General features: G+C 69.1%; 46 protein-coding genes and 8 pseudogenes. 31 read left to right on the top strand and 23 right to left on the bottom strand.

Annotation, left to right across the window (positions count from 1 at the left end):
* Positions 1–1048 precede the first annotated feature (1048 nt).
* Positions 1049–1357 (bottom strand): WhiB family transcriptional regulator, encoded by a 309-nt coding sequence (locus tag ACIGW4_RS33165; protein WP_399584893.1) that lies wholly within the window; start codon positions 1355–1357, stop codon positions 1049–1051.
* A 731-nt stretch (positions 1358–2088) separates the two neighbouring features.
* Here ACIGW4_RS33165 and ACIGW4_RS33160 point away from each other — a divergent pair.
* Positions 2089–2259, top strand: coding sequence for a DUF5670 family protein (locus tag ACIGW4_RS33160; protein WP_011113206.1), 171 nt, complete (start codon positions 2089–2091; stop codon positions 2257–2259).
* A gap of 561 nt (positions 2260–2820) precedes the next feature.
* On the opposite strand, the gene ACIGW4_RS33155 is transcribed toward ACIGW4_RS33160, so the two are convergent.
* The gene (locus ACIGW4_RS33155; RefSeq protein WP_399584891.1) at positions 2821–3111 is read right to left on the bottom strand and encodes a CocE/NonD family hydrolase C-terminal non-catalytic domain-containing protein; all 291 of its coding nucleotides are present in this window, start codon (positions 3109–3111) and stop codon (positions 2821–2823) included.
* Positions 3108–3317, bottom strand: a complete 210-nt coding sequence (locus tag ACIGW4_RS33150; protein ID WP_399584889.1) for a hypothetical protein — start codon at positions 3315–3317, stop codon at positions 3108–3110. Before ACIGW4_RS33150 ends, ACIGW4_RS33155 begins: the two co-directional genes overlap by 4 nt.
* Before the next feature lie 369 nt (positions 3318–3686).
* Here ACIGW4_RS33150 and ACIGW4_RS33145 point away from each other — a divergent pair, with 369 nt between their 5' ends.
* From ACIGW4_RS33145 to ACIGW4_RS33130, 4 genes are all read left to right on the top strand, one after another.
* Positions 3687–4019 carry an N-acetyltransferase gene (locus ACIGW4_RS33145; RefSeq protein ID WP_399584886.1) on the top strand — a complete coding sequence of 111 codons (333 nt, stop codon included), beginning with the start codon at positions 3687–3689 and terminating at the stop codon, positions 4017–4019.
* Positions 4020–4107: 88 nt separating this feature from the next.
* Positions 4108–5205, top strand: coding sequence for an aromatic acid exporter family protein (locus tag ACIGW4_RS33140; protein WP_399584884.1), 1098 nt, complete (start codon positions 4108–4110; stop codon positions 5203–5205).
* A gap of 36 nt (positions 5206–5241) precedes the next feature.
* Positions 5242–6090 (top strand): hypothetical protein, encoded by an 849-nt coding sequence (locus ACIGW4_RS33135; RefSeq protein ID WP_399584881.1) that lies wholly within the window; start codon positions 5242–5244, stop codon positions 6088–6090.
* A gap of 342 nt (positions 6091–6432) precedes the next feature.
* Positions 6433–7098 (top strand): hypothetical protein, encoded by a 666-nt coding sequence (locus ACIGW4_RS33130; RefSeq protein ID WP_399584878.1) that lies wholly within the window; start codon positions 6433–6435, stop codon positions 7096–7098.
* Positions 7099–7165: 67 nt separating this feature from the next.
* On the opposite strand, the gene ACIGW4_RS33125 is transcribed toward ACIGW4_RS33130, so the two are convergent.
* Positions 7166–9145, bottom strand: a complete 1980-nt coding sequence (locus ACIGW4_RS33125) for a hypothetical protein (RefSeq protein ID WP_399584875.1) — start codon at positions 9143–9145, stop codon at positions 7166–7168.
* 371 nt (positions 9146–9516) lie between these two features.
* On the opposite strand from ACIGW4_RS33125, the gene ACIGW4_RS33120 reads away from it, so the two are divergent.
* The gene (locus ACIGW4_RS33120; RefSeq protein WP_399584873.1) at positions 9517–11334 is read left to right on the top strand and encodes a serine/threonine-protein kinase; all 1818 of its coding nucleotides are present in this window, start codon (positions 9517–9519) and stop codon (positions 11332–11334) included.
* Positions 11335–11934: 600 nt separating this feature from the next.
* Here ACIGW4_RS33120 and ACIGW4_RS33115 read toward each other — a convergent pair.
* On the bottom strand, positions 11935–12378 hold the full coding sequence (locus ACIGW4_RS33115; RefSeq protein WP_399584871.1) for a hypothetical protein: 444 nt from the start codon (positions 12376–12378) through the stop codon (positions 11935–11937).
* Positions 12379–12563: 185 nt separating this feature from the next.
* Between ACIGW4_RS33115 and ACIGW4_RS33110 the strand changes: the two genes are divergently transcribed.
* Positions 12564–14114 (top strand): RICIN domain-containing protein, encoded by a 1551-nt coding sequence (locus ACIGW4_RS33110; RefSeq protein WP_399584868.1) that lies wholly within the window; start codon positions 12564–12566, stop codon positions 14112–14114.
* A gap of 137 nt (positions 14115–14251) precedes the next feature.
* Here the strand turns inward: ACIGW4_RS33110 and ACIGW4_RS33105 are convergent, their stop codons facing one another.
* Positions 14252–14998, bottom strand: a complete 747-nt coding sequence (locus tag ACIGW4_RS33105; RefSeq protein ID WP_399584865.1) for a PxKF domain-containing protein — start codon at positions 14996–14998, stop codon at positions 14252–14254.
* 518 nt (positions 14999–15516) lie between these two features.
* Between ACIGW4_RS33105 and ACIGW4_RS33100 the strand changes: the two are divergent.
* The 3 genes and pseudogenes from ACIGW4_RS33100 (at position 15517) to ACIGW4_RS33090 (ending at position 17820) form a co-directional block, all read left to right on the top strand.
* Positions 15517–16365: pseudogene (locus ACIGW4_RS33100) on the top strand (IS5 family transposase).
* A 185-nt stretch (positions 16366–16550) separates the two neighbouring features.
* Positions 16551–16904 carry a hypothetical protein gene (locus tag ACIGW4_RS33095; RefSeq protein ID WP_399584862.1) on the top strand — a complete coding sequence of 118 codons (354 nt, stop codon included), beginning with the start codon at positions 16551–16553 and terminating at the stop codon, positions 16902–16904.
* A 4-nt stretch (positions 16905–16908) separates the two neighbouring features.
* Positions 16909–17820 (top strand): annotated as a pseudogene (locus ACIGW4_RS33090) (IS5 family transposase).
* Here ACIGW4_RS33090 and ACIGW4_RS33085 read toward each other — a convergent pair.
* Both ACIGW4_RS33085 and ACIGW4_RS33080 read right to left on the bottom strand, forming a co-directional pair.
* Positions 17817–18668, bottom strand: coding sequence for a hypothetical protein (locus ACIGW4_RS33085; RefSeq protein ID WP_399584859.1), 852 nt, complete (start codon positions 18666–18668; stop codon positions 17817–17819). The pseudogene ACIGW4_RS33090 and the gene ACIGW4_RS33085 sit on opposite strands and share 4 nt — an antisense overlap.
* A 454-nt stretch (positions 18669–19122) precedes the next feature.
* A pseudogene (locus ACIGW4_RS33080) lies at positions 19123–19248 on the bottom strand (IS5/IS1182 family transposase); the annotation flags it as partial.
* Positions 19249–19320: 72 nt separating this feature from the next.
* Between ACIGW4_RS33080 and ACIGW4_RS33075 the strand changes: the two are divergent.
* Positions 19321–19704, top strand: a complete 384-nt coding sequence (locus ACIGW4_RS33075; protein ID WP_399584856.1) for a hypothetical protein — start codon at positions 19321–19323, stop codon at positions 19702–19704.
* A gap of 209 nt (positions 19705–19913) precedes the next feature.
* Here ACIGW4_RS33075 and ACIGW4_RS33070 read toward each other — a convergent pair.
* A pseudogene (locus tag ACIGW4_RS33070) lies at positions 19914–20739 on the bottom strand (IS5 family transposase).
* A 583-nt stretch (positions 20740–21322) separates the two neighbouring features.
* Between ACIGW4_RS33070 and ACIGW4_RS33065 the strand changes: the two are divergent.
* From ACIGW4_RS33065 to ACIGW4_RS33055, 3 genes are all read left to right on the top strand, one after another.
* Positions 21323–21676 carry a hypothetical protein gene (locus tag ACIGW4_RS33065; RefSeq protein ID WP_399584854.1) on the top strand — a complete coding sequence of 118 codons (354 nt, stop codon included), beginning with the start codon at positions 21323–21325 and terminating at the stop codon, positions 21674–21676.
* A gap of 125 nt (positions 21677–21801) precedes the next feature.
* The gene (locus tag ACIGW4_RS33060; protein WP_399584851.1) at positions 21802–22158 is read left to right on the top strand and encodes a hypothetical protein; all 357 of its coding nucleotides are present in this window, start codon (positions 21802–21804) and stop codon (positions 22156–22158) included.
* Positions 22159–22366: 208 nt separating this feature from the next.
* Entirely contained in the window at positions 22367–24553 is a 2187-nt protein-coding gene (locus ACIGW4_RS33055; RefSeq protein ID WP_399584849.1) for a hypothetical protein, read from the top strand.
* 285 nt (positions 24554–24838) lie between these two features.
* On the opposite strand, the gene ACIGW4_RS33050 is transcribed toward ACIGW4_RS33055, so the two are convergent.
* The gene (locus tag ACIGW4_RS33050; RefSeq protein ID WP_399584846.1) at positions 24839–24973 is read right to left on the bottom strand and encodes a hypothetical protein; all 135 of its coding nucleotides are present in this window, start codon (positions 24971–24973) and stop codon (positions 24839–24841) included.
* Positions 24974–25553: 580 nt separating this feature from the next.
* On the opposite strand from ACIGW4_RS33050, the pseudogene ACIGW4_RS33045 reads away from it, so the two are divergent.
* Positions 25554–25930 (top strand): annotated as a pseudogene (locus ACIGW4_RS33045) (transposase); the annotation flags it as partial.
* A 54-nt stretch (positions 25931–25984) separates the two neighbouring features.
* Here ACIGW4_RS33045 and ACIGW4_RS33040 read toward each other — a convergent pair.
* Positions 25985–26557 (bottom strand): TetR/AcrR family transcriptional regulator, encoded by a 573-nt coding sequence (locus tag ACIGW4_RS33040; protein ID WP_399584844.1) that lies wholly within the window; start codon positions 26555–26557, stop codon positions 25985–25987.
* Positions 26558–26654: 97 nt separating this feature from the next.
* Here ACIGW4_RS33040 and ACIGW4_RS33035 point away from each other — a divergent pair.
* From ACIGW4_RS33035 to ACIGW4_RS33005, 7 genes and pseudogenes are all read left to right on the top strand, one after another.
* Positions 26655–26912: pseudogene (locus ACIGW4_RS33035) on the top strand (carboxylesterase family protein); the annotation flags it as partial.
* Positions 26913–26964: 52 nt separating this feature from the next.
* A complete protein-coding gene (locus tag ACIGW4_RS33030) occupies positions 26965–27216 on the top strand; it encodes a carboxylesterase family protein (RefSeq protein ID WP_399584968.1) in 252 nt (83 codons plus the stop codon).
* A pseudogene (locus ACIGW4_RS33025) lies at positions 27213–27281 on the top strand (carboxylesterase family protein); the annotation flags it as partial. The gene ACIGW4_RS33030 and the pseudogene ACIGW4_RS33025, both read left to right, overlap by 4 nt.
* 120 nt (positions 27282–27401) lie before the next feature.
* Entirely contained in the window at positions 27402–27719 is a 318-nt protein-coding gene (locus tag ACIGW4_RS33020; protein WP_399584980.1) for a hypothetical protein, read from the top strand.
* Positions 27720–27819: 100 nt separating this feature from the next.
* Positions 27820–28260, top strand: a complete 441-nt coding sequence (locus ACIGW4_RS33015) for a MarR family transcriptional regulator (protein WP_399584843.1) — start codon at positions 27820–27822, stop codon at positions 28258–28260.
* 702 nt (positions 28261–28962) lie between these two features.
* Entirely contained in the window at positions 28963–29754 is a 792-nt protein-coding gene (locus ACIGW4_RS33010; protein ID WP_399584839.1) for an alpha/beta fold hydrolase, read from the top strand.
* A gap of 594 nt (positions 29755–30348) precedes the next feature.
* A pseudogene (locus tag ACIGW4_RS33005) lies at positions 30349–30639 on the top strand (HNH endonuclease); the annotation flags it as partial.
* Positions 30640–30854: 215 nt separating this feature from the next.
* Here ACIGW4_RS33005 and ACIGW4_RS33000 read toward each other — a convergent pair.
* Together ACIGW4_RS33000 and ACIGW4_RS32995 are read right to left on the bottom strand one after the other, a co-directional pair.
* Positions 30855–31271 carry a lamin tail domain-containing protein gene (locus ACIGW4_RS33000; RefSeq protein WP_399584965.1) on the bottom strand — a complete coding sequence of 139 codons (417 nt, stop codon included), beginning with the start codon at positions 31269–31271 and terminating at the stop codon, positions 30855–30857.
* 764 nt (positions 31272–32035) lie between these two features.
* Positions 32036–32890, bottom strand: coding sequence for a trypsin-like peptidase domain-containing protein (locus tag ACIGW4_RS32995; protein ID WP_399584837.1), 855 nt, complete (start codon positions 32888–32890; stop codon positions 32036–32038).
* A gap of 441 nt (positions 32891–33331) precedes the next feature.
* Between ACIGW4_RS32995 and ACIGW4_RS32990 the strand changes: the two genes are divergently transcribed.
* The 5 genes from ACIGW4_RS32990 (at position 33332) to ACIGW4_RS32970 (ending at position 36621) form a co-directional block, all read left to right on the top strand.
* Positions 33332–33529: a DUF6207 family protein gene (locus ACIGW4_RS32990; RefSeq protein ID WP_399584834.1), complete on the top strand. Its 198-nt coding sequence runs from the start codon at positions 33332–33334 to the stop codon at positions 33527–33529.
* A gap of 175 nt (positions 33530–33704) precedes the next feature.
* Positions 33705–33965 carry a hypothetical protein gene (locus tag ACIGW4_RS32985; RefSeq protein ID WP_399584832.1) on the top strand — a complete coding sequence of 87 codons (261 nt, stop codon included), beginning with the start codon at positions 33705–33707 and terminating at the stop codon, positions 33963–33965.
* Between the two features lie 964 nt (positions 33966–34929).
* Positions 34930–35160, top strand: a complete 231-nt coding sequence (locus ACIGW4_RS32980) for a hypothetical protein (RefSeq protein ID WP_399584829.1) — start codon at positions 34930–34932, stop codon at positions 35158–35160.
* Positions 35161–35599: 439 nt separating this feature from the next.
* A complete protein-coding gene (locus ACIGW4_RS32975) occupies positions 35600–36289 on the top strand; it encodes a hypothetical protein (RefSeq protein WP_399584827.1) in 690 nt (229 codons plus the stop codon).
* Entirely contained in the window at positions 36286–36621 is a 336-nt protein-coding gene (locus ACIGW4_RS32970) for a type II toxin-antitoxin system PemK/MazF family toxin (protein WP_399584824.1), read from the top strand. Before ACIGW4_RS32975 ends, ACIGW4_RS32970 begins: the two co-directional genes overlap by 4 nt.
* 336 nt (positions 36622–36957) lie before the next feature.
* On the opposite strand, the gene ACIGW4_RS32965 is transcribed toward ACIGW4_RS32970, so the two are convergent.
* The 6 genes from ACIGW4_RS32965 to ACIGW4_RS32940 all read right to left on the bottom strand — a co-directional run bounded on the left by ACIGW4_RS32965 (position 36958) and on the right by ACIGW4_RS32940 (position 44401).
* On the bottom strand, positions 36958–37560 hold the full coding sequence (locus ACIGW4_RS32965) for a helix-turn-helix domain-containing protein (RefSeq protein ID WP_399584821.1): 603 nt from the start codon (positions 37558–37560) through the stop codon (positions 36958–36960).
* 216 nt (positions 37561–37776) lie between these two features.
* Positions 37777–38250, bottom strand: coding sequence for a diadenosine tetraphosphate hydrolase (locus ACIGW4_RS32960; RefSeq protein WP_399584819.1), 474 nt, complete (start codon positions 38248–38250; stop codon positions 37777–37779).
* Between the two features lie 130 nt (positions 38251–38380).
* Positions 38381–39061, bottom strand: coding sequence for a DUF6193 family natural product biosynthesis protein (locus ACIGW4_RS32955; RefSeq protein WP_399584816.1), 681 nt, complete (start codon positions 39059–39061; stop codon positions 38381–38383).
* A gap of 155 nt (positions 39062–39216) precedes the next feature.
* Positions 39217–41778, bottom strand: coding sequence for a tetratricopeptide repeat protein (locus ACIGW4_RS32950; protein ID WP_399584813.1), 2562 nt, complete (start codon positions 41776–41778; stop codon positions 39217–39219).
* The gene (locus ACIGW4_RS32945; protein ID WP_399584810.1) at positions 41775–42197 is read right to left on the bottom strand and encodes a hypothetical protein; all 423 of its coding nucleotides are present in this window, start codon (positions 42195–42197) and stop codon (positions 41775–41777) included. The genes ACIGW4_RS32950 and ACIGW4_RS32945 overlap by 4 nt, the downstream gene beginning before the upstream one ends.
* A gap of 356 nt (positions 42198–42553) precedes the next feature.
* Positions 42554–44401, bottom strand: coding sequence for a hypothetical protein (locus ACIGW4_RS32940; RefSeq protein WP_399584808.1), 1848 nt, complete (start codon positions 44399–44401; stop codon positions 42554–42556).
* A gap of 964 nt (positions 44402–45365) precedes the next feature.
* On the opposite strand from ACIGW4_RS32940, the gene ACIGW4_RS32935 reads away from it, so the two are divergent.
* Together ACIGW4_RS32935 and ACIGW4_RS32930 are read left to right on the top strand one after the other, a co-directional pair.
* Entirely contained in the window at positions 45366–46022 is a 657-nt protein-coding gene (locus ACIGW4_RS32935) for a hypothetical protein (protein WP_399584805.1), read from the top strand.
* Between the two features lie 1067 nt (positions 46023–47089).
* On the top strand, positions 47090–48283 hold the full coding sequence (locus ACIGW4_RS32930; RefSeq protein WP_399584802.1) for a hypothetical protein: 1194 nt from the start codon (positions 47090–47092) through the stop codon (positions 48281–48283).
* Positions 48284–48328: 45 nt separating this feature from the next.
* Here the strand turns inward: ACIGW4_RS32930 and ACIGW4_RS32925 are convergent, their stop codons facing one another.
* From ACIGW4_RS32925 to ACIGW4_RS32910, 4 genes are all read right to left on the bottom strand, one after another.
* Complete coding sequence (locus ACIGW4_RS32925; RefSeq protein ID WP_399584800.1) at positions 48329–50401, bottom strand: hypothetical protein; 2073 nt, start codon at positions 50399–50401, stop codon at positions 48329–48331.
* Positions 50402–50441: 40 nt separating this feature from the next.
* Complete coding sequence (locus tag ACIGW4_RS32920; RefSeq protein ID WP_399584797.1) at positions 50442–52448, bottom strand: hypothetical protein; 2007 nt, start codon at positions 52446–52448, stop codon at positions 50442–50444.
* Positions 52445–53095, bottom strand: coding sequence for a hypothetical protein (locus ACIGW4_RS32915; protein ID WP_399584794.1), 651 nt, complete (start codon positions 53093–53095; stop codon positions 52445–52447). Before ACIGW4_RS32915 ends, ACIGW4_RS32920 begins: the two co-directional genes overlap by 4 nt.
* Before the next feature lie 232 nt (positions 53096–53327).
* Entirely contained in the window at positions 53328–55838 is a 2511-nt protein-coding gene (locus ACIGW4_RS32910; RefSeq protein WP_399584791.1) for a Helicase associated domain protein, read from the bottom strand.
* 325 nt (positions 55839–56163) lie between these two features.
* Here ACIGW4_RS32910 and ACIGW4_RS32905 point away from each other — a divergent pair, with 325 nt between their 5' ends.
* Positions 56164–56601: a hypothetical protein gene (locus ACIGW4_RS32905; RefSeq protein WP_399584789.1), complete on the top strand. Its 438-nt coding sequence runs from the start codon at positions 56164–56166 to the stop codon at positions 56599–56601.
* Between the two features lie 212 nt (positions 56602–56813).
* Positions 56814–57032 (top strand): hypothetical protein, encoded by a 219-nt coding sequence (locus ACIGW4_RS32900; RefSeq protein WP_399584786.1) that lies wholly within the window; start codon positions 56814–56816, stop codon positions 57030–57032.
* Positions 57033–57349: the final 317 nt, after the last annotated feature.

Below are 57349 nucleotides of genomic sequence, written 5' to 3'. Positions count from 1 at the left end.
ACAAAGGCCGTGGCCCCGGCATGTTGCCGAAGACCATGATGCGTGGGCAGGTCTCGGTTGCTCACCGGCCCTGGGCCGGAGGAGTGCTGGAAGGTGATGTCCTTGGGGACGCCGCTTCTGCGGGACTCTCACCGACGTACTCGGTGGAAACGTCGGCGAGGGCGCTGCACCAGCGGGGGCTGGTGCAGCGCGGGGCCGGTAGTCAGTGGGCCACACCCCGCCAGGGCTACGCCCGAACCCTCCAGCCCCGCCCGAACGCCTTCCGGGCGGGACGGCTGCCGTTCGCCGAGGCATGTCGCACGGCATCTTCCTCGCGCCCCCAAGGGAGCCTCGGCCCGGCCTCCCCGGCACCGCGCCACTCCCGTATGGTCAGCGGCAGCCCGTGCCGATAGGGCGTGCACGGGCGAGGCCCGGCGCCCAGACGCGCTCTGGGAGCAGTACCGCCGGGCCGCCTCACCCTTCCTGCCTGAGCCTCTTGGCCTGGAGACGGTATGTAACAGTCAGAGGAGGGCAGGCGCACCGTTTCTTCCGGTGAATCCGTTCCCCCGGACGACTCGCCACCTGCCCAAACCCCTGCCCCACGGCCACGCGGGCCACTATCCCTGCCGTCGTGATCAAGAACCTGGTGCGCGGCGTCGCCGCGTTCTCCCTCGCCCTGTCTCCGCTCGCCGTCCCCCACGCCGCGCTCGCCGCACCCCTGCAGCCGGGGTGCTCGCGCTCGCCGCGGCCGTCGGGCAGATCCCGGTCGTGGAGGAGCCCCAGGACGGCTACGAGCGGACGAAGTTCAAGCACTGGAACGCGGGCCTGGACCCAGCCGGCTGCTGTAGCACTCGTAACGAGGTCCTGCTGGCCCAAGCGGTCGAGTCCCCAGAGGTCGCGGCCGGCTGCAAGCTCACGTTGGCCGCCTTGCCCGATGCCATGGGCGAGACAAGCTGCCGAGCCTCCGCCAGAGCAGCCCTGATCGCCTCCGCTCCGGCGCCTGAGCACGGGAAGCAGCCAACATGCCCGCCTCTACCCGCCACAGGGCGGAAAAGGACTCGGCGGTCAGTCAGGCGGAAGCACGCTTCACGGGCGACGCTCCGGCTTCATGCTCACGCCTGGCGGCATCCAGCAGCCGGGCCCAGGACCGCACCAGCGGTCGGCGCTTCAACAGGGCGCGCCTTTCTCGTTCTGTCATCCCGCCCCAGACACCGTGCTCGATCCGGCCGTCCAAAGCATGCGCCAGACACTCGGCCCTCACAGGACACCCAGTACACAGCGCCTTCGCCTGGTTCTGCGCCGCCCCCTCGACGAACAGATCATCCGCATGCGTCGTCCGGCACAAGCCCGACATCATCCAGCGGTCATTCACACGCATCCATCCACCCCACCCGGCCCCACACTGCTCCTGCCCCGGCCCGCCGCCCCGCGGCCCGGCCGGCGTCCACTTCCTGCTCCCAGCCCGCCACCCCGCGGCCTGGTCGTCCTCACCGGCACCTGCACCGTGCCCCCGGCAGCGACCTCGAGTCAGGCTGCCCGGGCGGACGCACGAGGACCGGCCCGCACCACCGCGAGTGCGGGCCGGTCTCCACCATGCCCGGGCCATACGGACGGGGGAGGCCGCAGGCCCTGAAGGAGCGGCCATGTCCTCCGCTCCCGCTCCTTGTGCCCGCGAACCGCGCCACCATGCGCGGTATCGAAAAGCGGACGACGGGCTGTTGGAGAGCTGCGCGGTGAGGTGGACGCAGGGGACAACATCCTCCTTCGGGGCCGGGCCTGAACCGAGGAGGTCGCTGACGGTGTTGCCCTGGCCGCCGAGCTGCCGAAGTGGCCCGGCGGCCACGCCCCGCATGGCCCTGGCGCCGGCGAGCCGTGCACACCGGGCCCGGGGATCGTCTGCCGCTTTCACTACGGCGGCGACACGTCTTGACTCAGGCCCCGCCTCACCGCAGTTCACCAGAGGGTGTCGTGGGGAGTGAGGGGCGGGGCCGGGGAATGCTGCAGGGCGCGCAACCCGTGAATATGCCCCATGCGCCGTGGAAGTAACTCCTGCTTTGTGGGCATGTCAGCCTGAGGTAAGGGCATGCGGTGGCCAGGAGGTTGATAACGATGGTTCCCCTGCTTCTGGTTCTTCTGCTGGCTCTGATCCTCTTCGGTGCGGGTTTCGCGCTGAAGGCACTGTGGTGGATCGCGGTGATCGTGCTCGTCGTGTGGCTGCTGGGCTTCGTCGTCCGTACCGCGGACAGCGGCGGCCGCAAGGGCCGCTGGTACCGCTGGTAGCCGACAGGCGACAGATGCCAAGCAGCGCGCCACGCGCGCGAGGTGAGTAGGGGCCCAGCCGGATACGGCCGGGCCCCACTCGCGTGAAGAGCGGCTTTGCGTACCCGGGCGGGAGGGATCGGGCGTATCGGGCGCACTGCGGGGTATGTGGGTAGTGCAACGGCCCCGCAGGCCCAGCAGTGGAACCCTGCTCCTCCTGTCTGCGGGGCCGCTGTGCACGGTGTACCGGGCCGAACGGGGCCCTGGCTTTGTTCACGAGTTTGGGCTCTGGCACACATTCCGTGAAGCCGTACCGACCTTTCCCCACCCCATGCTCACGGGTGCTCCAGGCCTGTTCACCTTCATTCACCACCTGCGGCGCGCTGGCCGCGAACGGGCGCCGTTCCGGAGGGACTGAAATGCCTGCCCGATAACCGGCTGCGGGTACGGGACGGACAGCCCGGGGTGGTCTTGGGGAAGGTCGGGCAGCGGTCGTCGAGAACATGGATGGCCGGGAAGGCAGAAGGGGCACGGTGCGGCCCGCCGGTGTTCTGGCGGGCCGCACCGGTGTGCCGGGGCGGATCAGGCGATGGGGTGGAGGGGGATGTCGAGGTAGGACTCGGTGCCCGCCGGGGAGGTGAGGTCGATGGTGTGGGCCGGGGTGGGGGTGTCGGGGGCGAAGAAGGGGTCGTGGGTGTCGATGACCAGCTGGAGCCGGTGGCCCTTGGCGACGATGTAGTCGGCGGGCTGGAGGGGGAAGGTCACGGTGGTGGCCTTGCCCGCCTGCTCGGCGGTGAGGCTGTACGGGGCGTTGGTGATGATCTGGGCCTTGCCGGTGGCCGGGTCGGTGTCCAGGAGGTAGGCGACGATCATGGCGTCCGCCTGCGGCGACGGTCCCGGCCCTCGCGCAGGAAGCGGGCGGCGGCCTGTTCGGCCCGCGTGCGGGCCGGCGCGTCCGCGGGAAGGGCGCGCAGACGGGCGAGCGTACGGTCGAACACGGCGAGTTCCTCGTCGCTGATGTGCTCCGTGCGTCCCGCCCCCGCGTCGCCCTGCCCCGCCTCGTCCCGTTCCCCGCGCATTCCTCCGCCCCGACGGGGCCGAAGGCTATATTCCCGGACCGCTCCGGGCTGTTGCCTCTATTTCCGGGGCGCCGCCCGTGACGCACACCGGCCGGAGGCCGCCGACGACGCCCGGGTCGCCTCGCCGCGCGACGGGCCCGCCCGCGCCGCACCCACACCCGTACACCGACGGCCGGCATGGGTCACGGCCGTCGGGGCACGCGGGACCGCATGGGAATCCAGACGACTGCAGTGACCCCCGCGTACGGCCGGTTCCCTGCGCGGCGGCCCCCGGCCTCGCACCGTCGCTCCGAAGGACGGCACCGGCGCTCCGGGCGCCTGTGGGGCAGATGGCACCGTCGGCTCCTGGCCTACCGCGACGTCCAGCTCGTGCCCTGTCCCGACGCCCGGGACGACGGCCTCACGTGCCTGCTGCTCGTGCACGTCCGCAAGGTCGTGGGGCGGGTGACGTACCGGACCTGCGAGCCGTGTGCCGAGGGAGTGATCACCGAGGTGGTGCTCGACGAGCCGTTCTTCGGCAGCGGCCTGGGGACCAGGGCACTGGCCCACCTGCGCTCCCGCCACCCCGACGTCAGGTGGCGCACGACGCTCGACGACCGGCTCACCCGCGACCTGCTCCGTCGGATGCGCGTCCGCCCGGTGCGCGACACCGGGCCCTGCCCCCACGCGCTGCCCGCAGCCTCCGCCGCCACCGGTGGTTGAGCGCGCGCCGAGGAGGGGCGGTGCCCCGGACCGGACCGCGGCGTCCATCGCCTGGTGCCGACGACAGATCGCGGCACGCCGGGACTTCGTGCGCCGCGCGGTGCGGGAGCCCGGCGAGGCGCGAGACGCGCTGCTGTTGCAGGCCAAGGGCGCCGCTGCCGCCGCCGTCGCCTGGTCGCTCGCGGCCTGGCTGCTGCCGCCCACGGTGACGGCCTTCGCCACCTTCACGGCTCTGCTGTCGCTGCAGTCGACGGTCTACCGCTCCTTGTGGGACTCCGCCCAGTACCTGGGGGCCATGGCGTTGGGAACGGCCGGGGCCGCGGCGTTCGGCAGCACCGCCGGCGTCCACGCCTGGAGCGTGGGAGCCCTCGCCTTCATCGCCCTGCTCGGGGCCCGGCTCGAACTCCTGGACCGGCAGGGCGCCCAGGTCCCGGTCGTCGCGCTGTTCGCCTTCGCGGGCGGCGGCGGGGAGATCGACTACATCGGACACCTCGTTGCGGCCGCGGCCATCGGCGTGAGCTGCGGACTGGTCGCCCATCTGGCGGTCGCTCCGTCACCCCACACCGACACGGCTCGGCAACTCACTGCGGACCTGGCCGACCGGGCGGCACAGCTGCTGCGGGACCTCGCCGCCACAGTGACCGGCGGCACCGCCGAAAGTACCTCGGAGGAGGCGGAAGACTGGGCACACCGCTGTGACGACCTGTCCGCCCTCGCGGCGCGCACCCGCGCAGCCGTCCACGGAGAGGAGGAGAACACCCGGCTCAACCCCCGCCGCCCCTGGAGCAGCGGCGACGAAACCCTACAACGCTGTCACGACACGATCAGCATGGTCGAGCGTGCCGCCACCCACATCCGCTCCGTCGCCCGGGCCCTCCACTACGCCCGGCGCGCCCCGGAGGCGACGCGAAACCTCGGGGCGTACGCGGAACTGCTGACCGGCGCCGCCGGCGCCCTAGAGTGCCTCGACCCCCCGCGGGGCCCCGAGGACGCCGACCGGCTTCGCGCCTGCGTCGAGGACGCCAGGCGCCGCTACGAGGACCTGACGGCCGCCGCACGCCGGGAGCGGCACGACACCGACGGCGAGTGGCCCGTCTACGGCACGGTCCTCACGGAGGCCGCCCGCATCGTCGAAGAGATCGAGCGCACCTGGGCCCGTACGCGTGAGACGTCCGCCACCGGATGAACCCGGGACACGGGGGGGGGAGGAGGAGGAGCGGCCGTGGTCGACATAGCCCTGGCGGCCGTCGACGTCACCGCGACGGTGTTCGTGATGAACGAGGGTGGCCGCTTCCACCGCCGGCACCTGCTCGCCGAAGCCCGCCGCCATCTCGCCCTGGTCCTGCGTGGCCGCCGCCGCGACCCCGGCCTGGACGAGGAGATCGTGGCCGCCGCCATCTCCACCCACTACCTGGACATCAGCGAGCCGGCAACCACCATCGGCCTGCTGTCGGACTACCGCCTCTACACCGCCCGGTGGGACCTGGCCGACCTCCCCGCCCGCCGCCGCCCACCGGCCCCCGCGCCCGACCTGGACCGGCAGCCCTCGGCCGATCCTGGCGAGCCGGCTGCGCTCCGGCCGCCGGGCCAGGATGCGGGGGAGTGGGAGATCCCCCGCATCCCGCTCCAGTACGAGCGCGCCGTTCTCGCCGGCGCGGTGGTCCGCGAGCAGCTGCGCACCACCACCGCCACCACCGTGCGGGGCCGGGCGTACGACGTCGTCGCCCACCAACAGGCGGCGATCCCCGAGCAGCTACTCGCGCCCGAGCCGGCCGACCCCGAGCGCGACGACCAGGAGCCGGAGCCCGGCCGCCAGGAGGCGATCGACATGACGGCGCTGCGGGCGCTGCGGAAGTCCCGTACGGACGTGGAAACCCTCGATCTCACCGCCGACCGGCTGCGCCGCCTCCAGGAGGTGGTCAGCAAGATGGCCGACGACTCCCGCGTCCGCGCGGACCGCCACACCGCACAGGCCGATGCCGACGTAGTGCGCCCGGTGCGCCCGGACGGCCAGCAGGCGCACCACCCGCAGGAGCCCGGACCGCACCGCGGCCGGGAGGCCGACCACTGAGTGGACCCGATGGTGGGCACCCGGTGCGGTGGTGCGCACCGACGATGCCTCGCGTCCACTTCACCGAGTGAGCCTCCACCAACTTGAAGTCGCAGGTCAAAGGGCTGGTGTGGCCGATCCTCAGGGCGCTCATGCTGGTCGTGGGCGGGAGCCCACGGCGAAGATCATCTGTCAGCGGTTGACTTCGAGGTTCGTCAGAACAAGCAGGGCTCGCAGGAGCTGGGTGGCGCGGGCGGGGTCGGTGCAAAGTTTGGTGAGGATCCGCCAGTTCTTGAGGTGGGCGAAGCCGGCACTCTGCTCCCCGCCCTGCCCCTGTCAGACCAGCCCGATAGTGTGACCGCCATGAGCGACGGCATCGCGTGGATAGGCGCACAGCAGACCACCCCCACCCCGCCCGGTACCCGTGGCATGTACGCCGGGATCTCCCTCACCCTCGCCCGGGGTGTCGATCAGGACGAGTTCCTCATCAACCTCGGCGCTGATCTTGACGAGCTGAGCGAGCGCGTTCCCTTGTTCGAGCTGCGCACCCGGCCCCTCCCCGACGCGCCGCCCACCGCACAGTTCAGCTACGCCATGTACGGCACGTGCGGGGATTGGACGTACGTGCTGGAGAACGGCCATATGGCCACCTGGGCAGGCGGCTACCAAGGCAAGGTCAAGTCCATGACCCCCTGCCCGGATGAAGAGATCCTGTGCCTGACCGTCAACCGGTACAGCCCGCCCGCCACGCTCATTCACGCCCCCGGTGACGGGCGCGCCTACCGGGCCGAGTTCGGCACCGCCACCGGCCGGGGCGGCTTCCTCGACCTGGCGCTGACCGCCGAGGGCGCCGTGTTCCCCTCGATCCCCGATGTCAGTGAGGCCGAGGTGGTGGCCTACCACGAGGAGCACGGGCCGCGCCTGCCGGAGCTGGTGTTCACCGCCGTCGGCAAGTACACCGACGTCGTCATTGACCAGGCCGCTGTGATGGCCGGTGACCTCCCCGCCGTCCACCTCCTGATGCCCTGACCCCGCGCGCACAGAAGCGGCCCCCACCCAGAACCCGGGTGGGGGCCGCTCGCTGTCGTGCCGGGTGTTACTGCGCAGCGAGCTGGCAGATCACGGGCTGACCGCCGCCGACACCGTAACGGCAGGTGCCGCCGTCATCCATGCGCGTATCCAGCCAGTACGCATCCTTGTCCTTGATGCGCATCTGCTTCATGAAGTTCGCGAAGTGGCCGCCCATGGATTCCTGGTTGTGCATGCCCGAGATCGCCGCCCGGCCGCACACCTCGTTGAACGTGGGGTCAGCCCCGTTCTGCGAGAACAGGTGGATCATGCTGCCGTGCTTCTTCGCGTACATCGAAATGCACGCATCCCCGCTGGGGGTGGTCTTCCCCGGCGGGATCGCCGGGTTGATGCCGCCCTCGGTGGACGACATGCCGCCGCTGTTGTACGACGAGGCAAACGCGAACTCGTCACAGTTCAGGGTGTCGCTCGCGTCGACCAGGGCGGAGGCGTCACCGTTGTTCGCGGCCCACCCGGTGGGGCAGATCCGCCCACGGGAACGGGTGTTCTGCGCCTCGTCACCCATGTAGTACAGGGGCTTTTGATCCGTCATCGAACCCGGGTGCTTCGGCGTGGCCTTCTGGATCAGCCACGCGTGCGCGGCGGCCTGCGGGAATGCCTTCGCGTTGAACGTGTACGTCGGAGCGACATTCACGAACACGCAGCCCGGAACGGATCCGGCCGGAGCGTCCGCGGCAGGGGTGTCGCAGCGGATACGGTCGAGATCCTCGGTGCCGCCGTCGTAGTCAAGCGACCACTGGTAGCCGGTCTTGAACGGGCGGATCTTCCCGTCGGCGGGAAGAATGTTCGCGTCGATCTGAATGTCAGGCTTGAACCGGTAGTCCGTACCGGCCAGCGACGTATCCCACGTGTACGGCGTCGTCAGCGTCGCCGAGTGCATCTCACCCGGCACCCACCACGGCTTGCCATTCCACGCCGTCACCGGCTGCTCCTGCGGAGTACAGAAGTTCTCACACAGGTGGTTCCAGCCCACAAAGTTGATCTCACGGAACGCGGGCGGGATCTGCTGCGCGGGCTCGATTGTCAGGTGCTCGGTGAACGTGTTCTGTCCGTCAAGCTCGATCATCCGCAGGAACATGAACTTCGCCACAGCCTGCGGCACACCGTCCATGCTGATGATCACCGGCACCGACCGCACATCGCACTCAATGAACCGCGTCGCGAGGATCGATTCAAAGTCGGTGTTGCACCACTGCACCCCGGCCGTCGCCGCAGCCACACCCGCCTTCGCGGACGCGTGGGGCGCCTTGCCCTTGGGCGCGGGGGTCGACTTCCCGAAGCACACCTGACGGCCGGTCTCATCCGGCTCACTGCACTGCTCCACCGCATCCTTCGCCGCGGTCGTGGCCCGCGCCGACAGCGGCGTACCCGGCTGACCGAGAGGCTTGGTCTGGTAGTAGTGCGGCTGCTGCGCGTCGAAGTGGTTCGGGTTGGGGCTCGCGTAGTTCGGTGTCGGCAGGGTGAGATCCACCGGTAGCTCCACCCGGAACTTTGCCCACGGAGACCACACCGTCTCGTACAGCGAGCCGTCGTAGGCGTTGGTGCGGAACACATAGTTCGTGTTCAGTGCCAGCTTGCCCGCCGGAACGTCAACCTTCGCCGTACCCCCTGAAGCCACATAGGGGGAGACGATGACGCCATAGGTGGAGTCGTTCAGCTTGACCTTGGTGACCGGATTCCCGGCCGCGTCTGCGGTCCACACCTCGAACGTCAGGTTGACCTGATCCCCATCGGGGTCGGTCACCGTGTTCGTAAGCTGCACCTTTTGCGAGTTCACCCGCTGGAACCCGCCAGGCGCCGCGTTCCTCGACAACGGCGCAGCCTTGGGCGTCTTACCCGACGCCGGGCGGGCGCCCGCCGCCGCGGCGAACGTGGTCTTCTCCGGACCGTGCACCTTCGGTGGTGCCGCATTGGGGTCGGGGTTTACGGCTGGAGCCGCGCCCGCCACTCCGCCGGCACTTAACAGCATCAGTGCTGCGGTACCCACCGCAAGAGCGGTTTTCCTTCTGGTTCTCGACGTGCCGAACAAGACATGTCCCCTCTGGCCCCACCGCCCTCCAACCCGGCGGCAGGACACTGCTGGTGTGTGTCGCGCCGCCCTCTTTCCTATGTGGGTAGACGGCCCATCAGCAACGCGCCCAACCTGGGCAGTTCGTCTTTATCCGCCGCTAACGGACGTGATCCACACCACGGTTGTACGCGCACGCGTAAGAACCCTGCGGGGGAGTTGTGGAAAGCTGCGACCGTGGCCCCCTTCGTCACCTACCCCGACCACCCCGCGTGCGGCATCTGCTCATGGCGTTTCGTCTCTGTCCGCGAACTCCTGACTTTCGATCACCAGTGTTCTACCGTCGTTCCGTGGACGCCTTAGCACCCGGAGATCCCGTTCAGATCGGGCCGTACCGGATCATCGGCCGGCTGGGAGCCGGAGGGATGGGACGGGTGTACCTGGCTCGCTCGGAGGGTGGTCGCACCGTGGCTGTGAAGGCCGTCCATGACGGCTTCGCGCAGAACCGGGAGTTTCGTCTCCGGTTCGCCCAGGAGGTCGCGGCCGCACGCAAGATCGGCGGAGCATGGATCGCGCCAGTCCTGGACGCCGACACGGATGGCTCTGTTCCCTGGGTCGCCACCGGGTACATCCCGGGCCCGGACTTGCATGAGGTGATTGTGCGGGGCCATGGGCCTCTGCCCCATGACTCCGTCCTTACCTTGGCCAATGGGCTTGCGCACGCGCTGGTGGACATCCACGGGGCGGGCATGGTCCACCGCGATCTGAAACCGTCCAACATCCTGGTCACCGCCGACGGGCCACGCGTGATCGACTTCGGCATCGCCCGCGCGCTGGAGACCCCGGTCGACGGCTTCCTCACCCGCACCGGCGCGGTGATCGGCTCCCCGGGGTTCATGTCCCCCGAGCAGGTCCGGGGCGAGCGGCTCACCCCCGCCTCGGACGTGTTCTGCCTGGGCACGGTCCTCGCCTACGCCGCCACCGGCCGCACCCCCTTCGGAGACCTGACCAGCGGCGCCCACGCGCTGATGTTCCGGATTGCCGAGGAGAAGCCGGACCTGACCGGTCTGCGGCCCCCGCTGGAAGACCTCGTACGGGACTGCCTGCGTAAGGATCCGGCGCGGCGCCTGTCCACCACCGAGCTCCTCGCCCGCACCCAGGCGTGGGCGGTGGGAGCTGTCCCGGCTTGGCTGCCCGGCCCTCTGCTGGCCTCCCTCGGCTCGCAGGCGGGTCGCCTCTTGGACGCGGATGCCCCAGCCCTGGCAGACACGACTCCAGCGGAACCGGCCCCGGCCCCGACTCCCACGAAGCGCACTCCGCTCCCCACACCACCGCCCCAGCCGGCGCCCCGGCCTTCACGCCGACGCGTGACGATCGTGACCGCCCTCGCCGTTGTCCTGCTCGCAACGGCGACGGCGGTGATCGTCCCTCAACTGGGCAAGAAGAACGCAGGCGGCGCGAAGGACCACCCGACAACCACCACGGCGTCTCCCTCCTTGAAGCCGGTCAACAGCGCGGCCTTCGTGGGTACGTGGGTGGGCCAGGCGCAGGGCGACGAAAGGAAAACGACGCCACGACGGGTCCAGTTCGAGATCGACAAGGGCACCCCGTCAACTGGCAACACCGCCGACTATGTCCTCCAGTATCGGGAACGAAGCTGCCTTGGAACCGCGAAGGCCCTGGCTGTACAGAACGGCCGGACAGCCTTCTCTTTCGAGGGCCGTGAGTTCTCGGAGGGCGACCCGAGCTGCTCGCTCCCTCAGACACTCTCCGTCCAGGGCGATGCCCTCCTGTGGCGTCACGGCGACGCGTCTATCCTGCTCTCCCGCCAACCGGAGCCGACTGCAGAGCTCGACGACGTCTTCGGGGGCGGGTGGACCACGACGGACACCAGGCCCTCGATGACGATCGAGAACCTTCGCGCGCGACCGAACTCGATTGTGGACATCGGTGGCGGCACAGGCGACAGCTACTGTCCCCTCGCCACGGTTGTCGTGACCGTTGCCCCCGACCACCTGGTGCTCGGAGAGGTGTCCCCTCCTGCCGGCCCCGACATGGGCATCTGCTACGGCCACGGCACCTTTGATATCCGCCCGGCAGGCAAAGACCGCCTCCGCGTCACCACCAACCGAGGCGTCCCCTATCTCTTCACCCGCACCAAGACCTGAGGCACGTGAGATCACCGCCGTGTCTACGTCAGCGAGCCCGGCGACACCCTGGGCTGGCTCTGTTCACTAGAACGGGCTCTGGCACAACTTCTGTGGAGCCACACCGCCCGGGCTTGTGTCTGCCTCAGGGCAAGCCGCTGATCTGGCGGTTCCCGGCATGCTCCGGTTTCGGACCTCGAGGTTCGGCTCGACACCGCAGAAGTTGTGCCAGAGCCCCGGTTCCGACAGCACCGCCCATGCGAACGGGACGGGCCGGCGTGGCTGATGGGTGATCACTCGTCGGTGCATCGGGTGGGTGCTGCGCGGTCGGAGTCCGCGGCGTGGAGGACTTCGCGAAAGAGCAGGTCGAGGTCGCTTTCACGGGTGCGGTAGTTGCACAGGCAGGCGCGCAGGACGGTGCGGTCGTGAACGGTGACGGTGGCGAGGTAGGCCGTTTCTCTCGGATCATCTGGTCGGCGAGTTAACCCGGAAGGAACGGCCTGGGCGCGAGGCCGGGACAGATCTCGCGATGGCGGCTGGACGCGACGAAGGGCCCTGCTGCCGAAGCCGCGAGGCCCTTCGATGTTGCCGTGCGCGTGCGAGGTGGCGATGCGCGTGCTGCTAGACGGGCTGAGCGCACATGACGTACAGGTCCATGCTGTGAGACTGCGCGTCGTCGCCGGCCTCGGTCCACCAGCCGTCCTGGGAGCCGGTCTCGGCGGCCTTGGCAGGACGGCTCGCGAACAGGCTGGCCCAGGGGCCGTTGGCCGAGGCGCCACCGCCGACGACGGACGTGCCGACCGGGCACTTCAGCAGCCCGCCGTAGGGGTCTTCCTCGGTGGGTGCGTTGTAGTTGCGAACGGCCAGCTCGCTGATGGGGTCGGCGCAGACCGCGTAGGCCGTGGTGGTCGTGACGTCATCGGTGTCGTAACCGCTGACGACCCACTGGTTCGGGGCGCCCGAACCCCTGGACGAGGCCGGGTAGGACTTGCTCGTGCTCGTCTGGTAGCCCGCGGGGATCTCGCCGCCGCCGCCCAGGACCACCTTGCCAGTGGGGCAGGTCAAGGTGACCGCCCCGTTCTCGGGTAGGTCGACGGGGTTGCTCTGCCGTGCGCCCCCGGTGGTCTCCTGTGCGCCCTGCCGTCCGGGGCGCTTCCTCTTTGATCATGAAGCTGTCACCCAGGAGTGATCGACAGCGCTCTCGCCTTCGTCGGTTGCTCCCGAGCCCCTGGCCTTCGGAAAGGCACTGAATGATCCTGCGCCGGTATACACCGCGCTCCTTCGCCGCCCTGGTCGCGGTCCTGCTCCTCGCCGCGGCTCTCGTCCCGCTCTCCGCCGCCTCCGCGAGGGCGGCGAGCCCGATCTGTCTGAGCGGTGCACTGGAGTACGACTTCCTCAACGCCGAGGAAGGACCGTCCAAACCCCTTCGCTCCAAGCGGGCCCGAACCGCCGCCGTCGAACTCTGGGGCAATGAGAAGCCGGCCGACGCCCCGCGTCTGCTCGCCTCCGGGTTCACCGCGACCATCAACGGTGACTTCAACCTCTGCTACACGCCCACCACGACCACCGCGATGAGCTCCCTGTGGGTGCGGTTCAACGCCCAGTACCAGGGCCTGTGGAAGGTCACCGACAACTCCGGACGCCTCTACAGCTTCGACACCCCCACCCGGACCAACGTCTCCGCCAGCACGAACCTCGGCACCGTCAAGGCTCCCGCGGCCAGCTCCCGGGCCTGGCACGCCTTCGACACCGTCTTCGACCTCTACGTCACCCGCACCAATGACGTGAGCCGCTGCTGGACCACCCGGGAGACCGACAACAACGCCTGCACCGGCGTCACCGTCCGCTGGGGCGAGGAGAGTAAGGGAACCAGCTTCGACGCCGGCATCGTCCAGCTCTCCGGCGCGGACCCGGACTCCCAGCACGTCACCCTCCACGAGCTGGGTCACTTCTTCATGTGGGTGCTCTACGGGCGCAGCATGCCCGCCGTCACCAACTGCACATGGCACTACATCGCTGTTGCCAGCTCTGACACCTGCGCGTGGACCGAGGGCTTCGCCGACGCCGTCTCCACGTACGTCAGCGCGGAGTCCCCTCCGCGGTACGTCTTCAACAACGGGGACAGCTTCGCGTTCACCTACGGCAACGGCTGGGGCGTCGGCGACACGGTCCAGGGCAACGTGGCCGGCGCGCTGATCGACATGAGCTACTACCACGATGCGGGCTGGGCCAGGACCATCGACCTGCTCGCCTGGACCCGGCCCGCCACCTTCGCGCAGTACTTCGCGAAGCGGCCCGCGGCCTACCCGCCGCTCGCCACCACCGGCCCCGTGCTCGACAAGCTGCTCAAGCACGCCATCGACTACGGCCCCAGCATCGTCGGCGACGGCAAGTACCACACCCTCACCAACGGCAGCGGTCTGGCGCTGGAACACGCCAACGGGTGCAGCATCCCCTTCGACGGGTCCGTCGTCTACCTCGCCCCCGTCGACACCAATCGGCCCCAGCAACGCTGGAAGGTGACCGCCAACGCGGATGGCACGGTCACGATCACCGACGGCTGCTCCACCCCCTTCATCCTGACCGCACAGCCGACCGGTGACTCCAACATCACCGCCAGGCCCGTCTCGCAGAACCCGCCCTACAGGACGTGGAACATCACCAAGACCAACGGCACGGTGCGAATCGGCCGACCGGACACCGGCAGCCTCCTCGACACCAACGGTGTCTACGAGGGCGCCCCCGCCACCAAACGCCAGCCGAACAACACCAACTCCCAGTCCTGGGTGGCCATGCCCTGACGCCCCCCCCGCACGTGACAAGTCCGCCACACCCCTGGACAGGGGAGGGTGCGGCGGACTCGTCACCACGGCCTGACCGGGCACGCCGGCTTCCGCAACCTGAGGTCATCGCGGAGAGGCCGGCCCCGGGGAAGGCGTCAGCGGAACTGGAAGTGGGCGACGTGGTCGCTGCCGTCACTCAGGCCCAGGTGGAAGGTGCGGCACGTGCCGGCCCAGGCACGGTCGGTCTTCCACACGTAGGTGTAGGTGTCGGTGGCCGCGTCATAGATGAGACCGGAGGTGCTGACGGTACCGGTCTCGATCGGGTCGACGGCGGTGCCATCGCACGCGGTCTGCCGGGAGGAGGGGGAGCCGGCGGCCAGGATGTCCAGGCCCTTGTCGCCATCGAGGGAGAACTTGATGGGGACGGCGCGGCCGGCGTTCACCGAGTTCACGACCGGCGCGTTGTGCACGGGCGCGAAGAAGCCGGAGAAGGGGAACGCGGGGCTGGGGTGACCGACCTGGGTGTCGGCGGAGGCGGTGCCAATCGTCGTGTTCGCGTGGTTGACGGCCTCGGCCTGGGCGGTGACGGTCCCGCTCCCGGTGGGAACGACGGTGAGCGTGAACGATGCCGGGTCGGTAAAGCCGACCAGGTTCCAGCAGCTGCCCGAGGAGCCGGCGGCGAAGTCGCAGGACCACAGATCGCCCGAGGTCTGGGCGGAGGTCACCGTCGCGGCGGCACCGGTCAGCTTGATGTTGACGATCGGGGCCTTGCCCAGGTAGTCGGGGCTGCTGTTGGGCAGGTCGACGGTGACGGTGTAGGGCTCGTTCACCTCGACGGGGCCGGCCGGCGCGGTGACCTGGACGACGGAGTCCGCCCGGGCGGGGGCCGCCAGGGTCAGCATGCCGCACACAGTGGCCGCCGCAGCGAGGAGGGCCACGGGGCCGCGCCGACGGGACGGAACGGGGGTGGGGGTGGAACGAGACATGAGGGCGCCCTCCGTAGGTGGGTGGAGGCCGTACTGCGGCAGGCCCTGGCGGCCTGGCACGACGCGGCACGGCTGTGGGCGTGCCGGCCGCAGGGCGGCGGTCGCCGGAGGTGACAAGCGGGAGTTGTTCGTGTTCGGTGTGTTACCGGGGCGATCCTTCCACGGGATCTTCACGTGTGAGCGGGTTCCCCTGAAGCCGTCTCAATCGAAGCAAAGTGGCTGGAAAGCGGCACAAGGGAGCCCGCCCTCGGGTGTCGGGGAGGTGGCCGGGTCGGCGTGTCAGGCTCGGGGCAGGTCGAGAACCATCGCCGGCAGAACGGCGGGCTTTGCGCTGTCGTTCATCGTGGGGTTCGCGCTGCGTCGCGGGGGCGGGGTGCTCGACAAGCCCATGGCTGGGTTCTGAGGCGTTGCGGCACCGGCAACCTCTCGTTGTATTGAACGTGTTGACCGACGCCCAGTGGGCCAGGATCGAGCCTCTGTTGCCGGACCGGACTCCCCGCCGAGGGGGGAAGATGGCGTGATCACCGGCAGGTGATCGACGCGATCGCCTGGAAGTACCGGACTGGGTCTCCGTGGATGGCTCTGCCCGCGGAGTTCGGCTCGTGGAAAGGGGCCTGCAGCCGTCTGCGGAACTGGGCGATCGACGGGATCTGGAAGCGAGTGTTCACCACCCTGCTGGCCCAGGCGGACGCCGATGAGGACCTGAGCTGGATGGTATCCGTCGACTCCACGGTCGTTCGGGCACATCAGCATGCGGCTGGAGCCCGCAAAAAGGGGCTCCAGCCGACGAGCCGGCGGACCACGCCATCGGCCGCTCCCGAGGCGGGCTGACTACGAAGATCCACCTCGCCGCTGACGGCAACTTCCGGCCGCTGGCTTTCGTGCTTACGGCCGGACAGGCCGGCGACGCGCCCGTCTTCACTGAAGTGATGGCAAGACTGCGCGTCCCCCGACGTGTCGGGCGTCCCCGGATTCGGCCCGACATGGTTCTGGCCGACAAGGCGTACTCCTCCCGGGCTATCCGTGAACACCTGCGACGGCGAGGGATTCGGACGGTCATTCCGGTCCCAGCCGACCAGCAGGGCCACCGGCTCCGTCGGGGCAGCCACGGCGGCCGGCCGCCTGCCTTCGACCGCGAGGCATACAAGCAGCGCAACACCGTCGAGCGATGCATCAACCGCCTCATACAGTGGCGAGGGATTGCCACCCGCTACGAGAAGACCGCCACCGTCTACCTCGCCGGACTCCACGTCGCAGCCATCTTCATCTGGTCAGCGCGATGATCTGAGAGAAACGGCCTAGTGTCCTGAGTCGGAAGTTCTTCGGTAGATCTCCGCTTCGATCGACCAGTGGTCACGCCCGCTTCCAACCAGGTTGGAGCTCGACTTGGAACCGTCGGTCCAGAGTCCGGAGGCTGGGAGAACTACCTAAGAATCTCCGACTCAGGACACTAGGGCCTGTCTGACAAATGATCACCGAGCGTGTGCGTGTTCGGTCCAATTGCCTTGCCGTCCTGACGCCGGCCAGTGATTCTGGGCAGGTGCCAGGGCAGGGGAAAAGAAGGCGGCGGCAAGAGGACGCGCGGCAGCGGCTTGCTGCTCGCACCGCACCGGACGCGGGCCAGTGGGAAGTGGTCGTTGAGACTCCGGACCAGGCGGAGATGCGTACGCGGTTGCGCCGTCTTCAGGAGGCCGGAGTCGACGGGTCGATGATCCGGATCGACACGCTGTGCGGGCGCCTGGGGCTGCCGACCACCTACCGGCTGAGCCGTTTCGTGACGGACCCCGTACGAGAGTCCGAGCACGAACACTCCGATCATTGATCTTGTGGCTGGTCGAGGTGAGTTGACGGATGCGGCGTGGGAGCGAATAGAGCCCCTGCTGCCGCGGGTGGATGGGCGTGGCCGTCCGTGGCGTGATCACCGGCAGGTGGTCAACGGGGTGCTGTGGCGGCTGCGGACCGGGGCCCCGTGGCGCGACCTGCCCGAGCGGTACGGACCCTGGCAGACCGTCTACGAGCGGTTCGCCCGCTGGGAAGCGGACGGCACGTGGGCAAGGCTGCTGGAACACGTCCAGGTCCGCGACGACGCGGTGGGCCGGGTGGAGTGGACCGTCTCCGTCGACTCCACGATCAACCGAGCCCACCAGCACGCCGCCGGCGCCCGCAAAAAGGGGCCGCAGACGGGGACGAACTGGAAGATCCAGGCCGCTCGCAGACGCGCCAGGCCCTCGGACGATCCCGAGGCGGGCTGACCACCAAGGTCCACCTCGCCGTCGACGGCCGCGGACTGCCGTTGTCCATCGTGCTCACGCCCGGCAACGTCAACGACGCCACCGCGTTCGGCCAGGTCCTGGACAGCATCCGCATCCCGCGCGCCGTTACGGGCCGACCTCGCACGACACCGGCGCGGGTGCTGGGTGACAAAGCGTATTCCAGTTGGACGATACGCCACCTGCTGCGGCGCCGGGGCATCGTTGCCACGATCCCCGAACGCCGCGACCAGATGGCCAACCGCCGGCGACGTGGAACCCAGGGCGGTCGCCCACCCGCCTTCGACAAGGACATCTACCGCGCCCGCAACGTGGTCGAACGATGCTTCGCCCGTCTCAAGCAGTTCCGTGCGATCGCGACAAGGTTCGACAAGCTCGCCGATCGCTACCGGGCTGGAATCGTCGTGGCAGCCCTGATCCTGTGGCTCCGCGAACCCGCCGTGTGATCATTTGTCAGACAGGCCCTAGTGCATCAGCTCGGAGTGGGGGTGCTCGGGCGTCGCCTGACACACATAGAGCTGCTGGTCGTAGCCGCTTCCGATCTGGACGGCAGTGGGCTGGCGACGTTCGTAGGGGTCGAAGCCTGGAAGTGATTCATCCGCCGGTTCCTGGTGCGGGAGCCAGCTGCTGTCGTCGTCGCTCTCGAACGTGGCGATCGTCAGTAGGGCATCCATGTCACTGCCGCACGCAGTGCAGAGCCGAGGGCCGGGGTCGGTGGAGGTCCACCGCGGCCAACCGCCGACTTTCCAGCCGGGCGCGCCCGCCAGTTCACTGTCATAGAACTCTTCCGGGCACGACTCGTAGTCACTGTCTATCTCCATGTCGGAGGCCTGCCACATGCGCCAGTTCCCGAGCTGCTCCTGCAATTCCTTGCTCACCTCCAGGTGGTCGGGATATTCGGTGACCTGCTCGGGGCGGAGCAGGCACGGCTTGGGGAGGTAGTCGTCGAACTGCATCGCGGGCGGTTCGGGGGGCGTGGTGAGGATGTCGGTGACCGTGGCTGTCGACCGCCAGAACAGGGCGGTCTTAGGCATGATCGGGTGGTCGAAGGGGCACCAGAGGACCTGGAGCAGGTCTGCTCCCTCGGGTGTGGGCAGATCGGGCACGTCCCGCTTGTACAGCTGCGCGACCGGCAGCATCGCGATGGAACCCTCATACGGGGCGACCGCGACCTTCACTGGGTACTTCTGAGGAGGGGTGATCCGCTCCAGGGTTTCCCGTTCCTGATCGGTCAGACTCCGTCCGCGGGAGGCGGTACTGATTTGCCGCTTCAGCCTCACGTCCGTGGGCGGCAGCGCCCGGTTGTTCCTGTCCACTACATGAGGTTCCTCGCAGTGCGGCCACGGCTCATCGGCGGGCCACAGCAGTGGTCCGCCGATGGAACTGTCCTGCGGTGACGGGGTCCCCCGGCGGGGGTGCAACCGGGTCGCCGTGCGAGCTAGCGGAGCCAGCTGAGGGAAGACCGTGGTCACGTCGAACGGCCGCGGCGGAGTGGTCGGGGTACTGTTCATAAACTCGATCTTGCCAACTGGCTATGACAATGGGACCCGCAGCCGCCTCGGGATGCTCACCTTCGCCGTCGCGCTCAAGGGCGTCCCCGTCCCTGAGATCGCGAAGAAGCTGACCATCAAGACCGGGAAGAACGCGGGCAAGTCTCCGTCCGTCGCCTCGCTGTACCGGGCGCTCGCGGAAGCCGAGGAAGCCGCGGCCGACGACGGCCTGCCGCTGCGGCCCAAGCCCGTACGCATCCGCCGGCTCGAGGACCCGCTCACCCCTGCGGACCGCGTCCGCACCTGCGCGCTGCAGAACCGTCACCAGCTTCCCGAAGGCTCGCGGGCTGAGCCCGGTGAACGGGGCTATCCAGGACGGGTCCGACGCCGTGATCACACCAGCCACCCCGCGATCATTCCAGTTGCCGACGCCCCTCGTTCTGGCCGATCCTGCCCACTTCGCAAACGAGGAGGTCATGTGGGCTTGATCCTGTTTCCTGCAGACGGAGACAACAGCAGTCCAGACGTCACATGGTCCTGCATCCGCTTCAACGACTTCCGGGAACGGCTTGCACGGGCCGAGGGGTTCAGCCTCCCGGAGATGTGGGGCTTTGGGGGCGACCGGCCGTGGAGCGACATCTCCACCACCCTGGAGCCACTCCTCGATCACCCTGATGTCGGTGGTGACGCCCTCTCTGCTACCGACTGTGCTGCGATGCTGCCCCGCCTGCGAGCGATCACCGGCGAATGGCAGGAGGAGCCCAATGAACCACTCCTCCAGCAGCTCATCCAGGACGCTCAGCAGCTGGCGGTTGTCCTACGTTTTTGCGTAGACAAGGATGTCGAACTGATCTTCGGTTGACGTTGGGGAGTGCCCAGACAGCCGACACCTCACTCCGGCCGCAGTTACGGGACAGGTCTTAGCCAGTCCTGCTCGGCCACCCAGGCCCGCATCGCCCGGCTCCAGTGGGCGGACAGCCCGTCCCACACCAGCACGACTCGTTCTCCGCGGTAGAACACCTTGAGCTGTTCCAGGACCTCGATGAGGCCGTTAGGTTCTGTCGTCAAATGTCACGCCCACATCAGGAGTGACGCGAGGGTGACGGCTGCTTCGTAGGACTCGGCGGTCTTGTCATACCGGGTGGCGATGCCCCGCCACTGCTTGAGGCGGTGGAAGCACCGTTCCACGACGTTGCGCTGCTTGTAGACCTCGCGGTCGAAGGCCGGCGGGCGGCCGTCGCGGCTGCCGCGGCGGGCCCGGTTGCGGACCTGGTCGGCCCGCTCGGGAATCGTGTGGGCGATCCCCTTGCGGCGGAGCCAGATGCGGATCGCCTTCAAGCTGTAGCCCTTGTCGCCCAGGACGTGATCGGGCCGGACCCGGGCCGCCCGGGTCCGGTCCGGGGCACCCGGATCGCCTCCATCCCGGCCGTGAACCGGGCGCGGTCGTTGGTGTTGCCGCCCGTGACGACGAAGGCGAGCGGACGGCCCCGCCCGTCGCAGGCCAGATGGATTTTGCTGGTCAGACCGCCTCGGGACCGGCCGAGGGCCGGGTCGCGGAGCCCCCTTTTCGGGCCCCGGCCGCATGCTGGTGGGCCCGGACGACGGTGGAGTCGACCGACACCAGCCACTCGACGTCGCCCGCCGCGTCCGCCTGGGCGGCCCGCAGCATCCGTTCGAACGTCCCGTCCGCCATCCACCTGCGAAAACGCGTGTGCAGCGTGGCCCAGGGCCCGTAGCGCTCGGGCACGTCCCGCCAGGCCGTCCCGGTCCGGAACTTCCCCACGATCCCGTTCAGGACCCGGCGGTCGTCCAGCCGCTTGCGTCCCCGCAACGACTCGGGCAGCAGCGGCCGGACGAACTCCCACTCGGCGTCCGACAGTTCATGGCCACGTATCACGACACCATGATCCACCAGCGGTGATCATATGAAGAAACTGCCTAGCGGCGCCCGGCCGGTCAGTCGGAGCTGACGGCCGTCGGATCCGGGAGCAGATCGGGTAGTGCCGGTGACTCGAGGCTGGTACGGGGAACCACCCGGGCGGCCCCGAGGCACAGGGCCGCAGCGACGACCGCCACACCCGCGCCGCAGGTCACGACGAGGCCGGAGGGGCAGAACGGTATGCCGCCCGGGATGATCGGAGAGGCCAGCCAGTAACCGAGTGCGGTGCGCCGGTGGCCACGTCGATGCGCCTGCACACCGAAGCAGGCCTTTCGGCGCTCGGTGTCGAGGTAATCCCCGGAGGGTCACGCTGCAGCGCCCTGTACCGCTGCTGCTGGGTGTTGTCGGACAAGCGGAAGCTCCCTTAAAAGGCTGCCCTGGGCAGCCCGCCGCACACTTGTTTGATCTTCGGAAGATTGGTTGCTCTAATGAGCCCGCCGGAGGCCAGGGGAGGCCTTCTGCCGGGGCAAGGGGCCCCTGACCACGGGGGAGAGATCCCTCCTCTTTAGGCCGCCCCGCGGCCCGAACTGGAGCAAGAGCTGTGAACATCAAGACCGCCCGCCGCATCGCCGCCGCCACGCTCGTCGGTGCGGCACTGATCAGTGCCGCACCCGCGTCGGCCGCCGACTGGTTCTCGTCCCTGGACGGCGTGACCGCGTTCTCGCTCGGAACCCACGGCCAGATCGCTGTGAGCGACACTGCGGTGGACGGCAACCCCGTCTACGCGAACTACTACCGCCGCAACGGCAGCGGCGTGCAGCGCCTTTGGAACTACTCCGGCGCAGGGAAGACCGTCTTCAGCAACTTCGACGAGTCGCACCCCGTCACTTGGATCGAGGGTTGCATCCACCACAACGTCGGCTACCCCGACTGCGGCCCCATCCGCTCGGAGTAGTGACCCCCGCTCGCTGAGCAACCCGAGGTGCGCGGGTGCGGCTGACTGGCGCGCCCTCCGCATCCACTAGGGGACCACCCCTCTCTCTTTGCGAGACTTTCGCCAACTAAAGCGGAGCAACAACGATGAAGATGAAGACCGCCCGCCGTGTCGCCGCTGCCGCGGTCGCGGGTGCGGCACTGATCAGTGCCGCACCCGCGTCGGCCGCCGACTGGTTCTCGCAGGCCTACGGCGTGATCGCGTTCTCGCGCGGAACGCACGGCCAGATCGCGGTGAGCGACACCGAGGTGGACGGCAACCCCGTCTACGCGGAGTACTACCGCCGCAACGGCGTCGGTCTGGAGAGCCTCTTTAACTACGCCGGCGCAGGGAAGACCACCTACAGCAACTTCGACGAGTCGCACCCCATCACCTGGATGCGCGGCTGTGTGCAGTTCACCCTCGAGCCGGACTACTGCGGCTATGTCAACCAGGAGCGCTGATCGTCCTCGTTGAAAGCCTGTGGGCGGGGCGTTCTTGCCTGAACGTCCCGCCTCCGGGTCCGAGAAACGTCTCGCCCTCCCAGTTGGGTCGATCCGCGATCTGAACCGGAGTATCAAGAATGAATGCCGAGACCGCCCGTCGGGCGGCAGTTGGTGCCCCCGCATCGGTGGACCATCGAGTTCCAAGCGCCGGCCCTGAATGCGAACGATGATGCCCCGTCCGTTCCGGGCCTCCGCCAGCACCGTCCGCTTCATCGCACTGCTCTGCGCATCGGCCGTGACTGCGCTTTCGATTGCAGTCGTCATCGCCACACGCGCGGCAGAGGAAGGGCGCGACGTTCGGGAGGCGCGGCGGTCGCCCGTGTACGTGGGGCCCGCCGACCAAGGGGCCGTCCGGGCCTGGTGGTCGCAGGTGTTCGACACCGTGGCCGGGGTTCAGTCGACCGTCGTCTTCATCGCGCCGGCCGGCGCCGACGCCCCCCTGCCGCCCGGAGTCGAGGCATGGCCCGCGCCGGGTGAGGTCCTCCTGTCGCCCGCGCTCCGCCGGGCCGGAGCGGGCGAGGACATCGCGCAGCGCTACGGCCGGGACGCCGGAATCATCGGTGCGGCCGGGTTGGACACCCCCGGTGAACTGCTGGCCTATGCCAGGCCCGCCAGCACGGAGCTCTTCCCGTCCGGCATGACCGGGATCTCCGGGTACGGAGGCCGCCTGGGATCGGCCATCGGCCCGGTGCTGTGGGCGCGGCCGCCTGCTGCTCTCCCCCCGGTGGTGGCGCTGCTCGCCGGGCTGCCTGCGCTGGCGCTGGTGGTCTGCGCGCTGCGCGCCGCCACGGCCCGCCGCGAGGAACAGCCGGGCCTGCCGCCACGCGGGCGGCACATTGCCGGGCTGCTACGGACGGGAACGTTGCCCGCCGCGCTGGGCGCGCTGCTTGGTCTCGCTCCCGCCGTCGCCTGCGCGTTCATCGACCTACGGCTTCCTCAGACGGCGTTCACCTTGTCGGCCGTCGACCTGCGGGCGCACCTCTGGTCCCTGCTGGCCGCCGGACCGATCGCCGTCTGCACGGTGCTTGCGGGCTATGTCGCGACGGACCTGCTCCGGCGGCCCGTCGCGGCCAGCAGGCGCCCGGCTCGTAGCGAGCGTGTCACGGGGTGGGTACTGATCGCTGGCGCGCTGGCCCTCCTCGTCGGCATCCAGGGCAGCGGGCTCTTCCCGCAGGGGTCGTGGGCGCGGGCTGCCACCAACTGGGCCGGAGCGACGGCCGTCGTGCTGGCCCTGGCGTACCTCGCCGTACCGGCGACGGCTGCATGGGGCGCCTGGCTCGCCCCGCACGCCGGTGCCCGGGGCCTGCTCGGAGCAGCCACCGCTGCGCGACTGATGACGCACCGCCCCGCACCTGTCGCCAGCCTCTTCACCGCGGTGCTGATGGGCCTTGTCGTGTCACTCCAGGCCCTCGCCTGGTCCACGCCGAGCGGCCTGATCGTGTCCGCCGCCGCGGCAACACAGGCGCGGGTCGGAACCTCCGTCGTCACGGTGGACGTGGGGCGCAAGGCCACTGCGCCCCAGCTGGCGCGGTTCCTCTCGGCGCAGCACGCCGACACCCGAGTTGTCGCCCTGCGGCCTGCAACGGACGGTCTCGGGCCCGTCTTCCAAGGGGACTGCCGGGACCTCGCCCTGCTCCGGCTGGCATGCCCCGGGGGCACCGCCGCAGAGCCCGGCGCACTCAACCCGGGCGACGCCCGGCTACAGGAACTGCTGCGCTGGAACGGTGGCGGTGGCGGCCGCTTTGGCATCCGACATGCAGACGCAACGCAGGCCGTACTGGACCCGGAAGCTCGCGCAACCATGGTTATGTTCTCGGTGACCGGAGGACAGCTGGACGTCCCCGCCATCCTCCAGGCCGGCTACCGCTTCCTTCCCGGTGGGGTGTCGGCCCGCCCGCCCGGTCGTGACTGGATCGACGGCACGGGCATGAACCGTCAGCAGTCGCAATGGATCGCACTGGCAGGCAGCATCGGGACGGTCCTCCTCCTGATCGCGGCCGGTATCGCGACGGTACGCAGCCTCCTCGACGCCCCGCGACCGGGACCCCAGGACAGCGACGCAGAGCTCCTACCACCCGGAACTCCGGCCGCCACAGCCGCATGGCTCGTGCTGCCCCCGCTGCTCGCCGCCCTGGCGCTGGGCGACGGGCTCGGACTCTGGCTGGCCTCGCCGATGGTCATGAGCGACGTTCCGTTCAGCTCCGCTCGCCTGGTCATGGCCTTCGCTGCGGGAGCGGCCGTGGTCGCCGCAGGGCTGTGCTCCTGGGCGGCTGCGGTGGTACCCCGTGCCAGCCACCGGCCGTGGGCGCTGCCCAATCCACTTCCGGAGCCGGACGCCGCCCGGACCGGCTGATCGCCCGGACACGAGGCACCCGGCTGCGGGCTTTGATGAGGGCATCCATCCGCCGGTACTCGCGGAGCGCGGCCTGCGGGGCGCGCTGCGCGCGGTGGCGCTGGACCACCCGCAGGACGTCAGAGGTGCCGGTGGACGTGGCTGGGCGGCCGGGAACGCAGGGAAGCGTGCACGTACTTCGCGGTGTGCGAGGTCCGCGCGAACGCCGCCTGCACTCGAGGCCTCCCGGGTTCATAGCGGCCTGCTCCTCTCCCCCTCCTTGAGGGGAGTGGGGGGAGGAGGCCGTCAGGGGGTGTAGGCGACGTTGCCCGCCTGGCAGGCCCACTGGCTGGCGACGGCGTTGTCATCGATGCTGCCGCCGTAGATGGTCAAGCACAGGTTGCCGGACTCGCGCAGCGGCGCCGATTCAGGAAGCCACACCCACTCAGCCTAGGCGATCCGGTCCATCAGGTCGTCGCGGATCTCAACCAGGGGGCGCCCGCCGCGGGGGGCGCTGGACAGGGCCCGGGGCAGGAGAGAGCAACGGACACAGGCTTTTCTGAACTATCGCTTGGTTCCCGCCGAATGAGCTGTCGAGCTCATCCATGCCGGCAGGTGTGGCCTCACCACTGCAGCGCATCTCCCCGACCTTCAGTACCGCCCGCTTTCCCCTGTTCTCCGGGCGGATGCGGCTGGCTCGGCGAGATCGAGGGCCTGCGCGTCAACCTCGCAGGCGCCGAATCCAAGATCGGCCAGATCGACTCAGCGGCGTCAGGCGGCTCGGTCCTCCTGATGCTGCCGACGCCTCGGTCGATCGAGCAGGGAGTGATCAGGTGCCGCGTGGGGAAAGGCCAAGGAGCACGACAGCCTTGCCTATTGGGGGGTATGCCGAAGGCCCGCGCGTGCGGGGTGCGCACGGTGGGTTCGGCAGCGCGAGGAGGCCCCTTACAGCGGCTAACACAATGAGGCGGGCAGGCAGCGATGGCCGTGTCTGCGGCGGGAGTTGAGCGTTCGACTCCGTGTGGGGACGTCACCGTGGATTGTGCCGGATGAGTTGTGGGGCCGCCTGGAGCCGTTGTTGCCGCGGCGCGAGCGACGCTTTCGGTATCCCGGCCGCAAGCCGCTGCCGGACCGGAAGGTGCTCTGCGGGATCCTGTACGTCCTGCACACCGGAATCCAGTGGGAGCATCTGCCTTAAGAGCTCGGCTTCGGCTCCGGCATGACGTGCTGGCGCAGGTTGCGGGACTGGAATGAGGCCGGCGTCTGGCAGCGCTTGCATGAGGTCCTGCTGGCCGAGCTCAACGCGGCCTCCCGGGTGGACTGGTCCCGCTGCGTGGTCGACTCCTCGCACGTCAGGGCGTTAAAAGGGGGAGCCAGACGGGCCCATCGCCGGTCGAGGAGCGGGACCATTGTGTCGAGGTTCAGGCCTGCGTGGTGGCGGGCTGGTCGTGTTCAGTGTGTCAGGTTGGCGAGTGCCTGGATGCCTTGGAGTACTTCGGTGGCGGTGGGGGCGTTTGCGGGGTCGCTGAGGCACTGGATCATCACGCCGGACATGAGGGCGAGCTGGACGGTGCCGAGGGTGCGGACGGTGGTGTCCTGGACCGTTTCTTCGGGCACGCCGTCCAGGATGGCCGCCATGCCCCGGCGTCCTTGTGTGACGCCTGCGGTGAGCGCGGTCCGCAGTTCCGGCTGTCGCTGGGCCTGCATGAACAGTTCCACCGAGGCGAGCCAGAGGTCGGGGTGGGTCGCGAAGTCCTGGATCAGGTTGTCCCAGATCTGCTCGAAGTGGGCCCGTGAGGATCCGTCGGCGTCGGGGGTCAGGGCCCGGCCCATCGCATCGCCCCATTCGTCGAGGAGCTCGAACAGCGCCTGGTTGAGCAGTGCTTCCCTCGACCCGAAGTGGTAGCCGATGGCGGCCGTGCTCACGCCGGCGGCCGCGGCGATGTCCCGCACCGAGGTGCGGTCGTATCCCCTCTCCCGCAGGCATGCCTTGGCGCCGGTCAGGAGGGCTTCGCGGTTTCCCATGCCGCAGATCCTAACGCGCTTCTCAAACAATCGTCTAACCCGATCGAGCTAGACAGGCGTATTGTGCGATCGCGCAAATCTTTGTAGTGTTCCGGCCATGACGAAGGTCAAGAGCGTTTCCAGGGGACTGGCCGCCGCCACGCTGACCACAGGTCTGGGGATCGCCCTCGTAAGCCCGGCTCAGGCGGCCACGGGCAACGGGGCCGTGACGGCCGGAACGGTCGTGACGACCACCGGCGGCGCCGTGCGCGGCGCCGCCGACAGTGACGGCATCTGCAGTTTTCAGGGCATCCCCTACGCGGCCCCGCAGGTGGGCGCTCTGCGCTGGGCCTCGCCGCGTCCGGCCGCGCCCTGGGCGGGAGTGCGTGAGGTGACCGTGCCGGGACCTTCCTGCGCGCAGCTGCAGGGTGCCCATCGGAACTCCAAGCGAGTCCGAGGGCTGCCTCTACCTGAACGTCACCACCCCCGCGCACCAGGCCGGGAAGCGGCCGGTGATCGTGTGGATCCACGGTGGCAGTCTCATGTTCGGCAGCGGCGACCTCTACGGCCCCAAACGGCTGGCCGCCGAGGGCGCGGTCGTCATGACGGTGAACTACCGGCTCGGCGTCATGGGTTTCCTGGGCGACCCGGCCCTCAACAGCTCGGGGGCCTCGTTCTGAAGGACCGGCAGGCCGCGCTGCGCTGGGTCCGCTCCAACGCCGCCGCCTTCGGCGGCGATCCCGCGAACGTGACCGTCATGGGCGAGTCCGGCGGCGGCTGCAGCGTCTGCGACCAAACCTGGTCGGTCCCGACCCTGGGCACCGCGCAGCTGCTGTCGCGGTGCCCAGGGTCGGGACCGACCCGGATGTTGGAGTTCAGCGAGCGCGACACCCCGCAGTGGGCAGGCGGTCAGACCCTCAGCTTCGAGCCGCGTGCCCAGCACATGGCGGAACTGTCCTACCTCTTCGACTTCAAGACTCCGCCGTTCGAGAAGCTGACGGCACCGCAGCAGAGGCTGGGCAAGCGGATGACCGACACCTGGGTGGACTTCGCCGAGACGGGCAAGACCGACTGGCCGGCCTTCCGCAACGGCGGCTACGTGCAGTCGCTGACCTCAGGCCCCTGGAAGCGAGCCGACTTCAGCAAGGACCACGACTACACCTTCTGGAAGAACCTCCACTGACCCGCCCCACACTCGCGTCCGCAGACGAGCCGACGCGGATGCTCAATACACCTCTGACCCCACCGAACCGAACGAGCACTACACGAAAGGGACCATTCTCATGACCAGCACCGCACCCCTCGCCGACGCCCGGATCCTCGGCCTGGCCCACTACGCCGCCCGCGGCCTTCTGGAACACGTCCTGTCCCGGCACGGCATCACCTTCACCCAGCAGATCGCCCTGCGCGCCGCCATCAACGCCGACGCCCCGCAGACACCACATGACCTCATCACCCAGATCCACGACTCCCTCAAGACCGACCCCGCAGACATCCACGCCGTACTCGACGACCTCACGGCCCGCCGGCTGCTCACTCTGGACGGCGCCCACCTCCGCGCCACGGACACCGCACGCGAACTGCTCACCGCCATCACTGCTGACACCGCCCCCGTCACCGCCCGGGTCTGGGGTGACATACCCGCCGAGGACCTGGCCGCTGCCGGCCGTGTCCTTGCCCTTGTCACCGAGCGGGCGAACGCCGAACTTGCAGCACTGTCCTGAACGGACTGCCTTGCCCCGCACAGCGGGAGGCTACCTTCTCTCAGGTGCATCGCGGATAAACCTGAGGTCGCGTATTGCCTCACGGGACCTTTGCGGAAGGGGCGCCGCCCGATCAGCAGCCCCGGCGTCGGGGCTTTGGGTCAGGTCCAGGTCTCGTGGCCAGCTTGGGCAGCGTGAGCCTGTGCCGGGTGACAGGGCATCCATCGCGGCACAGGCGTGGGCGAAGCCCCAGATGATGATCGAGGAAATGGCGAAGCGGGGCAGGCTCGCGGGGGGTTCCGCAAGGGTCTGATCCTGCGCATTTACGGCGGTCTTCTCCTGCCGAGGCGCGAGGGGAAGGGAGCGGAAGACGTAGCTGCCGCAGGCGGCGTAGTCGGAGGTCTGCTCGTAGCAACCACCCCCATGAAAGATGCGCTGGCCCCGCTTGCGAACCAGGACCAGTCTCAGGGCGGGGCCTGGTCGTGCCGGATGCGCGTATGACGCGTCTGTCCAGACCGCCCTTCGATGAGCGCATGGATCAGCCGCTGTTCGCGCTCGGGGCTCCCGGCTCACCCGGGGGCCCCACTGGTCTGATGAGGCAGTTGGCGGGGTTCGCCAGGCCCGACAAAGGTTTATACAAGCGTATTGCACATTTGCGCTACACGTAGGTATGTTTGATCTTGTCCGCAGAGCGACTGCACACCGACCCGGGGGAGTACCGTCATGACCGCCCAGCCCGCTCGCGCCACCCTGACCGTCGACGGCCGCACCCTGTCCTACCTGGACTTCGGCGGCACCGGCCGCCCACTGTTGGCCCTGCACGGCCACCTCTCCGAGGGTGCCTCCTTCACCGCCCTGGCCGCCGCCCTCGGCCCCGAATGGAGAGTGATCGCCCCGGACCAGCGCGGCCACGGCGACTCCGACCGAGCCCCCGACTACACCCGTGCCGGCTATGTTGCCGACCTCCTCGCCCTCCTCGGCCACCTCGGCATCGACCGGGCGGTCTTCCTCGGCCACTCCCTCGGCGCGATCAACGCCATCCACCTGGCCGCCGAACGCCCGGACCTGGTCGAGGCCCTGATCAACGTCGACACCGCCGTGGACCTCCCCGACCACGGCACCAGCCCCCTCTCCTTCGTCCTGGGCTTCACCTACACCGCCGCGACCCGCGAGGAACTGGCCGCCGCCTGCGGCCCCCTGGCCGCCGTCCTCGGCCCCGTCCTGCGCCCACTCCCCGAGGGCACCGGCTGGCGGCTGCCATTCCACCCGCAGGACACCGTTGACTCCGAGAACCTCGTCCACGGCGACCACTGGAAGCAGTGGCTCGCCACCGACTGCCCGGCCCTCCTCATCCACGGCCTGCGCAGCCAGGTCCTCCCCGCCGACCAGGCCAACGCCATGTGCACCAAGCGCCCGGGCACCCTCTACCGCTCCCTGGAGACCGACCACTTCGTCCAGCAGGCCGACCCCGAAGCCTTCGCTGCCACGGTCCGCGCATTTCTCGCGACCATCTGAAGAGGCTGAGCGGTTGAGGCCGGCAAACGGCTTGCCGACCAGTACCGGCCGTCGGACTTCGGTCAGTACGAAAGTCGGTTCTGGCCGGACCGGCCGTGCGCCAGACGCTGCGCTTCGCCCGTGACCTCGGCACCGGATGGAAGGGGCGGAACGTCTCAGGTCGCCTTCCTCCAGAGGCCTGCAACGGATAACCGAACGGCTTGAGCGCGCTCACCTGCCCCTCTCCACGGCCATTCAACACCCGCTGCAGGCCCGGACGCCGTTGTACGGTCGCACTTGCGGTCAGAGGAGAGCGCTGTGCGACCCCTGTCCGTAGCCGGAAGGGACGGTACACAGCATCCGGGCTCCTGTTCCGGCTTCAGGCCGACGATGCCGTGGCTTGGTCGTGTCGTGCCAGCATGAATCCTCGTCTTCGGCTTTACCGGCCCGGCCGCGTCGCCCGCCGGATGTATCCGCCTCTCCCACCCGGGGAGGCGGCGGGTGGGCGGTGCTGCGTTCCCGTTCGGCGAGCGCTTCGGGCGGTGCCGCGCACCGATCGGCGGTGAGTCCGCTCCAGCCCGGAATTCCGCACGGCTCGAATAGCGCCTCCCGCCAACTGGCGCGAGCGCATGGGACGCCGAGCGCTGGGAGGCGTACGCCAACGACCAGGACGCCGCCACGAGCCTGGCGGCGGTGACGGCGCGCACCAACCGTCAGAAGGCCGACCAGGATCCGGGAGAGTGGATGCCGCCGGCCCCGGAGGCCACCTGCCGGTATGTCTTTGAGTGGGTCGCCACGAAGCTGCGCTGGGGCCTCACGGCGGACCGGGGCGAGGCCGACGCATTCGCCCTGTATGCCGACGGGCCGTGCGAGGGCTCGATCGTTCACTCCACCCCGGCCGCCTGACCGACGAAGTCCTCGCCGTATCGGCGGGGTCCGCTCGGGCCTTCGGCCGGCCCCACTGTCCCTGGCGCCCTCTTCGTGAACAAAGCCGCATCACACCCGCATCAGACCCGGGTACCGGTGACCGGAAGGGGGCGGGCGTGCGTGTGCCGGGCAGGACAGGCCTGCCCGGCACACGCATGTGTCAGATCCCCGGCCCCGATCCGGGGCTCCGGGGATCAGTGGTGATGGTGGTGGCGGCCGCCCCAGGACTCGGTGTCGACGATGCGGCCGCGGTCGTCGCGCAGGGTGGCGGTGTCGGAGTGGTTGTCCCACACGTAGTCGCGGCGGTCCTGGTACAGGTCGGTGCGGCTGTCACGTCCCTCGCCGGTGTGGATGCGGACGGTGGAGCGGCCGGCCAGGCGGAAGTCGTGGAAGCGGTAGCGGTGGCCGTCCTCGTCCTTCAGGGTCCAGCCGTCGAGGTCGACCGTGTGGCGGCTGTTGTTGGTGATCTCGACCCACTCGGCGTTCAGCGACCGGTTGGAGCGGGTGTCGCGTCCGGGGCTGTCGGCCTGGACGGCGCTGATCTCCACCTTCGGCGTGCGGTGGCGGTCGTCGTCGTGGGCGGAGGCCGGCAGGGCGACGATGGACACCATGGCGCCGGCCGCGAGAACGGTCGCGGCGATACGACGGGCGGACGAAGAAGCAGACACGGGTGATGTCTCCTGGGGAACAGTGCTCCGCCGGCCGATAGCGGCCGGTGGGAGCGGTGCGGGTCCCGGTCCGGTGCTGGGCCGAGGACCCGAACTCTGCCGCCCCGACCAGCAGGTTGGAATGCCCGCTATGCCCCGTTACCGGGTACGGACATTTCTGTAACTGTCGCCTGCATCGGGCACGCATATGCCACCGGCGTGGCCCTGACATTCACTGTGAGCTACATCCACCCGTTCAGTGATCAACAACAAACCCTTACGGCCCCGGCGCACTACCGGCCGCGCCACCCAGCGCACTGCGCCAGTGGAGTGACCGGCCCGGGTAACAGCCGTTCTGCACGTTTCTTCGCACGCTTTGATGCTCATCGCGCAGGTGGGTGGATTTGTTGTCCGAGGCGAGGGGCCATGAGGACGGATTCAGACCGTCGCTGAAGGTCCCTGCCTGAACCAGGGCCGGCCGGCCACGGATGTCGTCGAGCTCGCCGCCGTCGCCCTGGTCCTCATTGCCCTGATTGCCGGCGCCGGCTCCTACAGCGAGTAGCCACCGCCCTGAGCCTCCGGCACCCACGAGGCGCCGGAGGCCGGCGTACCACCACGCGAAGGCACGTGAGACTCGCTGCAGGCGCACAACCCGGTTTCACCTCACCGAGGACAGCTGCGCGCCCGTCGCCGAGCGGTACCGGCGCGACGCTCCGCAAATCGGGGAATCAGTCGCGGGGAGAAGTGGGCTTCCAGCCCGGCGGGGCAGCCTCGGGCACGATCTCGAAGAGGGCGTCGACCGTCCACACCTTGCCCAAGTCAGATTCTTTGTGGATGCGACCGCTGTAGACCCCCACCAGCGCGGTGACCGACTCGTCATGCATGATCACATCGCCGCCGACGACGACAGGCTCACCTGGGCGGATGTGCATGAGGACCGGAGCCCCTGACTGGCCCTCCCGTGTACGGGAGTCCAGCAGGAACCCGGGCAGATCGTTCCAACCCGCCAGAGGCTCGCTCGCGACCGGCGCCACGGTCCAGACCGCGAACGGCCAGGTGCCGGCGTCTCCGAACGGAAACCCGAGAACGAACAGCTTGTCGGTGACCCGCAGGGGAAGGGCGACGTCCACCTCGCTGGCTTGCTCGGCATGGCGCTCAGGGGGGAACAGATCACGCAGGGTAGGCCAGGTGTTGGGCATGGATGCCTCCACCACCCCCTCCGGAAGGGCACCGATGTGCAGCGCCGCAATGTCAATCCGCCGGTCGTCGGGGCTACGCCACCGGCGGTTGTACTGGAACTCCCCGTCGTACAGGTCGTACCGCTGGATAATCGGCTGGAAGCCGCCGTCTGCCGTGCCAGCAAAACGAACGCGCACATAGTCCGGGCAGAGGCCCTTTTTACTCATGATCTTGCCGTTGTCCGAACGACGTCCGCTGAAGACGTGCCAGGCGGTGACGAGCCAGTAGTCCCCAGGGAAACCGATCAGGAATCCGGTAGCGGGGCCGAGGAGGGTGTCCTCAGCCCCTCCAAGGGAGTGATGCCAGGACTCGATGTAGAGGGCGCCGAGGGACAAGGTGTTCACACGCTGGATTCCTTGCATCCCCGGAGACTACGCGCCGAGCTTCACCCGAGAGGGGGACGAAATGAGGAACAGGGCACATCCCACCGTGCCAGATACCAGGATGTGGATCACTTCGCGCCGGTCCGCCGTCCGGCACGAGGAGGCACGCCGGCTCGCGCCGGATGGTCCGACACGCCTGCGGGCCGGGGGCGGGTGCCGATCGCCGGAGAACCCACGTACAAGGAGTACGGCGCGGGTCCGGCTCCTTGCCGCGCCGGCTGCCCATGTACGACTTCCTGCACGACGCCCTGGCCGACTTCCTGGGCGGCATCGGCGCCGCCGCCTGCGCTGCTGCCGCCGCGTGGGCCTACCGCCGGGTCAAAGCCGCCCGGGGCGTGACACGTCCCGGTGATCCAGCCCCCGCGCCCGAGCCCACCGCCCCCGCGGAACGTTCTGGTGGGCATGGAACCGATTGACCCGATCCACCTGACCGAGCCCGGCCTCGTCGTCCTGGACATCACCGCCGCCGACGAGGCCACCATCCACGCCATGGCCGAGCAACTCGACCGGCACTGGGCCACCTCGGGAGCCCCACGGGTGCGCCGGGTTCCGGGCGAGCCGGGTGTGACCGCCCGGCTCTACGCCGACCTGCGGCACTGACACGTCGCGCGTACTGAACAGGACGACGGCGAGCGCGGGCACGGCGCCCGTCAGGAGCGCGGCTACCACCACGCTGGTGATCATGATTCGCCGCATGGACGGCCAACCGGCGTCCCGGCAGGACGTCACGGCCGGGCACCCGCGACCACCCCGACGAGGGAGTAATTGAGCGGGCGTGACCGCATCCCTTTTCCCCCTCGACCGCGCCGCTTTCGTCAAGGTCCGCTGCGCCCCGTGCTGGGGCACCGGCCCCGCCGCCGCCCTGGACGGCCCCACGGCCCCTTTGCACGCCGCCGCCCGCGAGCACCTCACCCAGGCTCACCCCGGCGCCCCCGACGATGCGTTCACCATCGAGCCCGGCCGCGCCGTCATGGGCTGGGACGGCATCGAGCCCCCGCATGAGTGGTACGGACGGATCTTCCCGCCCTCCTGGTGAGGCCGGCTCCTGTGCCGTGAGGGTCTAGCCTGGCCCCGGCCCGGGTGTCGACTGGTCGTTGCCCCGCCGCCCCGTCCGGCCCTCTGCCTCCCCTGTGCAGGGGGCCGGACGTCGTTCCAAACCCCTGCCAGGCCCCCGCCGCCCCGCGCGGAGGCCGTCTCCGTCGTTGAAGCCCCTGCCGCACACGGCAGGGGCTTTCGTCGTTCGAGCCCCGCCCCGTTCACCCGTGCGGGTGCTTTCCCCCTCGCGTACGCGTACGCGACTTGTGCAGCCCGCCCCCAACTCCCCCCTGAAAAACCGGCTATTCGCACATACCGGGATATTCCGACATGTTTCCGGCGCGGCCCGGTGAGCGGGCCGCGCCACCGTGAGATTCGGAGTGAGCGATGCGTGAGACGTACGACGTGTACGGGGCCGCGAACCGGCTGCGGGTGCCGGTCGCGGCCTGGCGTTGGGCCACCGCCTCGGGCCTGGTTCCGGCCGCCGACGTGGGCCCCCGCCAGTGGTCCCGGACGGCAGTGGAGGCCGCCGGACCCCGAAACGGTCCGCGCCGCCCTGCGCGGACCGGCCGGAGCGTCCTGGGCGGCAGACCGGCTCACCGAAGCCCTGGGGGAGCCCCGCCGTTTCCGCCCGCGCGTGACCGCGTCCGCGGTCGGTCACCTCGTCCGCGCTGGCCTGCTGACCTACCTCGGCGGCGAGGTCGCCTGCCCCGACGTCCACCCCGACCAGGTCGCCGCCCTCGCCCGCCGCCGTGACCTGCCCGCCCTCCTCGACCGCCACGTCCCCCTCGGCCCCGACCAGGCCGCCCGCCGTCTCGGCGTCCGCCGCACTGACTTTACAGACCGTGCTGCGTGTGTCCGCTTCACTCGTTTGGGCGGCCTGCAGGCCCCTGACGTTCGCTTTTACCGATCTGGGCAAGCCTTTCCGTCACGTGGCGTGAGAGGTGGTGCCTGTGCGGAGTGGGATGGTCCTGGACGGCATCCGCGTCCAGCCGATGAAGCCGGCGGACGGCGGAGGGTCCTTCGCGATCGTTGGGCCGGACGGCTCGGTCGACAAGGAGGCGGACAGCTACCTGAGAATGTTCGAAGGGTCGGGCACGCAGAAGACCTACGCGTACACCCTGGTGGACCACCTGCGCTGGCGGGCACGCGAGGGCTTGACCACAGAGAAGACAACCCTGAGAGACCTGCACTGATACATGGGCGCCGTCGGGGCGAAGGTGCAGATGCCGTTCCTTCGGGACGTCCAGGGCCGACCCTCCAGCAGGCCGAAGCGCTCGCGATCACCACGAAACGCTCGGGAAAGTCGACTGCGGCCACCTGACCCGTTCGGGCCGGCCAACGCGGCATGGGCGGCAGACTTGGCTGACGCGGGCGCTGGGGGAGCCGCTGCCACGCTGTCGCCCGCGCGTGGCCGCATCAGCGATCGGCCACCTCGTCTGTGCTGGCCTGCCTCGGCGGCGAGATCGCCTGCCCCGATGTCCACGCCCAGGCCGCTGTTCTTGCCCGTGGCCTCGGCGTGTGCCGTAGCGGCCACGGGCGACGGTGCCTCTGGATTTCAGCAAAGCAGTCACTCACAGTAGCGGTCGGTATTGTCTCCTGGATGGTGTTGTACAAAAGTTGTACGCTCGCCTTATGAGTGTGGGATTCCGTCCTACCGAGGACGACACGGAGATCATCGAGGCGCTCAAACGCCCCGGTGAGAAGACGAGTGACGTACTCCGCCGAGCTATACGGGCCTTGGAGCGGGAAGAGTGGCAGCGGCAAGCGCACGCGGACATGGAGCGCATCGTGGCCAGCGGCGAGAACCTCGCCGACGAACCCGACGAGTGGGGCTACGACGAGACCGGCCATCCTGTCGATCTGCGTAACGATCCGGCCGAAGAGCCTCGCAGGGTAGACGTGCTTGCAGAGGTTGAGACCGAACTGGCCCACCGAGGTGTGCCGTGGCAGAGGCCCCAGGCGGGTGGACTCCGTGGACAGCGACGTCTCCTTGCTGCAGCTCTCGCGGCCTCCCGGCGGCGGAGTTCTTCGTCATCCTTGTATGTTGGTAAGGCCGCACGGCACGCTGCTGATGCCCGTGCAAGGCTGCTGGGGCAGGCAACCTTCATGGAGAGCTGCCTCGATACATGGCTGATGCCGTCCACCCCGCGGCCCCTGCCGTGGGGGACGATCGGGCCGGCCCACCTAGAACGACACCACGATCGCCGGTTCCGCGACCTTTTGTGGGTTGTGGTGAACCAGGATCAACTGACCAAGGGGCAGCAGAAGATCCTGGACGAACTTGCTGAGTCGCTGCGAGGGGACGAGGCCGCAAACGCATGATCAGGGGGGCGGTCTACCGCATTGATCTCGGCGACGCCAAGAGGGGCCATGAGCAGCGAGGGAAGCGTTACGGCATCGTCCTTAGCTCGGCCCCCGACACCTGGTCCACCGTGGCCGTCGTCCCGACATCGACCAGTGCTCAGCCAGCGATCTTTCGTCCCGAGCTCGAAATCGAAGGTCGCTCAACACGAGCTTTGGCCGATCAGCTCAAGACGATCGACACCAACTACGTCATCGGTGACCCGGTTGACTACCTGACGCACGAGGATCTGGAACAGGTCGAGTACGCCGTCGCCAGGTTTCTGGATCTTCGGATCAACTCGCAGTACTGAGTGCGATGCGCCAGCTTGCTGATGGATCCTCGGAAGTTCCTCGACTTCCACCAGACCGGCGTTCCTGAGACCCTGCTACATACTCGAACCCGCGGCGCTGGAACCCCGGATTCAGGTTGTAGTCCGGGTGTCCGACGGCAATGTCCTGTACTTGAAGGAGACAGGAATCGAGAGGGCCGAGTGATGCACGGTCCATAGGTGTGCAAGATGTGGTCTGGTACGACAACGGCCTGGTTGTCTTCCCTCTCAGGGCGAGACGATCAGGCCGTTGCGTGTGTGGGAGCAGTGACCGCTAGCAGGCTTGAAGGCCTCGTGTGAGCCGGTGCCGCCTACTGGTCAGGTGTTGGTGTGTGCTGTGGCTGCGGTGAGGAGGCGTTCCCAGGTGCGGGGGGTGCTTCCGTGCTGTTCGGCGAGCGCGGCGGCGATCCGGCTCTTGGGTGTGCCGCCGGCCGCGGTGAGGGCTTGGCGGGCGGTTTCGAGGCGGGGGTCGCCTTCGTAGGCGTGCTGTTTGCGGGGGCCCTGGGCCTCGCCAGCGCGGCGGCCGCCGCCCTTGCCGCGGCCGGGGGAGTTGTCGCGCCGCTCGAGGACCTCGCGGCGGGGCCAGAGCCGGGATCCGTGAATCGTGGTGCCGGGGGAGAGGTATCCCTGGGCGGCGTAGGAGCGGAGGGTGGCGGTGGTGATGCCGAGCAGGGCGGCGGCCTCTTCGGCGGTGAGGAGGTCCTCGGGGTGCTCGCCGGCGGGGAGGGCAGGAACCGGCTTGCCCGCGAGGTACGCCTCGGTCTGGGCGAGGTCGTAGAGGAGGTGGCGGCTTTCGGGAAGGAGGCTGGGGACGCGTTCGCGGAAGGCGGGGGCGTCACGGCGGCGCCAGGTGGCGAGGGGGACGCCGGCGCGCTGGGCGATGCCGGCTTCGTTGATGACGGGGCGGCCGCGGGGGATCACATCGTCTCCTCGGGTCTGTGGCTGGGGTGCGGCCGTATGAGGGCGGCACAGGGACGGGTCCTGCTTCGGGTCCGGACTTTGCGAGGAGCCGGCGGTGTGCCGGGCCGCTTTCGGGCGGCCCTCCGCCGGCTTCACTCATGTACAGACGTCCGCCTCACAGGGCGACACTTTCAACGTTGCATCACCCTGGCCTGATCGGTACCGCCCCCGCCCCAGTCAGGCGCGCAACCGGTCCAGTTCGCTGCCGATCGCCTCCCGGAGCACGTCGTGCCGGGGACCCAGCCTGAACTGTCCCTCGCTCCACCAATCGCGCGGGTAGAGCCAGACCGGAGGGCCCACGACCTCGGCCGGCTCCCACTCGAACCTGGGCCACACATGGGCGTGGAGGAACGGGTCCTTGTTCCCGAGGATCTCCAGGTTGACCCGCCGGAACGCCGGATCAAGGCGCCGGCAGGCACGCTCGACCGCCTCGCCGAGCTGATCCATGTCGGACAGGAACGACAGCCGCCGTCCTCGCGGCAGGTCGGACAGCCGCTGCACACCCGGTTCGTCCACGAGGAGAACCGAGTACCCCGGCAGGAACTGCACGTCACCGATCACCGCGAACCCTGCCGTCAGCCGCCGCAGCACGGTCGGGTTCTCGCCCTTCAGAGCCGCCCCGATCCGGTCCTTCCGCCATTCGTCGCTCATGAACCCAACCTACGATGCCGACAGCAGACCGACCGGCCGCGCTCCCCCGACCTTGATGAGGCTCCCTGAGTCTCCCCACCCCATGCTTCTGCGTCGGCCGGAGTTACTCCCTTGGAACCCACCCGTGACTTCAAGGTCGTGGCATGGCATCGTCGGGAAGCCCGCCGATCAGGACCGTCACGGCTTCTGCTGCACTGTCCAGCTCCTGCAGCCGTCCGTCGGCGAACCGCACCCGGTAGCGGCCGTTCTTGAGCGGCATGGCCTGCGGCAGGTCGCGGCAGATGGGTGGCGCGGCGCGGCGGCTGAAGGTGAGCCAGTGCATGTTCCGTCCCGGCGACAGGACCCGAAGCCGCTCCTGTACGAAGGCGGCCTCGACGAGTTCGTGCAATCCCGTGTCCGGCGTGCGCGCGGCGGCCTCGCGCAGCTGGCGCCACCGCACCGGCACGGCCTCGCCACGCTCGTGGGCCTTGGCAAGCTCCCAGGTCCGCAGGAAGGGCCACCGGGCGACGAGTTCACCCACTTGAGGCCCCTCCAGCCAGGTGTGAAGCGCCCCGGCGGCCTCGGTCAGATCCGAGGTATTGCCGGAGGCCATACGGACGTCGCTGGCCCAGCAGTCGACGATGAAGGAACGCTCGCCACGGGCCATCAGGACGTTCGCCCCCTGGTCGCCGCATTTCACGCGCGCGGCCATACGGCGCCAACCGGGTGAGGACATGAGCTCGACCGCGAGCCCGTAGCCCGCGTCATCGGTGACCGCCTGGAGAGCGTTCTGCAAGGAACCTGCCTTGACGACCTCGGGATAGAACGTCACTACTCGTGCATGGGATTGTTCGGCGCCGCGCCGCCGGCAAGCTCGTCCATGCCATCGAGTCTGCCAGGAGGATGAACCCCCATTGCCGCGGCTTCGCTCCTGGTGGCTGCGTAGGTGACAGCGGAGAGCCGGACCCGGATACGTACGAGTCGTAGTCAGTTGCTTCCCTCGTTTTCAGACGCCTTGGTTCCGGGAGGTCTAGACAACCGCCTTGCATTCCAGTAGGTGAGGTTGCTTCGGGTGATAAGGGTGTCGGGGTGTTCGGGTCCCAGGATCCGTATACGGTCCTCAAGGAGTTCGGCGGTGGCGTCGGCGGCGCCTTGTGCGTCTCCTGCTTCCCCGCGCCAAGCGGCGAGGTTGCTTCGGGTGGTGAGCGTGTCGGGGTGTTCGGGCCCCAGAATCCGTAGCTGGTCCTCGAGGAGTTCGGCGTAGGCGTCGGCGGCGCCTTGTGCGTCTCCTGCTTCCCCGCGCCAGTGGGCGAGGTTGCTTCGGGTGGTGAGGGTGTCGAGGTGTTCGGGCCCCAGGATTCGCAGGTAGTCGTTGAGGAGTTCGGAAGTGGCGTCTGCTATGCCTTGTACGTCCCCTGCTTTCCCGCGCCAGGCGGTGAGGTTGCTTCGGGTGGTGAGGGTGTCGGGGTGTTCGGGCCCCAGGATGCGCAGGCAGTCCTCGAGGAGTTCGGCGTAGGCGTCGGCGGCGCCTTGTGCGTCCCCTGCTTCCCCGCGCCAGCGGGTGAGGTTGCTTCGGGTGGTGAGGGTGTCGGGGTGTTCGGGTCCCAGGATCCGTAGCTGGTCCTCAAGGAGTTCGGCGGTGGCGTCGGCGGCGCCTTGTATGTCCCCTGCTTCCCCGCGCCAGCGGGCGAGGTTGCTTCGGGTGGTGAGGGTGTCGGGGTGTTCGGGTCCCAGGATCCGTATACGGTCCTCAAGGAGTTCGGCGGTGGCGTCGGCGGCGCCTTGTATGTCCCCTGCTTCCCCGCGCCAGTAGGCGAGGTTGCTTCGGGTGGTGAGGGTGTCGAGATGACTGGGCCCCAGGAGACGGTGAGCAGTGTTATGCAGGTCATCAAAGTAGGTGTGGGCTGCGGTGACCTGCCCAGTTCTTCCGAGGGTTTGGCCTGCTATGAAGAGAACGGTGTGAAGTCCGTCGTCTTCTTCGCGGGGTGGGCTGGCGGCTTGTAGCGCGCTGGCGTTGGCGATGAGTACGGGCAGAGCCCCGTGGGCGAGGCGCTCGGGCCAAGCCTCAAGGAGGGCATCGGCAGCAGCCAGAACGGTTGTCGTGTGTTGTTCGGGGGTGAGGGTGTCGCGGGTGGTGTGCTGGACCAACGCGTGGACGCGGATGGCATCAGGGGTGCGATCGATGAGGCTGAGTCGGTGCAGCACGCTGAGGGCCTGCATGACCTGCCGCTCCTCAACCTGCTCCCTGTCCTCTGCAGCTTCGGAAACAGGGTCTGCATCTGCGGCCTTTCGGCCGAGGTAGGCACGGGCGGCTTCGGTAGAGGTCAGTACGGTGGGGATGCCGTCGGGGGACAGGACCGACAGCAGGGCCAGCAGGGGGCGGGTCATGCCGACCGGGTGCAGGTTGTCGGAGTGTTGGACGCTGAGGTCCCAGACAGCCGCGACGGGGAGTTCTTGGTCATCGGGCAATGCGTCGGGGGTGAGTTCGGCCAGTCGTGCGGTGCGCTCGGTCAGCATTCGCTGGTAGGCGGTTGCGGTGTGTCCGGTGTCGGCGAGGTAGGCAGCGGCTTGCGCGAGAGCAAGCGGCAGATATCCCAGGGCATGGGCCAAGGTGCGCAGGTCCTGCTCGGGTTCAGCGTGTCCGTAGTCGGTCAGGCGTCGGGTGAGGAACGCTAGGGCTTCAGCAGGGGTGAAGACGTCGACGTCAATACGTGTGCCGCGATCCCGCAGGGCGGCGTCGCGACGCCGGGTGGTGGCCAGGGTCTGACCGAGGGGTGAGGCGGGGGGCCACAGGCCGGTCAGGTGGTTGGGGTTGGTGATGTTGTCCAGCACGATCAACCACCGCACCGCCCGCGTGCCTGGCGCGACCGGCCGTGGCTGGAGCCACGCCAGGAAACAGGCGGCACTCTGCTCGTCGTCCTCGCCGGCGCCTGGGGCGGTGAGGCCGAGGGCGCGGGCGGCTTGGGCGTAGGCGGACAGGACGCCGGAGCGGTCGGTGGCCGTGGCCCACACCACCACATCCGCCTGACCATCGGCCAGCTGGGTGCGCGCGTGATGGGCGGCAATCTGGGTCTTACCGACCCCACCCAACCCCGACAACACCCACCGCGCCTCACCCGGCTCTGCTTCGCTCTGGCTGGTGCCGCCGTTACTTTCGGTGTCCGAAACGGGGGTGCCGGTAAGGACGACTGTTCCGCCGTTCTCCAGTGCTGTGCGCAGCAGTCCGCTCTGGGACCGCGCCTGATACCGACTTGCCGCCGCCGGCACAGCGCCCACCACGACCGGGAACGACACCGACTGCCCCGATAGAGCTGCTCCACCTATATGGACTGCAACGTTCTGCAGTGAGACGTTGTCTCCGCTGATTCCCAGCCCCAGATGCCCTCTTGCCTCCAGCGCGCGTTCGCCTATGCCAGCTATGGCCTGAGGCGGAACCGGCGCTATCGGTGGCGCCGACAGCGGTGCAGCGTCGGAGATTTCCTTCGGCGTTTCGGATTCGGGGTTCGCGGTGTTGTTCTTCTCTGCCCGTTTGGGCCACAGGGGGCTCACAGTTGGGTTGACGGTCCGTCCTGCTTGGGGGCGTCGCCGGTGATGGCTTCGCCGATAGAGCCTCCGGCCTCGACCCCCCGCTCACCGGGAACCCCTGGCGCCGCGCCGCTTGGGCCACCAGGGGCTGGCGTGTCGCCGGAGGGGATGGTGGGTGAGGGGTGGGTGAGGGTGTGGCCGTCTCCGGTGACCGCTCGGCCGATCGAGCCTCCCGCACGCACCGACCGCGCCCCGCTCACCGGCGGGACGGCGGACGGTGACGGTGGTGCGAGGGTTGTTCCCTGCCGGAGGGCGAGGGCCAGCCCCGCCAGGCCCGCGGCCGCGCCGACGATGCTGGCCGCCCGGTCGCCGGTGTCCAGGTCCACGAACACGGCCACCGCGACCAGCCCCAGCATCACCACGGCACACAGTCCTGCGGTCACCCGCCACCACGCTTGAGACATTCCACCTACCCCCACAGGATGAACAACTCGCTTCGGCAATGAGACACCGGTCGCGTTGCCGAAGCGTCCATCGTAGGAGTAGCGGCGGTCGGCCGGTCCGAAACGGAGGCATACGTAGCCTCGGTAAGGAGCTGGTGACTGCGCTGCTGTATGTCGTCCGCGCTCTGCCGGGTGTGTGATCGATCTCTGGCCTGTGCTGGTCTAATCAACAGCTTCAAGGTAGGGCGCTTGGCGTACAAGTCGATGAGGTTGTGAGTACCGCTTCAGTCCTGCAGCCTCTCGTGTGCGCGTACAGCCTTCGGGCTGTGTCGTCGGTGGGGTGTCCGGTCTGGTGTTCACCACCAGGTGTTCGGGTCGTGTGTGGACTCGGTGGTGGAGGGGTCTGGTGAGGGGCTTCCGTCTGGTTCGATTCCGTGAGGCCACAGTGTCTTCCACAGGGGTTTGACGCGGTGGTTGGGGTAAGCAGGGTCCCCTCGGTCTGCTGCTTCGAGGGCTGTTTGGACAGCTCCTAGCAGGTCGCCGTTCTCGTACTGGAAGCGGGCGATGCTTGCCAGTGCTTCCGGGTGCCCGTGCCGGGCGGCGTCCTCCCACAAAGCCTCCGCCATCTCTTTCCGGCCGGCTTCTTCGTGGTCGAGCGCGAGGTCCGCGAGGAAGCCTGTCAGGCCGTATCGGGCGGCTTCATGGGCATAGTGCTCAGCCTGTTCGAAGAGTCCTCTGCCCTGACGCATCATGGCCAGGCTGCCCAGACACTCGGGTGACCCGAAGGATGCCGCCTCATGAGCGAGGTCGGAAGCTTCTACCGGCATCCCGCGCTCTTCGAGCACGAGCGCCACTTCGGCGAGAGTGTCGGGCTGACAGCACTGTGCCGCCTGCATCGCCAAGTCTGCCGCCTGCTCGTAGTCCGATTCCCCCACCGCTATGAAAGCCATGTCGGCCAGAGCGCGACAGGTCAGATGGTCGTCGGGCTCTGCGTCATCGGTGACGTACCGCCACCCGTCGCTCGGCTCGTGACGAGGAAACTCAACGCGTAGGTCATGCCAAGGCAGTTGCCCTGCTTTCTCTGAAAGAAGCCGGCCGTAGCGTAAGCGCCATCGGCCTGTGGCCGCTGAGGCCAGCGCACTGACATCCGCCCGCTGTGACAGATGCCGTAGCGCGGCGTCCCAGAACGATTGTGGCGGGCAGAGGTGCCGGCGCTCGTGTCGGCCGTACTGCTCCATGTAGTCAGTCAGCCGATAGCACGTGCCCGTGCCGTCATCGCTTCCAGGGTGCCGCCGTACCCGGCGGAGCAGGGCTTCGTCACCAGTCACGCGGTGCCCCGCATAGGCGAGGGCTTCTTCGAACCAGCCGTCATCCAGAGTGTCAAGGGCCGAGGAGGAGAGGTAGCCGGAAGTGGCGTCCTCGAGGAAGCTCACGGGAAGGGCGGTGCCGCATCCCAAACGTCTGGCGTCCATTGCAGCGTGAAGGACGGCACGAGCCCCCGGCTGCGTATGCGCATACCGCTCCATGAGGGCAGGCGCTCCGGCAAGAAACTGTGTAATGCGGCCATCGACTGCCCCTTGCAGAGCGAGCGCAAGCCGTTGATCAGTCACCGCGGCCTCGCCGGCCGCAACGATGTCCTGTGCCGTAAAGGCTTCTGGAACACGCAAGTGGCGCCCCGCCAGTAACTGCCGCGCCTGATCATGAGGATGGTCGAGACGAGGCCCTGTAGGCGACGTCAACCGATCCCAGTGCTCAGGCCACAAAGTACCCAGCACGAGAATCGGAGCGCGGTCTGCATCTGCCAGGAGACTGCGCAGCGCGGCGGCGATGCGTTCACCTGCATGCTCTTCAGCCAGGTAGAGCTGTGTCTCGTTCAGCCACACCACAGTCTTCGGACCTACCGTGGCCAGGCCGGCCAGCGCGGCCTCGCCCCGTGTCGGGTCGAACGGATGCCACAGTTCCCACCCGTCGCCGGCCAGTACCTGGATGGCTTCCCAACAGGCACGCGTCTTGCCTGTGGAAGACGCACCCACCAGGACACGCATCTGGCTCTGCCCGCTTGCCGCCGCACTGACTACTTTATGTAACTGCTCGTCGTGCGCTCGTCTCACATACGTAGGCAGCTCGCTCGGCGTATCGGCCCCATGAATGGCGTGGTGGATCTCAAGATCCAAAGGACGGCACAGGCTGATCGGCTTCGTCATGACAGCCTGAGGGCCCCCGTCCTTCTCGGACAGCGCAGGGGAGACGACATAGTGGTGGTTTGTGACGGTGTTGCCGTTGCCAGCGATCGCAGTCCCGATATCGCCGCCCGCTGCCACAGAGCCGCCGCTTGCCTGCACGGGCAAGGTACTGGGCGGATCTCCCTTATCGGGCGTGCCCTCCGGGCCTGGGGCCGGCTCCCGTCGAGGCCACAGTGGTGGAGGTGTCACGAACGGCCCCCCGTACCAGCAAACGTCTCAAGGATGCTCCCTGGAACGGTCACGCTGCCCGTCCCTGAAGCCTGCCCGTCCCTGCCGTGCAACCGTCGGCCTTGCTCAGGGCATACTGCCCATGAAGTTCTCTGGTCTTCGCCATTCCTGACCACGGCCGCGATGAGCTGCCCGGCAGCTACCTTGGCGTCGCTCATCTCTGCGTTAATCACGCATGTCGCCTCGACCCCTCGTGCCGAAGAGGCCAGTATCCCCAGGCACGCGAACGTGTACGCAGCACCTGCGGCTTGATCAACAACCACCAGCTCCATGCGGGAAGCCGCAACGCTCGGAGCTGTCACCAGCACCACGCACACCACCGTGCAAACGGCGACCAGACGTCCTATCCACCCCTGCATAGGTACATAGAACCTCCTCTTACTTACCTATGTCCGCCAACTGATCGTTTCAGCATGTAGGCAGCCTGGACGCCATGCGGTTCCTGATCGAGCGTGGGCAGCTGGCGGAAAGAGCGACGCTGCGGCGTGGGGGAGCGCTGGTTGGTAGCAAAGTAGGAAAGCGCCTTGTATGTCGGCATGGCAATCCTCCAGGAAGCACGAAGCCCCTGGCCGCGAGGAACCCGTGCTGGCCTCGCGCCCGGCAGAGCCGGATCAGCAACGCGGCCGCGTGCCGCTATGCCCGCGCCCTGTCCCTCTGTCAGCGGAAGGTGAAGGACGTCGACGGCAAGGAGCGGCCGATGTGGCGCACCCGCTGGTGGGTGCCCGACGGCCGCCGCGGCGACCAGCCGCACCCGCCGCTGCTGCTCGTCTTCAACCGGATCGGCCCGCGCAACCCCAACACCGTCATCGCGCAGCTGGCCGAGCTGACCGAGCGGCACTGGAAGGGCACCGCATACGAGAGCGGCTTCCACATGTACGACGGCAAGCTGCCCATCTTCGTCACCGGCATGAAGCAGCTCCAGGAACACGGCCCGGCCGGAGCGGTCTTCCGGCGCTTCGGCCGGCCCCACAACCAGACGCTCCTCGAGGCGATCGGCAACCCGCGCCGCGAAGCCCACGACGCCCGCCAGCAGGCCGAGTACGACGCCCGCCAGCGCGAACACCAGGAAGAGCTGCGCCGCATTGCCGCACAGCACAAGGCCGAGCGAGAAGCCAGCCGCCCGGTCTGCGCCGACTGCGGCACCCGGTTCACCGACGAACGGTGGAAGGCCATCGAGCCCGCCGGGTGGAGCGCCCCGCGCGAGACCCACCCGCACCTGTGCGACGACTGCAAGCAGCGCGCCCACGCCGCCGAACGGCATGCCGCGCAGGCCGGGCCCGGGTACGAGGAGCACGACCAGGCCGTGCCCGAGCAGAAGGCCGGCGGCACCTGGCTCTCCCGCTTCCGCGGCTGACGCCCGGACGCAGAGCACGGCCGGGCAGGACGTCCTGCCCGGCCGTGACGGCTACTCCCAGGGCCGCAGCGCGTGCCACAGGGCCCTGAGCCAGTCGGGCGGGTTGGTGAGGAACTTGTCCACCAGCCGGGCCGTGATGGGCCGAGCGGCCCCCTGGGCGGTGCCCTGCGCTATCGCGGCGGTCAGGCCAGCACCGACCAGCGGGCTGCTGCGGGACGGGCTGCTGCGGGACGGGCGCGGGGACGGGCGGCTGTGCGGGCGCGGGAACGTTGTCCCGGGTCATGATGCTGCTCCCTTGGGCAGATGAATCGAGGACAGCGGACACCTGCTGTGGTGTCGTCCGCGTGGGGGTGGTGAGCGCCTCGCGGTCGGCGGTCCTGCGGCTCTCTGCGTGAGAGCGTCCCTGTGGGGTCGTAGCCCTGGCCCAGGGTGGCGTGTCCAGCGTAGCGGCGATCGGCGCGAGTGGTGCCCCGGGCGTCTGGCGGGTGGTCATAGGTACTGCCTCCGGCGTGAGTTCGACATGGCGGGCGGACAGTGACAGGACTCAGGTGCTTGCGTCTCGTCCTGGCGGGCACGGCTTCTTCACCCCGTAGGGCCGCAGGCCGGGATCCCGGCAGCAGCGACCGGGAGGAAAGATCCCGGGCACGAGGAAGGCCCGGACGCCTGGTCCGGGCCTTGCGCTGTCGAGGGAGGGTTAGTGAGTTGACTGCCATGAAGGGAGTCGGCAACCTTTTCGTCTACGCCACCGTCGGCACCGGCCTTTGACCGGCTGGCGGGTGCAGGGACTCCACTCACCACCACGCTTACCACCGGCCTTACCAAGCCGCCGCGCACCGCTGTGACCTGCAAGGGCCAGTACTTGGGTTACTCCTCGCCCGCCAGGACCACGGCCGACCCCGCCCCCGCCGACTGGAAGGGTCGATGATCTTCCTGTCCGAACCTGACCCGGAGCGCGGAAACTGGCTCCCGCCGGGGAAGTTCCTCTCGGCGGGATCCTCAACGGGTTGGCCCACCAGGTCTCGACAATCCAGGTGCACCCGATGGGTTGCCCGTGCCACGCTCGTGCGATGGGCCACTACCCTTGGTTGAAGATCGCGGGCTGCGCGATCATCGCCGGCACCGACGACCTCCTCGCGCTGTTCACCGAATCCGAGCGGCAGCACCTGCCATACCCGGAGCAGGAGGACGAGGACACCGACTGGTGGTTCGGCTACCGCTCCACGCCGCGGGCCCTACGTGACCGCCTACAGGCACAGGGCATGACTTCTGACCAGGCCCGCTACGAGCTCGAGCAAGAACTCGCCCGCTGGAGCCGGTCCGACCCCGGGCCGCCGGACGGTTGGACGGGACCCGTACCCAGCACCGAGGACGTCCTGGAGAAGATCACGACGAGCATCGCGCTCCCGTACGACCTTCAGGCCGCGCTGCGGGACGACGGCATGCTGGACACCGTCTTCCTCCGGATGAGCGAGCGCACGGTGCTGCGCCTGCTGGTCGATCGAGCCCCCGAGACCGCGGTAGTAGACCTGGACCTGAGCCAGCTGACGGGCGGCTGCTGCTTCCCGTACGACATGGACAAGGCCCGCGCCGCCGATGCCCGCGCCGAGCAACTGGCCGTCGGCCGCGAGATCAGCCCGCTGCTGGTACTGACGGAGGGAGCCACCGACGCCCGGCTCCTGACCAAGGCGATGCGCGTGACCCACCCTCACCTGTCCGGCTTCGTCAGCTTCCTCGACTTTGACCTGCCGGCCTCCGGGCGCCCCGAGGGCGGCGTGAGCGCCCTGGCCAAGACCACCACGACGTTCATCGCCGCCGGGGTGGCCAACCGCTTCATCGCCTTGGCCGACAACGACCTCCCGGCCCACCAGGCCTTGGCCAAGCTCAAGGCGAAGGGCGTGCCCGACCACTGCCGCATCCTCCACTACCCGTCTCTGCCGCTGCTGGCCTCCTACCCCACCCTTCCTCCCGGCGCGAGCGCCCCCGTTCCTGCTGACGTCAACGGCGTTGCCGGGACGCTGGAGCTGTACCTGGGCCGTGACATCCTCATGGGCCCCGACGGCCAGCTGGTGCCGCTGCCGCTCAACGCCGCTGGCGCCGGCGGATTCCCCTCGAAGAGCAAGAAGGCCATGCAGGACAGGTTCGAGAGAAAGTGCGACGCCGCGCTGGCTGCCCCTCCCGGAACGGACCCCGAAGGCGACTGGAGCGCCGTGCACGCCATCATCGACATGATCCTTAACGCCTTCGACCGGTCCCAGGCCTGACTCAGGCCCCGGACCGTCCCCTGATTCTTGATCAGTAAGGAGGAGTCAGGTGGTGGTGCGGGGCATGCGCAGTGCGGACGGCGTCGGGCGCCCGATCGGCAGAATGCCGACCACGATGAGCCGGGGTACCTCGGTGGCGCTGCGCGCGTGGCGGATGATCCAGACGCTGTCCTCGATGCTCCGGTAGCCGCTGGTGTGGCCGCTGTCGTCCCCGACCAGGAGCAGGCCGAAGGGAGGGCCGGTGGCGGTGTAGTTGGCGGCCTGCGCGATGTAGCTCTTCTCGATGCGTTCGCGGGTCCATCTGGTGTCGCGGCGTTTGACCTCGGCGACGAAGCGGCTGCCGGGTTGGGGGGTGTAGGTGACGTCGGTGCGTCCGCTGGCGACGTCGATGAGTTCGCGCTGCACGGTGCCGGGGGTGAGCGTGCCAGCGAGGTGCTGGTGGAGGTCGTCCTGGACGTGCTTCTCGTCCCAGTGGTCGGGGCTGCCGTCGGGCTTCTTGTCGGGGCAGGGGCCGAGGTAGGCGGTGCGGGCGCCGTAGTAGTCGGCCTGGGCGTCGAAGCGGTCGTAGAGGAACCGCAGGAACTGCTCCAGCAGGGTGGTGAAGTAGGAGCTGTCGCGCTGCGTCCAGGCGGGGCTGGTGGCCAGCTCCCCGAGCAGGGATTCCAGGTGGGCGTCGAAGCGGGCGTTGCCTGTGGGGGTGTAGCCCTTGGACTGCTGCTGCAAGAGCTGCTCGATCTGATCCAGGAGCTGCGGGTCGAGGTCGTCACGCAGTCCCGGGGCGTCAGCCTGGAAGAGCCCGGCGAGCGTGGGGCGGCCCTCCAGGACTTTTCCCGGCATCACCTGCCCGGTTGACGACGGTGCCCGCCGCTGGGCTTGGACGACCTCGTACAGCGCCCGCGCGTCGGGGGAGCCGGTGAACTGCGGGTCGGTGGTGAGGGCCTGTTCGAGGTGGTGCAGCAGGCCGTCGCTGCGTACGAACGCGGCCTCCACCGGTGGGCTCACCAGTGCCGTCAGGCCGCCGGATCCGTCGGCCCGGGTGGTGTGGATGCTGCGGCTGGCGACGTAGACGTCCAGCAGGTCGCCGAGGGTGCCGGCCGGGTCGTACCAGCTGGGTTGGTTTAGGTGGGTGCGGGCGGTCTGGAGCGAGGTGACGAGCCGGGACCAGGCGCTCTGCGCAAGTCCGCGGGCGCTGAGCCAGTCCAGCCGGTGCATACCGCGGGTCCACTCAGTCAGCAGCGTGGTCGTGGCATCCAGTTGGGCGGCGGCCTGGGCCAGGCGCTGCTCGGCGGGTGCGGCTGGCGTGGGCTGCTGGTCGAGTTCACCGAAGGCGAGGACCGCGTCGACGGCGGCGGCGTGGGCGCGGGCGTCGAGTCGGGCCTCGTGGGTGCGGTCGAGGTCCTTGAACCGCATCAGGGCCCGGCGCAGATGGTCTTCGACGGCCGAGCGGTCGGATGCCTCCAGCGCGCTGCGCATGTCCGCGACGGCCAGTTCGAAGGTGGCGTCGGCCCGGGTGCCGGCAGGGAGATCGGTTTGGTTTTCCAGTGCGCTCAGGACATCGAGCAGGGCGTTGTCGCCGAAGTGGTCGTGGGCGACGCCGACCAGGATCGGCAGGCGCTCCAGGGCCTCGGACGGCTCGTCCCCGGTGATCTCGGCGAGCAACGCCATGAGGCGGTGCGGGGTGGCCGTCTGCGCGACGGCCAGGCGCAGCAGCCCGGCGACGGCCGGCTGGGCGAGAGCGGCGTCGGCGTCGCCGGCGAGCGCGGCCTCCACGTGTGCGGCAAGGTCCCGGACGGTGCGGGTGCCGAGGCGGGTGGCGAGCGCCGGGTGGGCGCACACCACGTCGATCGCGTCGGCCAGGACCCAGGCGGCCTGGGGGTTCCGCAGCCCCTGGGCCGCGGCGTCAAGCAACCGCCGGGCCTGGTCACCGTCCACGGCGTCGAGGTCGCGGCCGAGTGCCGTGAGCAGATAGGGCAGGAGTGGACCGGCAGCGAGGTGGTCGGCCTCCGCGATCACCGCCTCGGCACCGCCGAGGTCCGCGAGCGAGGGCCCGGCGTCCAGCTCGTCGTCGGTCGCGTTGCTGGCCCAGGCCTGGAGCGTCTGGTCCACGCTTGGGGCCACGGTCCTCTCCTTGTCGCCGGCCGGTTCGGGAACGAATAGCTTAGAACAGGTGTTCACCATCGCTGGTGATGAGGTGGTCCTTCGGCAGGGCGTCGACGAGCTCGGGCTGCGCCGTGGTGAGAACGACCTGCAGCTCGGGAAGTTCTGCGGCGATGGCCTGCAGCTCGGCGATCAGGGTGCGGGCGGGCACCTCGGTGACCTCTTCGGCGGCGACCGAGTCGATCAGAAGGAGGCCGGGGTGCGTGGCCACGCCGCGGTCGGCACTCACCCGCAGGAGCGCGATGACGGTCGCGATCCGCATGCGGAGCCGGTCGCCGCGGCTGAGCCTCTTGAACGCGGTCTTCACCCCGGCCTTGACGGCGTTGACCTTGCCGGCGCGGTCGAGTTTGACGCTGTCGAGGTTCTGCACACCGAACCGTGTGGCGAGCTCGACGATCGCTTCGTTCATCGCCGGGAACAGTTGCTTAGCGGCAGCGTCGACGGCCGCGCGGACAGCTTCTTCTGTGGCGGCCAGGACCTGGGCGGACACAGGGACCGGCGGAGCCGGAGGTGTCGATCCGGTCGCCTCGAGCCGTCCGCGGAGCTCGGCCGCCCGGATCTCCAGCTCACGCAGCCGTTCGTGGGCCTGCGAGGTGGCAAGCCCCTGCTCCAGGCCGGCCGCCGCCTCACGATGGTCGGCCAGAGCGCTCTGCACCGCCTCCACAGCCCTCAGCCGCCGGCCGGTTGCCTCTCTCTCGGCATCCTGGGCTCGCTCCAGGGTCTGCTCCAGCTCCGCCAGTAGCGCTTCAGCGGTCTCCGGGTCGACCTCGGGCAGCGGCCGCGTGCACACCGCACAGTTCGCCTGCTCACGCTCCTCGCTGCGCCGCACGCTGCCCAGCGGCTCCTCGCACCGCGGACAGCACACCGGGTCCAGCCGTCCCAGGACTCGCCGCGCCTGCCACGTCTCCCGGGCATCCAGTAGCCCCTGCTCCGCGCGCATCCGGGCGGCGGACACCTCCGTGAGCGTCTGCTCGGCCTCCTCCAACAGCGCCCGCATGCCGCGCAGCTCCGTCGCGGCCTGGTCGGTGGCCCGCAGGAGCGGGGAGATGTCTTGGGCGGCCGCCCGGCGTCCCGCCTCGATCTGCCCGGTCACGTCGGCGAGTTCGGTCTGCCACGCCTCGCGCTCGGTCCGGCGGGCTTCCGCGTCCCCTTCCGCCCGGCGCTGGCCCTGGGTGATCGTCTTCTTCTCCCGCTTCCCGGCGACGGACAGCTGGGTGAGCGCCGTGCTGTACGGGATGTCGACGAACAGCTCCATGAGCCGCCCGGGCAGGCCACCGGCGACATCGCCGAGCAGGATCTCGTCCCCACCGGGATTGAGGTAGCAGGCCCCGAAGTACGACGCCCACCCGTGGACCTGCGGGGCCCCCTCGCCGTCGGCGCCGCCGGTCACCTGCCACAGGTTGGTGTGCTCCATACGCAGCGCGTCCAGGAAGAACTCACCGATACACCGGCTCACCTCCTCGTTGCCCGACGCGGTCGCCAGCAGACGAAGCGCTTCGTCGTCCGCGGCAAGCAGCTGGTCGACGGACTCCCCGGCGAGGATCCGGCCCCGCAACTGAGGGTGCGGCTGGTCGTCGACGTCCAAGACGATGCGGATCGCCCGGCCCGCCACGGAGATGTCCACGCTCAGATGCCGCAGCCACGAGCGGACATCGGGCGGCAGATCGCGCGGCCCGCCGCGCAACGGGAAGACGAGGAACTCCAGCAGGCTGGTCTTCCCAGCGCTGTTGTCCGGGTGGACGATCGCCCACACCCCTGGAGTGAAGGGCTGCTCCACGGTGAAGTCGTCGCCCGAGTGCTTCGTGCCACGGGCGCGCAGCCGGATGATGCGCAGCCGCCGGTCGGCGGCAGTCGGGCTCTTCAGGGTGATGTTCGCCTCGGCCAGAGTCCGCTCGACCTGCACCGGCGTCAGCCCCAGCTTCTCCGCGACCTCCTTCAGGATGTCGCCGGCGCTCGGGGCGACGGTCAGGTCCTTCGCGTCGGAGCGGGTCGGGCCGGGCGCGGTCATGAAGCCTCCTGGTCAGTGTCGCCCGTGGCTCCCGGGCCTGGTGCCGCTTGAAGTTCGCGCAGCCGCTCGCGGGCCTGCTCGGTGATGGGGCCGATGTGCTGGCCCCAGGGGGTGTCGGCGTAGTCCCGCAGCAGGTACTGCCGGTCCTTTAGCTGTGTGCCGCCGAGACCGTCGACCAGGTCCACGACCAGGCGGGTGCGCTCGACGTACCAGGCCAGCGCGGGCGCCTCGGCGACCATCGACTGCGCCACCTGCCGACCCCGCTCCAGCAGGAAGTAGATGTGCTCCACCACGCGCTCACGCCCGAGGACTTGCGTCTTGCGCAGCAGCCCCCGTTCCACCAGCGGCGCCAGAGCGTCATCGAGCTCCTCGAAGGCGCCGTACTTGTAACGCAGCATCGGGAAGCGCCGCAGATCCGGTTCCTCCGACTCCAGGATCTCTGCGGCAATCTCCAGCAGCCGAGGAACGTCCGGAGCGGCCACGTACTCGTTCATCAGCTCGTAGGCCAGGTAGTCCGGATTGCGGACCCAGAAGTCGAGCTTCTGCAGCCGCACCTGGGTGTGGACCACCCCGACGGTCGCCGGCGGCACCGACTCGCCTTCGGCCGCCGGCTTTGAGGCGGCGTCGATCAGCAACAGCAGCCGCACCGAATCCTGCCAGCGAGTGGCCCGACGTACTCCTGCGGATCCGACCATCACGCTCCTCTGGATCGGCACACACCCTAGGTCCTGAACAACATCCTGTCAGTGTGTTGAGGTGAGTGGGGAGAAGCCGGCCCGAATCGGCGCATCACAGTCGCGCCGTCCGCCAGAGCCTGACCAGCGGGCTAACTGGTCCAGGTCTTGATCGAGCAGACCGCGGTGACGACGACGCCCGTCATCATGTCCATCGCATGCCGATTGTGGCGAGCTGCTCCATCCGCTCCGGCGTCAGCGTCGCGGCCCGGCTGCGTTGGTTGTTGATCCATGCCCCGAGTCGGAGTTCTCGTTCCTCCTGGTTCTCGCTGGCGACGATCCGTTCGACATGCTTGCGAGGGACGCGGAGGTGTCCTTCGCGTTCGTAGTACTGGCGGGCGGCCTGGTAGTTGATTGCCCATTTGTCGGCTTGTGTGCGGCGCGGGGGCGGTTTCTCGTCTTCGGTGGCGGGTGTGATGCCGAGGACCTGCTCACACATCCACTGCTGCACGGCCGTGAGCTTGTCCCAGCCCAGGCGCTGCGCCCGCACCCATCGTCCGAGGTCCTCGCCCTGATGCATTACCTCGCCGGGCTCGGTCGGCAGCGTGCCGCCGGCCTCCTCGAGGTGGAGCCGGACGAGGTGGAAGGCGCGCTGCCACTCCACCGGCCAGGCCGGGCACCAGGAGGGGTCGATGTCCTCCAGCTGCTCGCGCCGCTCCGGCGACAGGGCACCGGCCCACGACTGAACCGGCAGACCTTCGGCCTGGCGCTGCTCAAGCTCCAGAGCGCGCCGGGCGGCGGCCCGCGCGTTCTTCAGCCAGGTACCCACCCGGTAGCCCTGGTGCGTGGCGTCGAGCGGGGCCAGGAGGTGCCCGTTCACCTCGGCCCACCCGCGCGCGGCTGCGAGTCCTTCCTCCCACGCGACGTCGAAGTGCGACCACACCATGCCGAGCTTCTCCAGCTGGGCGATGCGGTCGGTGTCCATGTTGCCGCGGGCGTAGAAGCGCCGGTTGTCGGCGATCCACTGCCCGAGCGGAAAGTTCGCGAGCGTGGCCGGCCACCCGACCCCCTCCGCCTCCTCACCCTCCGGCACGCGGTACGTGAACGGCACCTTCAGGTCCCCGTGCTCGCGGGCGTAGATGACGGCGGCCTCCGCCCCGCGCCGCCAGTGCTCGTGCTCGGGGTTGAGGACGCGGAGGTTGATGAAGGCGGCCAGCTGCGCCGGGTCGCGCGGTGTGGAGAACTTCAGCAGCTGACGGGCGGGCGCTGACGGGCCGCCGCTCCTGTTGCCCTCGCCCCGGCTCTCCAGGTCCCCGCTGCGGCTCTGGACGCCTCTGACACGGCTTTGAGCCTGCTGTTCGGCGAGCTGCTCGACCACTCGGGCGTCGTGTGCCCTGAGCGCCTCCAGGAGCTTCGCCAGCCCGCCGAACGCTCGGGAGGTGAGCATGTTGTCCGCTGTCTCGCCGGGCCCGAGGAGCACCGGCACCACGAGGGAGGCGACCTTGCCCTCGCCCGGGTGCATTCGCAGCGCGCGGCCGACGGCCTGGACGAGGTCGGGCATGGAGCCGCGGACGTCGGCCCAGTAGACGGAGTCACACTCCCGGGTGTCCACGCCTTCCCCGAGTACCTTCACCGAGCCCAGGAAGCCTTTCTCCACGACCGTGCCGTCCGTGGCGATGCCGTCGGCGAACTCGCCCAGCACCCGGCGCCGGTGGCCCGGCTTGTGCTCCCCGCACAGCCAGTCCGCCCAGATCGTCTTGGGGTACAGCTCAGGGTCAGCGGCGTGCAGCCGCTGGGCGACGTCGGGAAGGCCGGCCGCGAACGCCTCGGCCTCCTTCACCACGTGGTGGAAGACGAGCGTCCTGCGGAAGCCCTCCTCGGCCGACGCCTTCAGCAGGGCGGTCTGGAGGGCTGCGAGCCGGGCCCCGCGGACCTCGTCCGAGCGGCCCTCGGCGCCCAGGAGCTGGGCGGCCTGGAGCTGGGTGTCGGTGATGTCCACGCACACCACCTGGTAGGGAGCACAGATTCCCCGGTCGATCGCCTCCGAGAGGGTCAGCGTGAACGCCCTGCTGCCGAACGGCCCGTCAGGGTCGTCTTCCATGCTCGCCACCAGCTCGCCCGGCGCGCCCTGGTCGGCGTCCTCGTCCAGCTGCCACAGCCGGGGCGTGGCGGTCATGTAGAGGCGGCGCAGGGACGGGATGCGGGTGTTGTCGTGGACGATCGCCCACGGCTTGCCGATCCGGCCGGAGGTCCGGTGCGCCTCGTCGACCACGATCAGGTCCCACCCGGGAAGGCCGGCCTGGTGCGCGCGTTCCAGGGTGCCGAGCCCGAGGGAGGCGTACGTGGCGAACACGGTGACCTTGTCGAAGGGCCGCACCCAGTCGACCAGCTCTGCCACGTCCGTGGTGTTGGGGAAGGTCACGTCCTCGCCCCGCAGGGACGAGACCCCGATCATCGGGCCTGTCCGGCCTCCTTCCTGCCAGGCGGTCTCGGTCTGGGTGAGCAGGTCCAGCGAGGGCACGAGCACCAGCACACGGCCTGCCTGCAGCTCCTCCGCGCTGCGCACGGCGACCAGGGTTTTGCCCGACCCGGTGGCCATGACCACCTGCGTCCGCAGTCCTCGCTCGGGCACAGTGGATCTTGCAGGGAATTCGAGCGTCCGAACTACCGCGTCCACGGCTTCCCGCTGGTGCGGACGGAGGTATTTCAATGCCATGCCGGTCGGCCTCCTGCTGCCTGTCAGCCTGCGAAGGACACGAGTCGAAGTACCCTTACCACCAGCGGTTTCGCGTACGCCTGATAGCACCGAACCACCCGCTGGGTGGTCCCGGCCCAGTGAAACGAGCGGCCGTAGAATCCGCAGGGCGAAAAGCGGCGGCAGTCCCTGTTCATTCCAGACTCTATCAGGGGTAAAAAATGAAGCACCATGGGTCTGTAAGCGGAGTCATGATATTTTCCCGACAGGGGGCGCTTCCGCTCCCCGCCTACCTGCTGCAGGACAGCGGGCATGCGAGGCCACGGAAGACAGGTAGACGCCGCCCATGACTGATGACTGGTACGTCCTCATCGAAGAGGACACCCGCACCACCCAGCGTGCCGACGGTACGGACCTCAAGCTGCATCGGTGGATGCTCACCGGCACGCACCGCATCGGCCCGGACCGGGCAGAGGCGGCCGCGGCCGCCGAGGACGCGGCCCTCAACCATCTGCCAGGCATCCTGGCCCGGCACGCACGCCCAGGAGACGAGCCCGCCCGCCACGCCCTGCTCACTCAAGACGGGGCGTGGATAGTGCTGGTGAAGCAGCGTCACCGCGAATGCCACATACGGGTGACCACGGCCCGGCTCGTGCACTCGCGGGAAGAGGAGGAAGCACCGTCGAAGAGCCTGAAGGAAAAACTCCGCAGCGCCATAGAAGGCCCAGCACCTACACCGAAGCCCTGGTCCTGGACACCTGAAGGCACGGCCGATCAAACCTGACCACCCCCCTTGCCGGCGTCAAAGCGGCCCGGGCCGGCCACACCACCAGACACCGGCCCCGGTCCCGTTCCTGACTCCGCTCTGCACCCCTGCTCACCTGGCCTTCGGCTGGGAAAGCCTCCGACTGTGCCTCTCTGGCTGGAGTGAAGAGGACCATGAGCGGACGAGGTATCAGCTTTCTCGTCCAAGAGGAGAGTCAAGGGGGACTAGCCATGGAACCCAGACCGTCCAAGGCGGATGTTCTGCAGGTGGTGGAGCAGGCGATGAGGATTCGCACGGTGTGGGAGGAGGTTTCCGCAACGCACTGGGCCCGGCCCCTGAAGGAGGTGGAGGAAGCCCTCAGACAGGCGGCTGCCCGGTGGGGTGTGCCGATCGACGACGCCTTCGCCGCGAAAGCAGCCTTCGAGATCCATGCCGGTTCCTGGGAGTAGCCCACCCTGCAGCCAGCCCGGCCCGCGCCAGCGGGCCTCAAGGGACTGGAGGCGAAGCCGGAAGGCCCCTCTGGGCGAGGGAGCGCAGCGGACTCGCCCCGGCCCAGCTGGAGCGAAGCGGAAGCAGGGCCCGCGAGGCGCAGCCGAGCCGCTCCGGGAGCGCAGCGAACGGAGCGTCACCCGCCCTGCGCAGCAGGGCGGGTGAGCTGCAGGCGCAGCCTGCAGCCAGCGCTCCCGCGGAGCGGGAGCGCAACCACCGCGCGCAGCGCGGTGGTTCGCTTGCACATCGCGCAGCGATGTGGTACCCGCTCCGCGGG

The sequence above is a fragment of the Streptomyces sp. NPDC053513 genome (genome assembly GCF_044544765.1).
Classification (GTDB): Bacteria; Actinomycetota; Actinomycetes; order Streptomycetales; family Streptomycetaceae; genus Streptomyces; species Streptomyces litmocidini.
This window is presented reverse-complemented; position numbering and strand designations above follow the sequence as displayed.

Excerpts from the sequence above, each read along its gene's own strand:
- ACIGW4_RS33160 (WP_011113206.1), top strand. The coding sequence starts at position 2,089 with ATGGTTCCCCTGCTTCTGGTTCTTCTGCTGGCTCTGATCCTCTTCGGT.
- ACIGW4_RS33105 (WP_399584865.1), bottom strand. The coding sequence starts at position 14,998 with ATGCTGACCCTGGCGGCCCCCGCCCGGGCGGACTCCGTCGTCCAGGTC.
- ACIGW4_RS33150 (WP_399584889.1), bottom strand. The coding sequence starts at position 3,317 with ATGCGCGGGGAACGGGACGAGGCGGGGCAGGGCGACGCGGGGGCGGGA.
- ACIGW4_RS32930 (WP_399584802.1), top strand. The coding sequence starts at position 47,090 with ATGGGCCACTACCCTTGGTTGAAGATCGCGGGCTGCGCGATCATCGCC.
- ACIGW4_RS33165 (WP_399584893.1), bottom strand. The coding sequence starts at position 1,357 with ATGCGTGTGAATGACCGCTGGATGATGTCGGGCTTGTGCCGGACGACG.
- ACIGW4_RS32920 (WP_399584797.1), bottom strand. The coding sequence starts at position 52,448 with ATGACCGCGCCCGGCCCGACCCGCTCCGACGCGAAGGACCTGACCGTC.
- ACIGW4_RS33060 (WP_399584851.1), top strand. The coding sequence starts at position 21,802 with ATGAAGATGAAGACCGCCCGCCGTGTCGCCGCTGCCGCGGTCGCGGGT.
- ACIGW4_RS32980 (WP_399584829.1), top strand. The coding sequence starts at position 34,930 with ATGGTCCTGGACGGCATCCGCGTCCAGCCGATGAAGCCGGCGGACGGC.
- ACIGW4_RS32905 (WP_399584789.1), top strand. The coding sequence starts at position 56,164 with ATGACTGATGACTGGTACGTCCTCATCGAAGAGGACACCCGCACCACC.
- ACIGW4_RS33130 (WP_399584878.1), top strand. The coding sequence starts at position 6,433 with ATGAGCGACGGCATCGCGTGGATAGGCGCACAGCAGACCACCCCCACC.
- ACIGW4_RS32910 (WP_399584791.1), bottom strand. The coding sequence starts at position 55,838 with ATGGCATTGAAATACCTCCGTCCGCACCAGCGGGAAGCCGTGGACGCG.
- ACIGW4_RS33110 (WP_399584868.1), top strand. The coding sequence starts at position 12,564 with ATGATCCTGCGCCGGTATACACCGCGCTCCTTCGCCGCCCTGGTCGCG.
- ACIGW4_RS33000 (WP_399584965.1), bottom strand. The coding sequence starts at position 31,271 with ATGGTGTCCATCGTCGCCCTGCCGGCCTCCGCCCACGACGACGACCGC.
- ACIGW4_RS32960 (WP_399584819.1), bottom strand. The coding sequence starts at position 38,250 with ATGAGCGACGAATGGCGGAAGGACCGGATCGGGGCGGCTCTGAAGGGC.
- ACIGW4_RS33155 (WP_399584891.1), bottom strand. The coding sequence starts at position 3,111 with ATGATCGTCGCCTACCTCCTGGACACCGACCCGGCCACCGGCAAGGCC.
- ACIGW4_RS32970 (WP_399584824.1), top strand. The coding sequence starts at position 36,286 with ATGATCAGGGGGGCGGTCTACCGCATTGATCTCGGCGACGCCAAGAGG.
- ACIGW4_RS32935 (WP_399584805.1), top strand. The coding sequence starts at position 45,366 with ATGTGGCGCACCCGCTGGTGGGTGCCCGACGGCCGCCGCGGCGACCAG.
- ACIGW4_RS33015 (WP_399584843.1), top strand. The coding sequence starts at position 27,820 with ATGACCAGCACCGCACCCCTCGCCGACGCCCGGATCCTCGGCCTGGCC.
- ACIGW4_RS33095 (WP_399584862.1), top strand. The coding sequence starts at position 16,551 with ATGATCACCGAGCGTGTGCGTGTTCGGTCCAATTGCCTTGCCGTCCTG.
- ACIGW4_RS33020 (WP_399584980.1), top strand. The coding sequence starts at position 27,402 with ATGTTGGAGTTCAGCGAGCGCGACACCCCGCAGTGGGCAGGCGGTCAG.
- ACIGW4_RS33055 (WP_399584849.1), top strand. The coding sequence starts at position 22,367 with ATGATGCCCCGTCCGTTCCGGGCCTCCGCCAGCACCGTCCGCTTCATC.
- ACIGW4_RS32975 (WP_399584827.1), top strand. The coding sequence starts at position 35,600 with ATGAGTGTGGGATTCCGTCCTACCGAGGACGACACGGAGATCATCGAG.
- ACIGW4_RS33010 (WP_399584839.1), top strand. The coding sequence starts at position 28,963 with ATGACCGCCCAGCCCGCTCGCGCCACCCTGACCGTCGACGGCCGCACC.
- ACIGW4_RS32940 (WP_399584808.1), bottom strand. The coding sequence starts at position 44,401 with ATGACGAAGCCGATCAGCCTGTGCCGTCCTTTGGATCTTGAGATCCAC.
- ACIGW4_RS33040 (WP_399584844.1), bottom strand. The coding sequence starts at position 26,557 with ATGGGAAACCGCGAAGCCCTCCTGACCGGCGCCAAGGCATGCCTGCGG.
- ACIGW4_RS32990 (WP_399584834.1), top strand. The coding sequence starts at position 33,332 with ATGGAACCGATTGACCCGATCCACCTGACCGAGCCCGGCCTCGTCGTC.
- ACIGW4_RS32900 (WP_399584786.1), top strand. The coding sequence starts at position 56,814 with ATGGAACCCAGACCGTCCAAGGCGGATGTTCTGCAGGTGGTGGAGCAG.